We start from the raw sequence: 57,671 nt of genomic DNA, 5'->3' as shown, positions 1-57,671 counted from the left end.
AGCTTCGACGCCCTCTACGTCAACGTCAACGGCGAGTCGGGCTACTTCGCGCGCGGCCTGGCGGCGTACGGCCGCGAGGGCGAGCCGTGCCCGCGCTGCGGCACGCCGATCCGCCGCGAGGCCTTCATGAACCGCTCCTCGCACTTCTGCCCGAGGTGCCAGCGCCGTCGCTGAGGGCCCCGCCGTCGTTCCGGGCCCGGGCTGCCGGGCAGGGTTGCCCGGGCAGCCGTCGTCCTGCGCGACGTCGCAGGACACGGCAGCCCGGGCCGAACCCCGGGGCCTCGCGCAGGACGACGAGGCCTCAGCGCCCGACGACGTTGCGGATCGCCCCCGCGCCGCCCCGCTTCCACGCGCGGACCTGCTCGGTGAGGAACGCCGCCGCCTGCTGCGGCCGCCCGCCCGCGACGTGCGGGGTGAGGATCAGGTTCGGCGCGTCCCACAGCGGGGAGCCGGCGGGCAGCGGCTCCGTCTCGGTGACGTCGAGCGCGGCGCCCGCGAGCGCCCCCGACGCGAGCGCCGCGACCAGGGCCGCCTCGTCGACGGTGGCCCCGCGGCCCACGTTGACGAAGCGCGCGTGCGGGGGCAGCAGGGCGAGCAGGTCGGCGTCGAGGGCGTGGCGGGTCTCGGGCGTCGCGGGCAGGAGGGAGACGAGCACGTCGGTGCGCGGCAGCAGGTCGCGCAGGCTCGCCTCGGCGACGACGGGGAAGCCGCCGCGCGTGCCGGCCGAGCCCGCGACGCCCGTGACCTGCGCACCCAGCGCGGCGAGCAGCGGGGCCGTCCGCAGTGCGATGGACCCGAAGCCCCAGAGGGTCACGCGGGCGCCGTCGAGCGTGAAGGTGGCACCGTCCGCCGCGGACGCCTGCTCCTTGCCGAGCCCGCGGTCCCACGTGTGCGCGTGCTGCGCGGCGAGCGACCGGTCGATGCGCCGCACGGACGCGAGCACGAGGGCGAGCGTGTGCTCGGCGACCGTCCCGTCGTGCAGCCCGCGCCCGGACGAGACGACGACGTCGGGGGCGAACCCCGCGGCGAGCACGGCGTCGGGCCCGGCGTTGAGGGTCTGGACCCAGCGCAGGCGGGTGAGGCGCCGGGCGGCGTCCTCGAGGACGCGCGCAGGGGAGGCCCACGCGACGAGCACCTCGGCGTCGAGGTGCTCGTCCGGGATCGGGTCGCGCATGACGTAGGGCACGACGACGTCGTCGGTGTCGTCGAGCTGCGGGACGGAGTCGAACGGAACGTTGCCCGGGACGAGGATCTTCACGGACGGGACGCTACCCGGCCGGTGCGGGCTAGGGCGGGGGGCACGGGCTCGTGGACCGGTATCGGCGGCCGAGCGGCAGGACGCGGCCCGCGCGACCGTCGCTGAGCGGTCTACCGCTCCGTGGTCTCCCTCGGGTGGTCTACCGCGGGACGGCCGACCGCTCGGCGGACTCCTGCTCGACCGCCCAGGCGTAGTCCGGCGCGTCGCGCAGCAGGGCGGCGTGCGTCCCGCGCGCCCCGACGACGGCCGGCCCCGTGTCGTCGCGTGTCAGCAGCAGCACCTCGTCCGCCTGCGCGGCCGCCGCGAGCCGGTGCGTGGCGACGACGACGGCGCGGCCCGTCGCCCGGGCGTGCGCAGCCAGGGCAGCCACGACGGCGTCCGCCGCGGCCGCGTCGAGGTGCTCGGCCGGCTCGTCCACCAGCAGCACGCGCGCCGGGGCCAGCAGCCCGCGCGCGACGAGCAGGCGCCGCCGCTCGCCGCCCGAGACCGTCGTCGCCCCGCCGCCGAGCACCGTGTCGAGCCCGTCGGGCAGCGCGTCGAGCCAGGCCGTGAGCCCGACGGCGTCGAGCGCCGCACGGGCGTCGGCGGGCGTGACGTCGCCGCGCGCCACGCGGAGGTTCTCCAGCACGGTCGTGTCGAACACGTGCCCGTCCTCCGCGAGGAACAGGGTGCTCGCGTCGCCGCGCACGGCGCCCCCGCGCGGAGGGAGCAGCCCGGCGGCCGTCATGAGCAGCGTCGTCTTGCCGACGCCGGACGGACCGGCGAGAGCGAGCACGGACCCGGGCCGGACCGCGAGGTCGACCCCGACGACGGCGGGCGCCGGGGCGGTGGGCCACCCGACCGAGACCCCGTCGAGCACGAGCAGCGGGTCGCCGCCGGGAGCGGGACGAGCCGCACCGCCGCGCGGGCCGGCCGCGTCGACACCGGCGTCCTGGTCGTCCTGGTCTGCGGCACCCCGGCCCTCCGTCGCTCCGACGCGCCCGGTTCCGCACGTCGTCGTCGTCGCCGCCGTCGTCACCGCCGCCTGCGGCTCCGCCTCCGGCAGCAGCGCGGCCAGCCGTGCCGCCGCCTCGCGCGACCTCCGCAGCTGCACCGCCGCGGCGGGCAGCACCGACGTCACCTCGAACACCGCGAGCGGCGTGAGCACGACGACGGCGAGCTCGACCTCGGCGAGCGTCCCCGCCTGGAGCGCCCCGATGCCGAGCCACAACGAGGCGATGACGGCGAGCACCTGCGCGGCAGCGCCGATCGCGGCCGACACGCCCGCCGTGCGCGCGCCCTCGGTCCCCGCGGCGGTCAGCCGCGCGTCGGCGTCCGCGAGCGCGGCGAGCTCGTCGCCGAGCCGTCCGGCGACCCGCAGCTGCTGTCCCTCCTCGAGGATCCCGAGCGTCCGCGCGGTCACCTCCGCGCGCGCCTGGGCCCCGCGCGCCTCCGTCGCCGCCGCGGCGCGCGACGCGAGCCACGGCGCGAGCACCCCGGTGAACAGCAGGCACCCGAGCAGGGCGAGGGCGGCCGCGGGCAGGAACGCCGCGACGAGCGCCACCGACCCGAGCCCCACGACGAGCGCCACGCCCGCGGGCACGAGCGACCGCACGACGACGTCGCCGACGTCGTCGACGTCCGCCCCGACGCGCGCGAGCAGGTCGCCGCGCCGCAGCCCGACGACGCCGGTCACGGGCCCGCGCGCGAGCGCGTCGTAGAGGTTGGCGCGCAGCGCGGCCATGCTGCCGAGCGCGACGTCGTGCGAGGCGAGCCGCTCCAGGTACCGGAACAGCCCGCGCCCGACACCGCACGCCCGCACCGTCACCACCGCGATCGACAGCGTCATCACGGGCGGCATCTGCGAGGCGCGCGCGATGAGCCACGCGGACACCGCCGCGAGCCCCACGGAGCACCCGAGCGCGAGCGCCCCGAGCAGCACGGCGCGCACCACGTGCCGCCGCCGCACCTCGAGCAGCGGCAGCACGGCCCGCAACGGGTCCCGGGTCACGGTCCCACCGCCTCGAGCGCCCGCGCCGCGACGTCGACGACCTGGTCGGCCAGCCCCACGAGCGACTCCCGGTGCGCGACGACGATCACGGTCCGCCCGGCGTCGCGCCACGCCCGCACGGTGTCGAGCACGACGCGCTCGCCGGCGGCGTCGAGGTGCGCGGTCGGCTCGTCGAGCACGACGACCGACCGGCCCGCGCCGGCGAGCAGCGCGGCGGTCAGCGCGACGCGCTGCCGCTGCCCGACGGACAGCCCGACCCCGCCGAGCCCGACCTGCGTGCCCCACCCGTCGGGCCGCCCGTCGACGACGACGTCGAGCCCGGTGGTCCGCGCGGCCGCGGCGAGCGCCGCGTCGTCGTCCCGCGCCGCCCCGCCGACGACGTCGCGCAGCGCCCCCGGCGCGATCGCGGGCCGTTGCGGCACCCACAGCACCTGCGCCCACCAGGACGCCGGCGACACGTCGAGCGGGACGATGGTCCCGTCGGCCAGCTCCAGCCGCGCGGTGCCACGATCCGGCCGCAGAAGCCCCAGCAGCACGTCCACGGTCGTCGACTTCCCGGCCCCGGAAGGCCCGCGGAGCACGACGACCCGCCCGCCCCGGGCCTGCCCGCTCCCCAGAGCGATGCGAGCGGTCAGCCCTGAGGGAGCCTCGACGGCCCGGTCCCCAGCGCGCACCGACACGCCGTCCAGCAGCAAGGCCCGCACGGGACCGGCGAGGGAGGCCTCGCGCTCCGGGGCCACGGCGCTGCCGGCCTCCAGCAGGGAGAAGGCGGACCCGGCCGCCGCCAGCCCGTCGGTCGACGCGTGGAACTGCGCCCCCACGGCCCGCAGCGGCAGGTACACCTCGGGCGCCAGCATGATCACCGCGAGCCCCGCCGTCAGCGTCATCGACCCGTCGACGAGCCGCAGCCCCACCCCGACGGCCACGACGGCCACGGAGAGCGTCGTCAGCAGCTCCAGCACCATGCCCGACAGGAACGCGACCCGCAGCGTGCCGAGCGTCGCCTTCTTCGAGGCCTCCCCGAGGGAGCGCACGCGCGCCCCGGGCCCGACCTCGCGCCCGAAGGCGCGCAGCGTGGGCAGTCCCGCGAGCAGGTCGAGCACCTGCGACCCGAGCCGCTGCACGACGACGAGCCGCCGCTCCGAGGTGCCCTGCGTCATCATCCCGACGAGCCACATGAACAGCGGCACGAGCGGCAGGGTGCCGAGGCACACGAGCAGCGACACCCAGTCGAGCACGCCCAGCACCACGAGCACCGTGGGCGTCACGAGGGCGGTGAGCAGCAGCGACGGCAGGTAGCGGACCAGGTACGGCTCGAGGGCGTCGAGCCCGCGCGTGGCGAGCGTCGCGACCTCGGCCCGCCGCGCGCCCGAGGCCCACCGCGGCCCGAGGGCGACGGCGTGCGCCACCACCTGGGAGCGCAGCTCGGCCACGGTCTGCGCGGCGGCCTTCTGCGCGTACCGCTCCTGCGCCCACGCCACCACCGCGCGTCCGGCGGCCACGGCACCGAGCAGCCCCAGCGTGCGCGCCGCCGTCGACCCCGCCACCGAGCCGTGCGTGACGAGCGCCCCGAGGAGGGACGCCACGAGCAGCGCCTGCGCGACGATCAGGAGCGCCGAGGCGAGCCCCAGGCCGGCCGTGAGCACCACGTACCGGCGGGCGGCACGCGCCCGCCGCAGCAGGCGGGGGTCGAGCGGCTTCACGCGACCGTCACGCGAGGTCCGACGGCTTGACGGCCGGGGTGTCCGAGCCGCCGAGGGCGTCGCGCACCTTCTTCCACGTCAGGCCGGCGGGGGCGGGCATGTCCGCCGTCGTGAGACGACGCCGGAACACCCAGTACGTCCAGGTCTGGTAGGCGATGACGACGGGCGTGAGGATCACGGCGACCCACGTCATGACGGTCAGCGTGTAGTCGGTCGAGGACGCGTCGGCGATCGAGAGCGACGGGCCGCCGTCGAGCCCCGGCATGACGTCCGGGTACATGGACCCGAAGATCAGCACGACGGCGGAGACGATCGCGAGGGCCGACAGCCCGAACGCCCAGCCCTCGCGCCCGCGGGCGTTCAGCACCACGACGCCGACCAGACTCAGCGCCGCGACGGCGACCGCGGCCCACGTCCACGCCACGGAGAACGCGACCTGCGCCCACACCGCCCACGCGCCGGCGACAACGACGGCCGCGACCGCGAACCGCGCCGCGAAGGTGCGGGCGCGGGCCCGCAGCTCGCCGTCGGTCTTGAGCGCCACGTACAGCGACCCGTGCAGCAGGAACAGCACGAGCGTCGTCAGGCCGCCCAGCAGCGCGAAGGGGTTGAGGAGGGCCCAGAACCCGCCGACGTACTGGTGGTCGGCGTCGAGGAGCACGCCGCGCACCAGGTTGGCGAACGCGACGCCCCACAGCACCGCGGGCACCCAGGAGCCCACCTGGATGAGCACGTCGAAGCGGCGCGCCCACACGGCCGAGGCGATCTTGCCGCGGTACTCGAAGGCCACGACGCGCACGATGAGCGCGAGCAGGATGAGCAGCAGCGGCAGGTAGAACCCGGAGAAGAGGGTGGCGTACCACTCGGGGAACGCGGCGAAGGTCGCACCGCCCGCGGTGAGCAGCCACACCTCGTTGCCGTCCCACACGGGCCCGATGGTGTTGATGAGCACGCGCCGCTCGGCGTGCTTCTCCTCCTTGGTGCCGCGCGGGAAGAGCGACAGCAGCATGCCGACGCCGAAGTCGAAGCCCTCGAGCACGAGGTACCCCGTCCACAGCACGGCGATGAGCACGAACCACAGGATCGACAGGTCCATCTCAGTTCTCCTTGGTGCTCGGGCTCAGTAGGCGAAGGACAGCGGGCGGTTGGCGTCGTCGTCGCCGGCGCGCGCCTCGGGGGACTCGTCGTGCACCTCGGGCACGCCCTCGATGGCGTACCGGTGGATGAGGCGGTACCAGACGACACCCAGGGCGGCGTACAGCAGCGTGAACACGACCATCGACGTGAGGACCACGCCCGCCGGTACGGCCGTCGAGACGCCCTGCTCGGTCAGCAGCCGCACCTGGTCGATGCCGGTCGGGTTGGGCGCGACCACCCAGGGCTGACGGCCCACCTCCGTGAAGATCCACCCGAAGGAGCAGGCGAGGAACGGCATCGGGATGGCGACGATCGCGAGCCGCGAGAGCCACCTGTTGTCCGAGAGCCGGCCCTTGCGCGTGGCCCACAGCGCCCACAGCGCGAGGGCGGCGGAGAACACGGCGAGGCCGATCATGAGGCGGAACGCCCAGTAGGTGATGCCGAGCGGCGGGGTGTAGCTGATGGGGTTGCCCGCGGCGTCGACGGAGCCGAACCGCGCCTCCATGTCGCGCTGGACGTCGTTGACGCCGGGCAGGGCGGACTCGGGGCCGGAGAAGTGGCCCGTGCCGAGGAAGCTCGCGAGGCCCGGCACCGAGATGACGCGCGTGAGGTCGTCGCAGGTGGGGTCCCAGGGCCCGACGGTGAGGATCGAGAAGGCGGCGGCCTCCTCGGTCTCGCACAGGCCCTCGGCGGCCGACATCTTGCCGGGCTGCTGCTGGTACATGAGCTTGCCCTGCGCGTCGCCGGAGAGGCCCACGCCGACGCCGGCCACGAGCATGACGATCGCCCCGAGCACGACGGCCGGGCGGTACGTGTCGCGGGCCAGGGCCACGAGCTCGGGCTTCTTGGACCGCACCAGCCGCACCATCCACCAGGTGGCGATGCCGCAGACGAACGTGCCCGCGACGAGGAACGCGGCGCTGATGGTGTGCGGGAACGCGGCCAGCAGCGTCGAGTTGCTGAGGATCGCGCCGATCGACTCCATCTCGGCGCGGCCCGTGGCCTCGTTGTAGACCGTGCCGACGGGGTGCTGCATCCACGAGTTCGCCGCGAGGATGAAGAACGCGGACAGGTTGGTGGCGATGGCGAGCAGCCAGATGCACGCGAGGTGCACCTTCTTGCTCAGCCGGTCCCAGCCGAAGATCCACAGGCCCAGGAACGTCGACTCGACGAAGAACGCCGCCAGGGCCTCCATGGCGAGCGGCGCCCCGAACACGTCACCGACGAACCGGGAGTACTCGCTCCAGGCCATCCCGAACTGGAACTCCTGCACGATGCCGGTCGCGACGCCGAGGGCGAAGTTGATGAGCAGCAGCTTGCCGAAGAACTTGGTCAACCGCAGCCACCGCTCGTTCTTGGTGACCACCCACGCCGTCTGCATGCCCGCGACCAGGGGCGCCAGGCCGATCGTCAGCGGCACGAGGATGAAGTGGTACACGGTCGTGATGGCGAACTGCCATCGGGCGAGATCCAAGGTCTCCACGGTGCGTCTCCTGGGCTCGGGAAGGGCACTGAACTGAGGCGAGGGCGACGCCGTGGCCGGAGAGTGTCCGCACGTCGGGGCCTGTGCGCAGCCTGCTCGTGAAAATCTTCACTAGTCAATACGACACAGTGTGAGCATCCTCTCAACAGGGTCGGAGCGCAGCGGGAGAGGCGCTGGTTGACCTCACCGGCCATGAGATCCGGTGGACACGCCACGCCCTTTCGTCACGGGATGGTCACGACGGTGCGATACTGGGACGCAACCTTCGGGGTCCACACCACCTCGAGGGCTACGAGCTCGCAGCTCCCGCGTCCGCACGCGGTGCCGCGGTCCGGGTCACGAAGGGGACCCGGGTCGCCCGGCGTCCGCGAAGACGAGGCAGCAGCCCGCCGTACCGAGACTTCCGTCCGGTGACCGCGTCCTCGCGGCACGGACGACGACCGCCCGGCGGTCCGCAGGTGTGGGGCGGACGGCAGGGCAGCAGGAGCACATCGCGTGACCTCTGAGAACAACGAAGCACCCCGTAAGCCCGCGCGCCGCCGCGTGACCCGCGCCGCCGGCGGCCCGGCCGCCGGCGCCACGCCCGACCTCGGCATCACCCTCCCGGCGCGCGACGAGGCCCCGGCGCCCGCGCCGGCCGCCGCGGCCCCCGCCCCGGAGGCCCCGGCCGCGGACGCGCCGAAGGCGGAGGCCCCCGCGCGCCGCTCCCGCCGCGTCTCGCGCCCCACCTCGACGCCGACGACGGCGCCCGACGCCGCCCCGGACGCCGCGGCCGCGCCCGCCGCCGGGATCTCGCTCGACGACATCGTCTTCCCCGCCCGGGCCGACGAGCCGGCTGCCGAGGCGCCGCGCACGCAGGTCTCCGTCGGCCGCTCGGAGGCCGCCGGCGCCCGCCGCGCCGTCCGCAGCCTCGCCGACATCGAGCTGCCGAACGGTCCGGCCGCCCCTGCGGCCGACGCCGGCGCCGACGACGCCGAGCCCGCCGCCCCGCGCAAGAGCATCCGCTCGCGCCGCACGAAGGCCACCGCCGAGGACGCGCCCGCCACGGCGTCGAAGGCCACGGCGTCGAAGGCCGCCACGTCCAAGGCGGCGTCGTCGAAGGCAGCGGGCACCCGGTCGGCTGCGAAGGCGGCCCCGAAGGCGTCCGCCCCGGCGGCGGACGCTGAAGGCGTCGCGCCCGAGGCCGCCGCGCCCGCCCGCGCCACCCGGACCCGCCGCGCCCGCGCCGAGCAGCCGGAGCAGCCCGTCGTGGCCGCCGAGCCCAAGCCCGCCGTCGCCGAGCCGCCCGCCGACTCGGCCGCGACGGCCTCCCGGGCCCCGGGCTCGTCGACGCCGCGCCTGGCCACCACCGCGATGCTCTTCCAGGCCCCCGACCTGGCGGCCGGGCGCCGCCCGCGCCGCGCGCAGGCCCCCGCCGGCCCGCCGACCGCCAGGCCCGAGCCGAAGGCTCAGGCCGGCGAGCTCGCCGCGGCGCCCGCCACCAAGGCCGTCGCCGAGACCACTGCCGAGGCCGCTGCCGCCGAGCCCGCCACCGAGACGGCGACCCCCGTCGTCGTGCTGCCCGAGCCCGTCGAGCTGACCGGCGAGGAGGCGGCCGCCGCCGAGGAGGTCGCCGCCATCGAGGCCGAGCTGGTCGCCGACGGCGTCGAGCTCGTGGACCTGGGTCCGGAGGACCTCGTCGAGGACGAGGAGGACGTCGAGCTCGACACGGCCGACGACCGCCCGCGTCGTCGTCGTCGCCGGGGTGGCCGTGGCCGCCGCGGTGGCCGTCGTCCCGAGGACGACGAGGACGAGGAGGGCGACGAGCTCGCCGAGCCGTCGGACGAGGCGCAGGACGCCGACGCCGACGAGGAGGGCGAGGAGCCCGCCGAGGACGACGCCGACGAGACGGAGCACCCCGAGGACGGCGGCCGCGCGTCGAGCCGTCGTCGTCGCCGCCGGCGGGGCTCGCGCGCCGAGCGCGCAGAGTCCGCGACCGCGCGCGGCCGCTCCTCGGACGAGGTCACGGCGCTCAAGGGCTCCACGCGCCTCGAGGCCAAGCGCCAGCGCCGCCGCGAGGGCCGCGACGCGGGCCGCCGCCGTCAGATCATCACCGAGGCCGAGTTCCTCGCCCGCCGCGAGGCGGTGTCGCGCTCGATGGTGGTGCGCGAGCTGGGCGGCCGCACGCAGATCGCCGTGCTCGAGGACGGCGTGCTCGTCGAGCACTACGTCTCGCAGCAGTCGCAGACCTCGATGGTCGGCAACGTGTACCTGGGCCGCGTGCAGAACGTGCTGCCGTCCATGGAGGCCGCGTTCGTCGACGTCGGCAAGGGCCGCAACGCCGTGCTGTACGCCGGTGAGGTCAACTGGGACGCCGCCGGTCTCGAGGGCGGCCAGCCGCGCCGCATCGAGCAGGCGCTCAAGTCGGGCGACTCGGTGCTGGTGCAGGTCACCAAGGACCCGATCGGCCACAAGGGTGCCCGTCTGACGTCGCAGGTCACGCTCGCGGGCCGCTACCTCGTGCTCGTCCCCGGCGGCGGCATGACCGGCATCAGCCGCAAGCTGCCCGACGTCGAGCGCAACCGCCTCAAGAAGATCCTGCGCGAGGTCGTGCCCGAGGGCGCCGGCGTCATCGTGCGCACGGCCGCCGAGGGGGCCTCGGAGGAGGAGCTGCGCGCCGACGTCGAGCGTCTCCAGAGCCAGTGGGACGCCATCCAGACCAAGGCCGGCCGCTCCTCGACGAGCGCCCCGGCGCTGCTCCAGGGCGAGCCCGACCTGGCCATCCGCGTCGTCCGCGACATCTTCAACGACGACTTCTCGTCGCTCGTGGTCGAGGGTGACGGGGCGTGGCAGGAGGTCTCGACCTACGTCGAGGAGCTCGCGCCCGACCTGCGCGAGCGCGTGACCAAGTGGAACGAGACCACCGACGTCTTCGCGGTGCACCGCGTCGACGAGCAGCTCGCCAAGGGCATGGACCGCAAGGTCTGGCTGCCCTCGGGCGGCTCCCTCGTCATCGACCGCACCGAGGCCATGACGGTCGTCGACGTCAACACCGGCAAGTTCACCGGCGCGGGCGGCACGCTCGAGGAGACCGTGACGCGCAACAACCTGGAGGCAGCGGAGGAGATCGTCCGCCAGCTCCGGCTGCGCGACATCGGCGGCATCATCGTCATCGACTTCATCGACATGGTGCTCGAGTCGAACCGCGACCTGGTGCTGCGCCGCCTGGTCGAGTGCCTGGGCCGCGACCGCACCAAGCACCAGGTCGCCGAGGTGACGTCGCTGGGCCTGGTCCAGATGACGCGCAAGCGCGTGGGCCAGGGCCTGGTCGAGGCGTTCAGCGAGACCTGCGAGCACTGCAAGGGCCGCGGGTTCATCGTGCACGCCGAGCCGATCGAGAAGGGCGGGTCGTCGAACGGCAACGGGCACACCCACGCCGAGCCCGCCGCCGACGCCGCGCCCGCGGGGGAGCCGAAGCGCTCGTCACGCCGTCGTCGTGCGACGTCGAAGCCGGCCGAGGCCACCCCGCACGCCGACGTGCCGAAGCTGCCGGACGACAAGTCCGAGGCGCGCGAGGCCGTCAAGGCCACGCTCGCCACGATCGCGGCCGCGGCCGCGCACGCGCACGACCACAAGGACGACGCCGCGACGCCTGACGCCTGACGCCTGACGCACGCGGTACGCAGGGCGGCCCCGACCTCGGTCGGGGCCGCCCTGCGTCGTTCCGTCGGGGTGCCGGTGGGTCGTGGGATGCTCGCGCCATGAGCGATCAGGCGGCAGAGGACCGCGTGGGAAGCGTCGAGGTCGTCGCCGGGCCGATGTTCGCCGGCAAGTCCGAGGAGCTCGTCCGGCGCGTGCGGCGCGCACGGCTCGCGGGGCGGGGCGTCGTCGTCGTCAACCACGCACTCGACGTGCGGGCGGGCGGCGGAAGGATCGCGTCCCACTCGGGCCTGGAGATCCCGTCCGCCACCGCGTCGGCGGCGGCGGAGATCCCGGGGCTCGTCACGCCGGGCACCGAGCTCGTCGCGATCGACGAGGCGCAGTTCTTCGGGCCGGACCTCGTGGACGTGGTGCTGGGCCTCGCCGACGACGGGCTGCTGGTCGTCGTCGCGGGGCTGTGCGTGACGTTCGACGGCCGCCCGTTCGAGCCGCTGCCCGCCCTGATGGCGGTCGCGGAGAGCGTGGTCAAGCTGACCGCGGTCTGCACGATCTGCGGCCGCGACGCCGCGTACCACGTCCGCCTGAACCAGGAGGCCGCGTCCGCCGAGTCGCCGGTCGCGGAGCACGTCGGCGGCCAAGAGTCGTACCAGGCCCGCTGTCGCCGCCACCGCGCCCTACGGGCGGTCGAGCGACTCTGAATGTCCGCATATGAGCCGCCGTACGCGGACATCCAGAGTCGCTCGACCGCCGGTCAGTCTTGGATGAGCGGGACGAACGTGTACGTGCCGTGCTGTGTGACGCGCACCTTGTCGTCGGCTGCCTCGACCAGCAGCATGGTGTGCCGGACCGGGATCACCATGCGGCCGCCCGGCGCGAGCTGGTCCACCAGCACCGTGGGGAGCGCGTCCGCCGCGGCCGAGACGAGGATCCGGTCCCAGCCGTCGTCGCGCGGCCGGCCCAGCACCCCCGCACGCGCCGGCACCTCACGGGCCCACGGCATGCCGGCCCGCACCACGTTGGCCGCGCCCCACGCGGCCAGGTCGGGCCGGCGCTCGACGCCGAGCACCTCGCCGTCCTGCCCCACCAGGCGGGCCAGCAGCGCCGTCGTCCATCCCGACCCGGCGCCGACGTCGAGCACGCGCGCCCCGCGCGGCACGTCGAGCAGCCGCAGCATCGCGGCGACCGTCGAGGGCTGCGAGCACGTCTGGCCGTGCCCGATCTCGAGGGGACGGTCCTGCGGCGAGTAGGGACGCTGGAGGCGCGGCAGGAACGCCCGGCGGGGCACGGCACGCATCGCCGCGGAGACGGCGTCGTCCTCCATCGCCCCATCGTGCGTCCCGGTGGCGGGCCGCACCAGGGCGGGCGATGCTCGAACGGTCAAGGCCCAATCAGAGAGGATCGGGGGATCCCATGGCCGGCTCGGTGGCACGCATCACGGAGATCAGCGCGCGCTCGGACGTGAGCTTCGAGGACGCGATCAAGATCGGGGTGGACCGCGCGACGGAGACGCTGCGCAACGTCCAGGGAGCGTGGGTCAAGGAGCAGAAGGTCGACGTCACGGACGGGGTGATCACCCACTGGCAGGTCGTGCTGGAGATCACGTTCGTCCTGGACTGAGCGTCCTGGACCGAGGTGACGGACGGGCCTACCGCGGAGCCGCGGCGGGCCCGTCCGGGGCGTCCGGGGCGTCGTCGAGCGGGGGCTGCGGGGCCTCGGGCGAGTACCACGCGGTGAGCCGCGGGTCGTCGGTGTTCAGCCAGGCGCCGGCGCCCTTGTCGGGCTGGGCCTTGACGACGCCGATGACGAAGTCGTCCCCGTGCTGCTCGATGCCCTCGCGCACGCCGCGCGCGAGCGCCTCGCGGGCGAACCGCCGGCGGATCGTCTGGGGGTCGTGGGCCAGCTCCCGCGACCAGGCCACCATGACGAGCACGATGACGACGGCGAACGGCAGCGCGGTCACCATCATCAGGTTCTGCAGGCCGTTCAGGGCCGCGCTCCCGCCGCCGACCAGCAGCACCGCGGCGATGACGGCGAGCGCCGAGCCCCACACGATCGTGTTCCAGCGCCGCGGGGCCGGGTTGCCCTTCTCGGCGAGGGACGCCATGACGATCGAGGCGGAGTCGGCGCTGGTGACGAAGAAGATGCCCACCGAGACCATCGCGATCGCGGAGGTCACGGCCCCGGCGGGGAGGTTGTCCAGGAGCGCGAACAGCATGTCCTGGGCGGAGCCGGCCTGGCTCAGCGCCGCGCCCGTCTGCTCCAGCCACATGCTCGTGCCGCCCAGCACGGTGAACCAGACCAGGCAGACGAGGGTGGGCACGACGATCACGGTGAGCACGAACTCGCGCAGCGTGCGGCCGCGGCTGATCTTGGCGATGAACAGGCCGACGAACGGGGTCCACGAGACCCACCAGGCCCAGTAGAAGGTGGTCCAGCTGCTCATGAACTCCTGGGCGTCGTCGCTCGTGGCGCCGGACTGCGCGGCGAGCGTCGGGAGCTCGGCGACGAACGTCATGAGGCCGCCGGGGAGCAGGTTGAGCAGCAGCACGGTGGGGCCGGCGACGAAGACGAAGAGGGCCACCACGCCGGCGAGGATCATGTTGACGTTCGACAGCACGCGGATGCCGCGCTTGACCCCGGAGACGGCCGAGACGACGAAGGCGACGGCGAGCACCGCGATGATGCCGACCAGGGCCCCGTTGCCGAGCGGCCCGACGCCGGCGACGATCTCGACGCCGCGCCCGATCTGCAGGGCGCCGATGCCGAGCGACACCGCGGTGCCGAACAGGGTCACGATGATCGCGAAGATGTCGACGACGGCGCCCAGCGGCCCGCGGGTGCGCGCACCGAAGATGGGCTCGAGGAGCGCGGACATGAGCGGCGCGCGCCCCTTGCGGAACGACGCGTAGGCGACCGCCCCGCCCACCAGCGCGTACATGCTCCAGGCGACGGGGCCCCAGTGGAACATCGTCTGGGCGAGCGCGAGGTGCATCGCCTGGTCGCTGCCCGGCGCGACGTCGGCGAACGCCGGCGGCAGGGAGGTGAAGTGCGTGACGGGCTCGAGCGGGCCGTAGAAGAGCAGCCCGATGCCGATGCCCGCGGCGAAGATCATCGCGACCCACGAGGCGGTGGAGAACTCCGGCTGCTCGCCGTCCTGGCCGAGGCGGATGCTGCGGTAGCGGCCGAAGCCGATCCACATCATGAAGGCGAAGACGCCGACCATCAGCAGGCCGAAGAACCAGCCGAAGTCCTCGGTCACGACGCGGTACGCCGTCGTGGAGGCCGCGTGGAGGCTGTCGGCGCCGAGGACGCCCCACGCGATGACGGCGGCGACGAGGCCGAACGCGACGCCGAAGACGACCTTGTTCACGCCGAAGCGGTGGTTGTTGTCCTCGACGCCGATGCCGGGCAGCAGCGCGGGGTGGAGCCCCTCGGCGATCTGGGGGAGCGTCACCTCGTGGACGAGGCGGGCCGTCCGGTGCCGGCTCGCGCCGTCGCGGTGGCGGTGCTCCTCGCCGGGGACGGGGGTGGTGGTACCGGTCATGGGACAGCCTTCCGGTCAGGTGCGGCAGACGGCACGGACCCCCGAGAACCCCAGCCGCGGACCGTGAGGCCGCGCTCGTGACTGTGGCGCTGGGCGCTGGGTCGATGGTAAGCGGCCGGGCCCGATGGTGTAGTCTTGTGCGTCGGCACGCCCATCGGCGTGCCTGTCCCGTGTGCCCACGGACGCACCGCACTCGATCACCGAGGTGACCTCGAGTTGCAGACCAAGCCGGTGTTCACCGCCGTCGGGCACGCCTACACAGGAGATATGCACCATGGTGTACGCGATCGTCAAGGCCGGTGGCCGTCAGGAAAAGGTGTCCGTCGGCGACATCGTCGTGATGAACAGCATCGACGCGAAGGCCGGCGACACCGTCGAGCTGCCCGCTCTGCTGCTCGTCGACGGGGAGAAGGTGACCACCGACGCCGCGAAGCTGGCGAAGGTCAAGGTCACGGCTGAGGTCGTTCGGGACGAGAAGGGCCCGAAGATCGTCATCCTCAAGTACAAGAACAAGACCGGTTACCGCAAGCGCCAGGGCCACCGTCAGTCGCTGACGCGCCTCAAGGTCACCGGCATCAAGTGACTTTCCGCAGGCCCACGCGGCCCGCGTGAACCTCCCCGTACTTCCTGAAAGCAGGTCCTGAGAATGGCACACAAGAAGGGCGCGAGCTCCTCGCGCAACGGTCGTGACTCGAACGCCCAGTCGCTCGGCGTGAAGCGCTTCGGCGGCCAGGTCGTCAAGTCGGGCGAGATCATCGTCCGCCAGCGCGGCACCCACTTCCACCCGGGCGAGAACGTCGGCCGCGGTGGCGACGACACGCTGTTCGCGCTGACCGCCGGTGCGGTCAAGTTCGCGACGCGTCGTGGCCGCAAGGTCGTCGACATCGTCGAGTCGGCTGAGGTCTGAGTCGTAGCGCAGCGAAGCCACGCTTCGCAGCAGTTCCTTCGCAGAGGGGCGCGCCGGGTTCGGCGCGCCCCTCTCGTCTTGCCTGAGAGGATTCACCCATGGCCAGCTTCGTCGATCGCGTCGTCCTCCATGCCTCGGGCGGGGACGGCGGCCACGGTGTCGCCTCCATCCGCCGCGAGAAGTTCAAGCCGCTCGCCGGCCCGGACGGCGGCAGCGGCGGTGACGGCGGCTCCGTGAAGGTCGTCGTCGACGCGCAGACGACGACGCTCCTGACGTACCACCACTCGCCGCACCGGCACGCGACCAACGGCACCCAGGGCATGGGCGACGACCGCGACGGCGCGAACGGCGAGGACCTGGTCCTCTCGGTGCCCGACGGCACGGTCGTCAAGGACCTCGACGGCAACGTGCTCGCCGACCTCGTCGGCGCGGGCGCGGAGTACGTCGTCGCCGCGGGCGGCAAGGGCGGGCTCGGCAACCGGGCGCTCGCGTCGCCCAAGCGCAAGGCGCCGGGCTTCGCGCTGCTGGGCGAGCCGGGCGAGTCGGCCGACGTCGTGCTCGAGCTCAAGACGATCGCCGACGTCGCCCTCGTGGGCTTCCCGAGCGCCGGCAAGTCGTCGCTCATCGCGGCGATCTCGGCCGCGCGCCCCAAGATCGCCGACTACCCGTTCACCACGCTGGTGCCGAACCTCGGCGTCGTCGAGGCGGGGGAGACCCGCTACACCGTCGCCGACGTCCCGGGCCTCATCCCGGGCGCGAGCGAGGGCCGGGGCCTGGGCCTGGAGTTCCTGCGCCACATCGAGCGCACGGCCGTCATCGTGCACGTGCTCGACTGCGCGACGCTCGAGCCGGGCCGCGACCCGATCACCGACCTCGACACCATCGAGGCCGAGCTCGCGTCCTACGCGGGCGACCTCGAGATCGAGGGCGGCCGCGTCCCGCTCACCGAGCGCCCGCGCCTCGTGGTGCTCAACAAGATCGACGTGCCCGAGGCCCGCGAGCTGGCCGAGTTCGTCAAGCCCGAGCTCGAGGCGCGCGGCCTGCGCGTCTTCGAGATCTCGACGGCGTCGCACGAGGGCCTGCGCCCGCTGACGTTCGCCCTCGGCGGGATCGTGGCCGAGGCGCGCGCCGCGGCGCCCGCCCCGGAGCCGACGCGCATCGTCCTGCGCCCCAGGGCCGTCGACGACGCCGGGTTCACCGTCACGAGGAAGCAGGACGCCGACGGCGTCTTCTTCGAGGTGCGCGGCTCGAAGCCGGAGCGCTGGGTCCGCCAGACGGACTTCAACAACGACGAGGCCGTCGGGTTCCTCGCGGACCGGCTCGCGAAGCTCGGCGTCGAGGACCGCCTGTTCAAGGCGGGCGCCGTCGCGGGCGACGAGGTGCGCATCGGCGACGAGCGCGACGCCGTCGTCTTCGACTGGGAGCCGACGCTCATGACGGGGCCCGAGCTGCTCGGCGCGCGCGGCACCGACCTGCGCCTGGACGAGTCGAAGCGCAAGACGCGCTCCGAGAAGCGCCAGGAGTTCACCGAGCGCATGGACGCCAAGACCGAGGCGCGCCGCGAGCTGTGGACCGAGCGCCAGGCGGGCCACTGGACGGACCCCGACTCCGAGTGAGGCGGGAAGGCTCGCGCGGCGTGTGGCCGGCGTGGGTCCAGCACGTGACGGAGGCGGGGTCGAGCTGGTCTCGGCCCCGCCTTCACGTTTCTCCCGGGTGCGGGCCAGGTAACGATCTGACTTCGTACCCCGTTCGCATGGTGATCGACGTCACGTGTTCCTAGACTCCGGGCAGCCCCGTCGACGAAGCCGGGGCCCATGACCACGAGTCTGGGAGGTAGTAGTGCGCAGAGTTCCAGCGATCGCAGCAGGGCTGGCACTGGTCGGGGCATGCCTGGCCATGGCGCCGGCGCAGGCCGCGCCGACCATCGGCGGCAGCGCCGAGCCCACGGGCGTGGGGTCGGACGCCCTGCCCAACCCCATCGCGGAGAAGCAGGCGGCCCTGCGCGAGCAGGCGATCTCCGACGTGCTCTCGGGCAAGGCGAAGGTGCAGACCATCAACGGCCAGCAGGTCGTCCAGGTCACCTCCGAGAACGCCAGCGCCAACGGCCAGGGCAACGGCAACGACCAGGGCAAGGGCCACGACCAGGGCAAGGGCAAGGGCAAGGGCCACGACCAGGGCAAGGGCCACGGCAAGGGCGGCAAGGACTCCTACCAGTCCAAGTACGTCCCGGTCGCCCACGAGGGCACCGACCGGATCTTCGTCGTCCTCGTCGAGTTCGGCGACCAGCAGCCGACCTTCCCGCTCGACCCGAAGGCCCAGCGCCACGAGGGGCCGCTCCACAACCAGATCCCGGAACCGGACCGCACCAAGGACAACTCGACGGTCTGGGCGGCCGACCACTCGCAGGCGTACTTCCAGAACCTGTACTTCGGCGAGGGCGAGTCCCTGAAGAACTACATGACCACGCAGTCGTCCGGCCGCTACAGCGTCGACGGCACGGTCACGGACTGGGTCAAGGTCCCCTTCACCGAGGGCCGGTACGGCACGAACCGCTGCGGCCAGACCAACTGCGGCGACGTCAAGCTCCTCATCCAGGACGCCGCGAAGGCCTGGGTCGACGGCCAGCTCGCCGACGGCCGCACGATGGACGACATCAAGGCCGAGCTCGCCACGTTCGACGTGCAGGACCGCTACGACCTGGACGGCGACGGCGACTTCAACGAGCCCGACGGGTGGATCGACCACTTCCAGATCGTCCACGCCGGCGGCGACGAGGCCGACGGCGACCCGATCTACGGGACCGACGCCGTCTGGTCGCACCGCTGGTACTCGAACCTCGCCTACGGCCCGTCGTGCTTCGACGGTCGTGCCTGCCTCACGGGCGCACCGATCGGCGGCACCGTCAACCCCGACGGCACGGTCGCCTCGACCGACGACTACACCGGCTTCTACGTCGGCGACTACACCATCCAGCCGGAGAACGGCGGGCGCTCGGTCTTCTACCACGAGTTCACCCACGACCTCGGCCTGCCGGACGACTACAACTCGGTGACGGCCAGCGGCGACAACAGCAACGAGTACTGGACCCTGATGGCGCAGAGCCGTCTGGGCGGCGCCACCGACGGGGGCATCGGCGAGCGTGCCGGCGACCTCGGCGCGTGGAACAAGCTCCAGCTCGGCTGGCTCGACTACGACTACCTCACCGCCGGTCAGAAGAAGACGGTGAAGCTCGGCGCCTCCGAGTACAACAACAAGGACGCGCAGGCGGTCATCGTCGGGCTGCCCCCCAAGCCCGTCCAGCACGACCTCCCCGCGCCGTACGCCGGGTCGGGCGTGTACTACTCGGGCCACACCAACAACAGCATCATCACGCTCAAGCAGACCGTCACGGTGCCGACGACCGACCCGGTCCTGTCGTTCCAGACGATCTACGACCTGGAGACGGACTACGACTACGCCCAGGTCACCGCGAACGGCGCGCCGCTGACGGCCTGGGACGGCACGCAGGCCGCCTGGGGCCCGATGACGGTCGACCTGTCCGCCTACGCCGGGCAGTCGGTCGAGCTGGCGTTCTCCTACGTCACCGACCCGGCGGTCTCGGGCAACGACCCGGACGTCCCGGACGGCGTGCTGCTCGACGACATCCGGCTCGGCGGCACCCTGATCGGCGACGGCGAGGGCGGCCTCGGCGCCTGGACCACCAACGGCTGGGTCGCGGCGGGCGCGCAGTACACGACCTACCACCCGGGGTACTACATCGCGGCCAACCGCACCTACGTCAGCTACGACCAGTACCTCAAGACCGGCCCGTACTACTTCGGGTACGGCGCCGCGCTGCCGGACAAGGTCGACCACTTCGCGTACCAGCAGGGCCTGCTCGTCTCGTACTGGGACACGTCCGTCGACGACAACGACGTGAACGTGCACCCCGGCTCGGGGCGCAACCTGTACGTCGACTCGCACCCGGCGCCGTTCAAGCAGACCTCCACCGGCGCCCTGTGGCGGCCCCGCGTGCAGATCTACGACGCGCCGTTCAGCCTGGCGAAGACCGACACCGTCACCCTGCACGTCGACGGCGTCGCGAACACCTTCGGCGGCCTGCCGGGCAACCCGGTCTTCCGCGACACCGACAAGTACTTCTACGAGGAGTCGCCGAACCAGGGCGTCAAGCTCCCCGGCGTCGGCGTCACGATGACCATCCTGAAGCAGAACGGCACGACCATGAACGTCAAGGTCGACTAGCCGGAACGCGGTACGAGGAGCGACGCGCGGCGCCCGGGGTTGACCGAACCCCGGGCGCCGCGCCCGTCAGGGCGGGCTCGTCGGCGATGATGTGCGCGTGACAGCCCGTTCCACCCTTCCCGACGACGCGCGCGCCGCGCAGACCGGCCTCCCCGCGGCGCGCTCCGCGCTTCCTGCCGCCCGCCGCATCGTCGTCAAGATCGGCTCGTCGTCCCTCACCGGGCCGGACGGGCACCTCGACGTCGCCGCGCTGCGCGCGCTGGTCGAGGTGCTGGCCGCGCGGCACGCCGCCGGCACGCAGGTGGTGCTCGTGACCTCGGGCGCCGTCGCCGCGGGCATCGGCCCGCTCGGGCTCGCCGCCCGGCCCAAGGACCTCGCCACCATGCAGGCCGCCGCGTCCGTCGGCCAGGGCCTGCTCGTCGCCCGCTACGCCGAGGCCTTCGCGGGCCACGGCATCCGCGTCGGCCAGGTGCTCCTGACCGCCGAGGACACGGTGCGCCGCCTGCGCTACAAGAACGCGCAGCGCTCCCTGTCGCGCCTGCTCGCCCTCGGTGTCGTGCCCGTCATCAACGAGAACGACGCCGTCACCACCGACGAGCTCAAGTTCGGCGACAACGACCGCCTCGCCGCCCTCGTCTCCCACCTCGTGCGCGCCGACGCCCTCGTGCTGCTCACCGACGTCGACGGCCTGCACGACCGCGCACCGCACAAGCCCGGCGCGCAGCGCATCGCCTTCGTGGGCGACCTCGCCGAGGTCGCCGACGTGCCGGTCACGAGCCGGGGGAGCGCGGTCGGCACGGGCGGCATGGTCACCAAGCTGGAGTCCGTGCGCATCGCGACGGCGTCCGGCATCACCGTGGTGCTCACGGCCGCGCGCAACGCGGCGGGGGCGCTCGCGGGCGCCGACGTCGGCACGCTGTTCGCCGCGACCGGCCGCCGCACCTCGGCCCGGCGCCTGTGGATCGCGCACGCCGCCCGCGTGCGCGGCCGCCTGCACGTCGACGCCGGCGCCGCGCGCGCCGTGCGCGGGGGACGGGCGTCGCTGCTGCCCGCGGGCATCACGCGCGTCGAGGGGGAGTTCGACGCCGGGGACCCGGTCGAGCTCGTCGCCCCGGACGGCACGGTCGTGGCGCGCGGCCTGGTCGCGTTCGACTCGTCCGAGCTGCCCACCCTGATCGGCCGCCAGACGGCGGAGCTGCGCGAGCAGCTCGGCGAGGGCTACGACCGCGAGGTCGTCCACCGCGACGACCTCGTGCTCGACCACCACTGAGGTCTCGCGTCCTGCGGCTCCGCGCGGGGCGGCGAGGGTGCCGCGCACGACGACGGGGCGCTACACCGACTCGTCGAGGCGGGTGCCCTTCAGCTCCGTCAGCAGGCTCGCGCCCCCCATCGCCAGCACGAACGCGGCCGCGAACACGGCGAACACGCCGCCCGTGCCGATGCGGTCGTGCAGCGGCAGCGTCACCAGCGGGGCGAGGATCGACGCGATGCGGCCGAACGCCGTCGCGCTGCCCGCCCCGGTGGCCCGCACCGGCGTCGGGTAGGACTCGGGGGTCACGGCGTACAGGGCGCCCCACGCGCCCAGGTTGAAGAACGACAGCGCGATGCCCGCGACGAGGATCTGCGGCACCGACCCCGCCAGGCCGAACCCGAGCGCCGCCACGGCCGACCCCGCGAGGAACGACACGAGCACCGCCCGGCGCCCCCACACCTCGATGAGCCACGCCGCCACCGCGTACCCGGGCAGCTGCGCGAGCGTGATCACCAGCGTGTAGCCGAACGACCGCACCATCGAGAACCCGTCCGCCACGAGCAGCGTCGGGATCCAGGTGAACGCCCCGTAGTAGGCGAAGTTCACCCCGAACCACGTCAGCCACAGCGCCACGGTCCGGCGCCGCAGCGCGGCCGCGAACAGGGCCCGCACCGGGACGCGCCCGGCGCCCGCGGGCGCCGCGCCCGTCGCCAGGCCCGGCGCCACGCTTGCGACCGGGCCCGGGACAGCACCCGCGGTCCGGCCCGGCGCTGCACCCGCCGTCAGGTCCGACGCCGCGACGTCGTCGGAGGACGGAGCGGCGATGCCGGCGGACGCCTCGAAGACGCGCACCGCGGACTCGGCCTCGGCGTGCCGTCCGCTGCGCTCCAGGAAGCGCACCGACTCGGGCAGGCGCGAGCGCACGTAGAGCGCGTAGGCCGCCGGCACCAGGCCGATGGCGAACGCCCAGCGCCACCCGGCGTCGGACGACGGGACGAGCAGGAGCCCGACGACCGCCGCGGCGATCCACCCCACCGCCCAGAACGACTCGAGGATCACGACGACGCGCCCGCGGATGCGGGCGGGCGCGTACTCGCTGACGAGCGTCGACGCGACGGGCAGCTCCGCGCCGAGCCCCAGCCCGACGACGAACCGCAGCGCGATCAGCACCGCGAGCCCGCCCGCGAGCGCGGACGCCCCCGTCGCGAGCCCGTAGACGAGCAGCGTGAGCGCGAACACCTGGCGACGGCCCACGCGGTCGGCCAGCAGGCCGCCGAGCGCCGCGCCCACGGCCATGCCCGCGAACCCGACCGAGCCCAGCAGCGACCGCTCGCCCGTGGACAGCGACCACTGCTCGCCGATCGCGACGAGCACGAACGACATGATCCCGACGTCCATCGCGTCGAGCGCCCACCCGACGCCCGAGCCCACCAGGAGCCGGAGGTGCGCGCGCGTGAACGGGAGCCGGTCGAGGCGTTCGGAGCGAGTGAGCGGCCCGGGGCTCGTGGTGCTGCCCGGGCGGCTGGAAGCCGTGGTCATGGACGGATTCTGCCCCTCGCGTGCCCCGGACAGTAGGCTCGAGGCCATGAGCCTCGCGTCCACCGAAGTCCTGTCCGACGTCGACGCCGCGGTGCGCGACGTCGCCCGCCGCGCGCAGGTGGCGTCGCGGGCGCTGGCAACGGCGTCGCGCGGCACCAAGGACGCGGTGCTCCACGCCCTGGCCGACGCCCTCGTGGCGGCGTCGGACGAGCTCGTCGCGGCCAACGCCGAGGACCTCGACCGCGAGCGCGCCGGGGGCATGTCCCCGGGCCTGCTCGACCGCCTGGCGCTGACCCCCGCGCGCGTGGACGGCATCGCCGCCGCGCTGCGCGACGTCGCGGGGCTGCCCGACCCGGTCGGCGAGGTGGTGCGCGGCCAGACGCTGCCGAACGGCCTGCGCCTGCGCCAGGTGCGCGTGCCCATGGGCGTGGTCGGCATGATCTACGAGGCCCGCCCGAACGTGACCGTCGACGCCGCCGGTCTCGCGCTCAAGTCCGGCAACGCCGTCATCCTGCGCGGCGGCTCGGCCGCGGCCCGCTCCAACGAGGTCGTCGTGCGCGTGCTGCGCGACGCCCTGGAGGCGCAGGGCCTGCCCGCCGACCTCGTCCAGACCGTCGACCCGTGGGGTCGCGCCGGCGGCGTCGCGCTCATGCACGCGCGCGGCCTCGTGGACGTGCTCATCCCGCGTGGCGGCGCCGGCCTCATCCGCACCGTGGTCGCGGAGTCGACCGTGCCCGTCATCGAGACCGGGACCGGCAACGTCCACGTCTATGTCGACGCGTCGGCCGACCTCGACGAGGCACTCCCCATCGTCATGAACTCCGCCACGCAGCGCGTCGGCGCGTGCAACTCCGCCGAGACGCTCCTGGTCCACCAGGACGTCGCCGCCCAGTTCCTGCCGCGCGTCCTCGCGGCGCTCGCGGGCGCCGACGTCGTGCTGCACGGCGACGCCGCCACGATCGGCGCGGCGCCCGACGGCGTCGCCGTCGCACCCGCCACCGACCACGACTGGGCCACCGAGTACCTCGCCCTCGAGCTCGCGGTGCGCGTCGTCGCGAGCCTCGACGAGGCGATCGAGCACATCCGCACGTGGAGCACGGGGCACACCGAGGCGATCCTGACCAACGATCTGCGCGCCTCCGAGCGGTTCGTCGCCGAGGTCGACGCCGCGGCCGTCATGGTCAACGCCTCGACCCGGTTCACCGACGGCGGCGAGCTCGGCCTCGGCGCCGAGATCGGCATCTCGACGCAGAAGCTGCACGCGCGCGGGCCCATGGGCCTGACCGAGCTGACCACCACCAAGTGGGTGGTCACCGGGGACGGCCACGTGCGTCCGTGACCCCCCGGTCGACCGCGGCGAGGCGGTTGACCAGCCCGTGAGAGACTTTCCCGGCCACACCCTTCTCGACCCCTTCGGAGGAGCCATGAGCCCCGTCGTATTCGGCCTGCTGGCCTTCGGTGCCCTCGCGTTCGCCCTGCTGGTGACGTACGCGTTCCGCAACGTGTGGAACCGCCACTGAGCATGTCCCACGCGACCTCATCGTCCCGCCCGCGCATCGGCGTGATGGGCGGCACGTTCGACCCCATCCACCACGGCCACCTCGTGGCCGCGTCGGAGGTGGCCGCGAGCTACGGGCTCGACGAGGTCGTGTTCGTGCCCACGGGCAAGCCGACGTTCAAGCAGGACAAGCAGGTCACCGAGGCCGAGCACCGGTACCTCATGACGGTCATCGCGACGGCGTCGAACCCCCGGTTCACCGTGAGCCGCGTCGACATCGACCGGCCGGGCCTGACGTACACGGTCGACACGCTGCGCGACCTGCACGAGCAGCGCCCCGACGCGGAGCTGTTCTTCATCACCGGCGCGGACGCCGTGGCGCAGATCCTCTCCTGGAAAGACGCGCAGACGCTCTGGAGCATGGCCCACTTCGTCGCCGTGAACCGTCCGGGGCACAATCTGACTATCGACGGAATTCCCGAGGGCGCCGTGACGACTCTCGAGGTGCCCGCGATGGCGATCTCCTCCACGGACTGCCGTCGGCGGGCCGAGGCTGGCCAGCCGGTCTGGTACCTGGTACCGGACGGCGTGGTGCAGTACATCGCGAAGCACGGCCTGTACCGCGGGGCGAGCGCCGGAACGAGCGAGGACGAGGCAGACGATGAGTGACAGCTACCCGGGGCGCCCGCTGACGCGCCGCGAGATCCGCGAGCGCGAGGAGGCGGCCGCCCAGGCCCGCGCCGCGGCATCGGGCGCGCCCGCGCCCGCGCCGCAGACGCCCGCCGGGCCGCCGCCGTCGCGCCGCAGCCTGCACGCGCCCGCAGCCCCCGAGCCCACGGCGCCCCCCGTCGTCCGCCCGCCGACGTCGACGGGCGGGGTGCGCGGCCTCGACGAGACCGGCCGCCTGACGCCCGTCCAGCGCACCGGCGTGCAGCCGGTGCCCGCGACCCCGGCGCCGCCCGTGCCGGGCATGCCGACGCGCACGTCGGCGCGCACGCCGGTCGGCCAGCCCGCGACGCCGCCGTCGCCGACGGCCTTCCCGCGCCCGGCGGCCGGTGGCCCGTCGCCCTACGGCGCGGGTCCGGCCGCGCCGTCGTTCGGTCAGAGCCCGGCCGCGCCCTCGTTCGGTCAGAGTCCTGCCGCTCCCTCGTTCGGCCAGAGCCCGGCTGCGGCCCCGCAGCGGTCCGCGTCGCCGTTCGGCAGCACCACGAGCAGCCCGCCGCCGGCGTCGCCGTTCGGCACGTCCGCGGGCTCCGCCGCGCCGTCTGTCGCGCCGTCGTCCGTCGCGCCCGCGACCGGCGCCCCCGCGCCGTCCGCCCCGACGCGCACGTCCGCGGGCGGTCCGTTCGGCGCCCCCTTCGGTACGGTCGCGGCGCCGTCGGAGCCGGCCACGCCGACGCCGCCCGCGTCCCCGTGGGGCGCGACGCCGGCCGCGTCGTCGCCCACCCCGACGGCGCCGGGCCCGGCCGGCAGCCCGGCGAGCGGCCCGTCCTGGGGCTCGATCACCGGCACCGGCACCGGCACCGGCACCGGTACCGGCACTGCGGCGGGCACCGCCGCGGGCGGGACGCCCACGGGCCTGCCGGGCTCGCTGCCGCCCGCACGCCCGCAGCCCTCGCCGTTCGACTCATTCGTCACCGCGGACCAGCCGGTCCGCTCGCGCGCCGAGTCCGCGGCGACCGACGACGCCGACGACGAGCCGGGTCCGTCGTACACGTGGCTGCACTACATCATCCTGATCGTCGTCGCCTTCGTGCTGGGCTGGCTGCTGTGGCAGCTCCTGGACGGCGAGGACCCGAGCTACGCCCCCGACGCCGGCGCGTCCGCCGTGTCGACAGTGATCGCCCCCCTGACGTCCTCGAGAGGAACCCTGTGACCGCGACCGAGCGCGCCGTCGAGCTGGCGGTCGTCGCCGCTCGCGCGGCTTCGAACCTCAAGGCCGACGAGATCATCGCGCTGGACGTGAGCGAGCAGCTCGTCCTCACGGACGTGTTCCTCATCGCGTCCGGCACGAACGAGCGACAGGTGTCGGCCATCGTCGACGCCGTCGAGGAGGCCATGTTCACGGCGGGCGCCAAGCCGATCCGCCGCGAGGGCAAGTCCGAGGGCCGCTGGGTGCTGCTCGACTTCGGCGAGGTCGTCGTGCACGTCCAGCACGCCGAGGACCGCGTGTACTACGCCCTCGAGCGCCTGTGGAAGGACTGCCCCGTCGTCGAGCTGCCCGCGGACGTCACGGACCCCGGGGCCGCCGCGGCCGCGGCGACCGAGGCCTGAGCGCAGGTGGCCGCCGGCACCGTCGTCCTGCTGCGTCACGGTCGCACCGAGTGGAACCTCGTCGAACGCCTCCAGGGGCAGACCGACGTCGAGCTCGACCACGTGGGCCGCTGGCAGGCCCGGGAGGCCGCGCGTGCGCTGGTGCGGACGCACCGGGCGGCGCGCGTCGTCTCGTCCGACCTGGTGCGGGCGGCTGACACGGCCGCCGCGTACGCCGGCCTGATCGGCGTCGACGTCGTCACCGACGCGCGGCTGCGCGAGCGCCACTTCGGCGCCTGGGAGGGGCTGACGGGCGCGGAGATCGCCGTGGGCTGGCCCGAGGGCCACGCGGTGTGGCGGCGCGGCGACGACGAGGCGGGCGTGCCGCCCGGCGGCGAGACGCGCGCGCAGGTGGCCGAGCGGCTGCGCGACGCGATCGAGGACCACGCGGCGTCGCTCGAGCGGGAGGACACGCTCGTCGTCGTCTCGCACGGCGCCGCCATCACGCTGGCCATCACGGCCATGCTCGGGCAGGACCCGGGGTGGCGCGGCGTCGTCGGGCTCACCAACGCGCACTGGAGCCAGCTCACGCGCGCGCACGGCGGGTCGCAGCCGCCGTGGCGTGTCGTCGCGCACAACGTGGGCGCGGCCTACGCGCCCGAGGCGTGGCGGGCCGGCCCCCAGACGGGTGCTGAGCAGGCGTCCGACACGGACGGGATGTCGGCGGGCTGAGCGCCCTCCGCTGGCCGCGGTGACCCGGCCGATTTGGACCCGGCGCCCCGGAGCGCATAGGATCACGGACGTTCCTGAGGGGGTTCGCCTCCCGCACGGAACGAGTTCGGGGCTGTGGCGCAGCTGGTAGCGCACCTGCATGGCATGCAGGGGGTCAGGGGTTCGAGTCCCCTCAGCTCCACCGGATGGCAAGATGTCCGACGGACGGTTCACGTCCTCGGGGCTGTGGCGCAGCTGGTAGCGCACCTGCATGGCATGCAGGGGGTCAGGGGTTCGAGTCCCCTCAGCTCCACCGAACACAGAAGGCCGCATCTCCAGGAGAGATGCGGCCTTCTGTGCTGTGAGACCTGTGTTGTGAGACCTTCGAGGGCGGAGCCCGTCAGGCCGGGTGCGTGCGGATACCGTCGAGGACCAGGTCCACCAGGCGGTCGGCCTGCGCCCGTCCCGTGTCGGTTCCCGGGACGCGCCACAGGAACCCCATGAGCAGGAGCACATCGGCCGGGTCGAGCCCGGGCCGCACGCTGCCGTCGGCGACGCACGCCTCCAGCAGGGTCGCGACGGCGGCGGTCACCGGCGCGTAGGTCTCGTTGATCGCGTCCTGCGCGGCGGCGGTGTGCAGGGCCTCGCCGAGCCCGTGCTTGAGGCGCACGTAGTCGGCCAGGCGGTGGAACCAGACGCGGAACGCGGCGAGCGGTGCGTGCTCCGCCAGCACGGCGTCCACGGAGTCGACGAGCCGCTGCACGTCGTGCTGGTAGACGGCGAGGATCAGCGCCTCGCGGGTGGGGAAGTGCCGGTAGAGGGTGCCCGCGCCGACGCCGGCGCGCTTGGCGATCACGTTGAGCGAGGTGGTGCCGCTCTCGGCGAAGGCGTCGTGGGCGACCTGCAGCAGGTGCTCCCGGTTCTTCAGGGCGTCCGCGCGTCGGCGCGGTGTTCCGTCGTCTGTCATGCCTCTTCCGGGTGCGTCGACCGGCGGCGTTGCCAAACGGAGAACTCTCCGTTACCGTCGTCATCCGGTGCGGAGAACTCTCCGTTACGCGAACTCTAGGAGACGACGTGGACTACATCAAGCTCGGCACGACCGGTCTGGACGTGTCGCCGGTCGCCATCGGCGCGATGACGTACGGCGAGCCCGACCGGGGGCACCCGGCGTGGTCGCTGGGCGAGGCGGAGAGCCGGGCGCTCGTGCGCCACGCACTCGACTCCGGCATCAACGTCTTCGACACCGCCAACATGTACTCGCAGGGCTCCAGCGAGGAGATCCTGGGCCGCGCGCTGCGCGACTACGCCGACCGCGACGACGTCGTCATCGCGACCAAGCTGCGCCACCCGATGCGCCCCGGGCCCAACGGCAGGGGCCTGAGCCGCAAGGCGATCATGACCGAGATCGACCACTCGCTGCGGCGCCTCGGCACCGACTACGTCGACCTGTACCAGGTGCACCGCAACGACCCGTCGACCCCGCTGGAGGAGACCCTCGAGGCGCTGCACGACGTCGTCAAGGCGGGCAAGGTGCGCTACCTCGGGGCGTCCTCGATGCCCGCCTGGGAGTTCGCCAAGGCGCTGCACCTGCAGGAGCAGCACGGGTGGGCGCGGTACGTGTCGATGCAGCACCACTACAACCTGCTCGCCCGCGAGGAGGAGCGCGAGATGATCCCGCTGTGCCTCGACGAGGGCGTCGGGACGCTCGTCTGGTCCCCGCTGGCCCGCGGCCGCCTCGCCCGCACCTGGGACGACGCCCGCGCGACGGACCGCGCCGCGAGCGGCGGGTGGTACGCCGACCGGCTCTACTCCCCGCTCACCGAGCAGTCCGACCGTGCCATCGTCGACGCCGTCGGCCGGGTCGCCGCGCGGCACGGCGCGACGCGCGCGCAGGTCGCGCTCGCCTGGCTGCGGTCCCAGCCCGTCGTCACGGCGCCGCTGGTCGGCGCGCGCACGACGGCGCAGATCGACGACGCCGTCGCCTCGCTCGACCTGACGCTCACCGAGGACGACCTCCGCGAGCTCGAGGCGCCCTACACGCCACGCCACGACCTGCAGGGCATCTCCGACGACGCGCAGCTCCAGGCCGTCATGGCCCGCATCCCGCAGTTCACCACCGCCCCGGAGGCGGCCCGATGACCGCGACGCCCGTGCCCGGCCCCGCTCGCCCGCGCCGTCGTCGACGGTCCCGGGTCGTCGGGCTCGTCGTGGCGGCCGTCCTCGTCGTCCTGGTGGGCGGTGCCGGCATCGCCTACGTCGTCGCCGACGCCACGCGCGCGCCCCTGGACGACGCGGCCCGGTCGCAGCTGCTCGCGGACGGCAAGGCCGACACGTTCGTCGAGACCGGCGGCGGCGTCATGCACGTGCGCCTGTCCGGGCCGCAGGACGGGCCCGTGGTCCTGCTCGTCCACGGCGCCGTCGTCGGCGGGTTCGCCTGGGCGAACTGGGTCGAGCTGCTGGCCGCGGCCGGGTACCGCGTCGTCGCGCCCGACCTGCTCGGGTACGGCTACTCCGACCGGCCCGACGTCGACTACACGCAGGGCTTCTACGTCGACCAGCTGCGCGACCTGCTCGACGGTCTCGGCGTCGACGAGCCGGTCCACATCGTCGGCGCGTCCCTCGGCGGCGCGATCGTCGCGGACTTCGCGGCCGCGCACCCCGAGCGCGTCGCGACCGTCGGCCTCATGGCGCCGGCCGGGCTCGGGCGGTACGACGCCGTCGCGCCCGCGCTCAAGCTCCCCGTCCTCGGGGACTGGGCCTTCCGCGTGCTCGGCGCCCGGATCGTCACCCAGCAGATGGCCGACGCGTACGCCGGCTCCCCGGACCGCGACGCGATGCTGCGCTGGATGGGCGAGCAGTCCCGGTTCCGCGGCTTCGGCGAGGGGATCCTCAACACCCTGCGGCACTACGACTTCATGGCGCGCGAGGAGTCCTTCGACGCGATCGGCCGGGCCGGCGTCCCCGTGTTCGCCGCGTGGGGCACCGAGGACGACGTCCACCCCTACGCGTGGTCGCAGCGGCTCCTCGACCGTGTCCCGCAGACCGAGCTCCTGACGATCGACGGCGCCGGGCACGCCATCACCTTCGGCCGGGCGGACGACGTGCTGCGCTCGTACCTGCCGTTCCTCCAGCGGCACGCCGCGACGGGGTGACGCCCGCCCGTCCGGGGCTCCGGACGGCGTCTGTGGGCCGGTGGGGCAGCGGCCGAGCGTGCGTCGGGCGCCACGCCCGTGTGGTCTGTCCGCACGGTGTAGGTTGCGAGCGTCCGTCCAAGACCTTGGAGGTCTCATGCGCATCGGCGTGCCCCGGGAGTCCCGGGCCGGTCAGCGGCTCGTCGCCGCGACCCCCGCCACCGTCGCGAGGCTCAGCACGCTGGGGTACGACGTCGTCGTCGAGCACGACGCCGGTACCGGTGCCAACTTCGCCGACGCCGCCTATGTCGATTCCGGTGCCAACATCGGCACCGTCGAGGAGGTCTGGGGCAGCGACGTCGTCGTCGCCGTGGACGCTCCCGACGCCGAGCGGCTCGACCTGCTGAAGCCAGGGGCGGTGCTCATCGCGCAGCTCTTCCCCGGCGCGAACCCCGGCGCCGTGCAGGCGTGGGCGGACCGGCGGGTCACCGCGATGGCGCTCGACGCCGTGCCGCGCATCTCGCGCGCCCAGGCCCTCGACACGCTCTCGACCATGTCGAACGTGTCCGGGTACCGGGCCGTGATCGAGGCGGCCGCCGAGTTCCAGGGCATGTTCACCGGGCAGGTCACCGCGGCGGGCAAGACCCCGCCCGCGACCGTGTTCGTCATCGGCGGCGGCGTGGCGGGCCTCGCGGCCATCGGCACGGCGTCGTCGCTCGGCGCCGACGTGCGGGCCTTCGACGTGCGGCCCGAGGCGGGCGAGCAGATCGAGTCGATGGGCGCGACGTTCGTGCAGGCCGCGGCCGCCCAGCAGGAGGTCAGCAGCGACGGCTACGCCCGTGAGCTGACCGCCGACCAGGAGGCCGCCACCGCCCGCATGTACGCGCAGGAGTCCGCGCGTGCCGACATCGTCGTCACGACGGCGCTGGTGCGCGGCAAGGCACCGCGCACCCTCACGAACGAGATGATCGCCGCGATGAAGCCGGGGTCGGTCATCGTCGACCTCGCGGCGTCGGGCGGCGGCAACGCCGAGGCGACCGTCCCGGGGGAGCGGGTGGTGACCGGGAACGGCGTCGTCGTCCTCGGGTACACCGACCTGCCCGGGCGCATGCCCGCGCAGACCTCGCAGCTCTACGGCACCAACATCGTCAACCTGCTCACGCTGCTCACCCCGGGCAAGGACGGCGAGCTCGTCCTCGACCTGGAGGACCCGGTGCAGCGCGGCATGACCGTCGCGCGGGCCGGGGAGATCCTGTGGCCGCCGCCGCCCGTGCAGGTGTCGGCCGCGGCCCCGGCGGCCGACGTCTCCGCCGGCCCGACGCCCGAGGAGCAGGCTGCCGCCCTGGCGGCAGCCGCCACGGACGCCGCGCAGAAGGCGAAGCTCAAGAACCAGCGCCTCACGATCGGCGGGGCGCTCGCCGCGGTGCTCGTGATCCTCGGCCTGACCTACGGGCCCGCGTCGTTCCTCGGGCACTTCACGGTGTTCGCGCTGTCGGTGGTCATCGGCTTCTACGTCATCTCGAACGTGAGCCACTCGCTGCACACGCCGCTCATGGCCCAGACCAACGCCATCTCCGGCATCATCCTGGTCGGCGCGATGCTGCAGCTCGGCAACGCGAACCTGGCCGTCACGATCCTGGCGTTCGTCGCGGCCGTCGTCGCGAGCATCAACATCTTCGGTGGCTTCCTGGTCTCGCGCCGGATGATCGCCATGTTCCGGAAGGACGGGTGACGTCGTGCTGACCCAGCTTGCCCAGGCCGTCTACGTCGTCGCGGCCGTCCTGTTCATCCTGTCCCTCGCGGGGCTCTCCAAGCAGACCTCCGCGCGCCGCGGCGTGACGCTCGGCATGGTCGGCATGGTCCTGGCCCTCGTGGCCACGATCATGCTGGCGGCCGACCAGTCCGCCCGGCCCGCGGGCGTGACCGTCTCGCTCATCGTCGCCGTGCTGGTCATCGGCGCCGCCGTCGGCGCGTGGCGGGCCCGCAGCGTCGAGATGACGCAGATGCCCGAGCTCATCGCGATCCTGCACTCGTTCGTGGGCCTCGCGGCGGTCGCGGTCGGCTTCGACTCCTACCTGACCGAGCGGGCGCACGCCGGGTACGGCGGCTCCGTGCACCTCACCGAGGTGTTCCTCGGCGTGCTCATCGGTGCCGTCACCTTCACCGGGTCGATCGTCGCGTACCTCAAGCTGTCGGCGAAGATGCGCTCCGCGCCGCTCACCCTGCCGGGCCGCAACTGGCTCAACCTCGGCGCGCTCGTCGCGTGCGCGGGGCTGCTGGTGTGGTTCGTCGTCGCGCCCGCGCAGGGGCTGGTCGCGCTCGGCATCATGACGGTGATCGCGCTGCTGCTCGGCTTCCACATGGTCGCCGCGATCGGCGGCGGCGACATGCCCGTCGTCGTCTCGATGCTCAACTCGTACTCCGGGTGGGCGGCCGCCGCGGCCGGCTTCATGCTCGGCAACGACCTGCTCATCGTCACCGGCGCCCTGGTCGGCTCCTCCGGTGCGATCCTCAGCTACATCATGTGCAAGGCCATGAACCGGTCCTTCGTCTCCGTCATCCTGGGCGGTTTCGGGTCCGACGGCGGTGCCCCCGCCGCCGGGGCCGTCGTCGAGCAGGGGGAGCACCGCGAGATCCTCGCCGACGCCGTCGCCGACCTGCTGCGGACCGCGAAGAGCGTGGTCATCACGCCCGGGTACGGCATGGCCGTCGCCAAGGCGCAGTACCCGGTCGCGGAGCTCGTGTCCCGGCTGCGGTCGAGCGGCGTCGACGTGCGGTTCGGTGTGCACCCCGTGGCCGGGCGCCTGCCCGGGCACATGAACGTGCTGCTCGCCGAGGCCAAGGTGCCGTACGACATCGTGCTCGAGATGGACGAGATCAACGACGACCTCGGGGACACCGACGTCGTGCTCGTCATCGGCGCCAACGACACGGTCAACCCGGCCGCGCTCGAGGACCCGTCGTCGCCCATCGCGGGCATGCCGGTGCTCGAGGTGTGGCACGCCAAGCAGGTCATCGTGTTCAAGCGCTCGATGGCCACCGGGTACGCCGGCGTGCAGAACCCGCTGTTCTTCCGCGAGAACACGCACATGCTGTTCGGCGACGCCAAGGACCAGGTCGAGAAGATCGTCCAGGCGCTGTAGCGGTCCGCGGGAGCCCCTGTCTTCGGCAAGAGGAAGCGCCGAAGGCTGGGGCTCCTGCCGTCCCTGCGGCCGTCGTCGGGGCGGTCGCCCGCTGTGCCAGGATGCCGGGCATGACAACGCCGTCGCTCGTCGTCCTCGGTCCCGGTGCCATCGGAGGGCTCGTCGCCGCCCTGCTCGAGAAGGCCGGGCACCCAGTCACGGTCGTCGGGCGGCCGACGAGCGTCGCGCAGGTGGCCGCTGCCGGGATCGCCGTCGAGTCGGACCGGGTCGGGTCCTGGCAGGTCCGGCCCGCCGCCGCGACCGAGGTGTCGCGCGGCGCGCGCGTGGTCGTCGCGGTCAAGGCCGAGGGCCTCGCGGCGGCCGCCGCGAAGGTGGCCGCGGCGGAGCCCGTCGAGGTGGTGTCGCTGCTCAACGGCGTCGAGCACCTCGATGTGCTGCGGGCCGCCGCGCCCGCTGCCTTCGTCGTCGGGGGCACGATCGCGGGCGAGGTGCTGCGCACCTCCGTGCCCGGCGACGGGCCGCTCACCGTGCGGCACCGAGGCCAGCTGCTGCGCGTCGCGGCGCCCGACGGCGCGCAGGGGCTCGAGACCGTCCGCGCGCTCCAGGACACGGCGGCCGACGTCGTCGTCGACGGGACGCAGGCCGAGGTGCTGTGGCGCAAGCTGCGGTTCCTCGCGCCCATGGCGCTGCTCACGTCGCGCGGCGCGTCGTCGCTGGGCGACGCCCTGGTGCGCGACCCTGCCGCCACCGACGGGCTGCTGGCCGAGATCGCCGCCGTCGCGATGGCGGAGGGCGTGCCGACGACGGGCGCGGAGCTGCGCGAGATCCTCGACGGGTTCCCGCCCACGATGCGCTCGTCGCTCCAGGCCGACGTCGAGGCCGGCAACCCTGGCGAGCTCGACGCCATCGGCGGCGCCGTGCTGCGCCGGGGGCTCGCGCACGGGATCGCGTGCCCGGCGCTGGCGCGCACGGTCGCGGAGATCGCGGAGATCGCGGAGATCGCGGCCCGCCGCCGCTGACGGCGGGCGCCCCGGTCCGTCAGGCCACCCCGACCAGGAGCCCCACGGCGATCGCCGTCATCACCAGGGCGACGCCGCCGTCGAGCACGCGCCACGCGGCGGGCCGCGCGAAGAGCGGGCGCAGCAGGCGCGCGCCGTAGCCCAGCGCGGCGAACCACGTGACGCTCGCGAGCACCGCGCCGACGGCGAACCACCAGCGCCCGTCGCCGTGCCCCGCGGCGACCGAACCCATAAGCACGAGCGTGTCGAGGTACACGTGGGGGTTGAGCCAGGTGAGGGCCGCCGTCGTCCCGACGACGGTGAGCAGGCCGGTGCGCAGGCCCGCGTCGTCGGCGCGCAGCGCGTCGTCGCCGGGGTGCAGGCTGCGGCGGGCGGCGAGCGCGGCGTAGGCGAGCAGGAACGCGGCGCCGCCCCAGCGCATCGCGGTGCCCAGCCACGGCACCGCGTCCAGGAGCGCTCCCGCACCGGCCACGCCGGCGCTGATGAGGATCGCGTCCGACGCCGCGCAGATCGCCACGACCGCGCCCACGTGCTCGCGGCGCAGCCCCTGGCGCAGCACGTAGAGGTTCTGCGCGCCGATGGCGACGATGAGCGACAGGCCGAAGCCGAGGCCGGACAGGCCGGCGAGGAGCGGTGCGGGCATGCCCCGACGGTAGGTCGACCACCCATCTGTAGTCCAACGAATGATTCTTGTGCTGCAACAGATGTGCTTAAGTAGAGGGATGGAGCTCGCCCAGCTCGAGGCGCTCGTCGCCGTCGTCGACGAGGGGTCGTTCGACGCCGCCGCCTCCGTCCTGCACGTCACGCCGTCGGCCGTCAGCCAGCGCATCAAGGCGCTCGAGACGTCCGCCGGGACGGTGCTGCTGCGGCGCTCGCGGCCCGTGGTGCCCACGGACGCCGGCGTCGACGTCGTGCGCTCCGCCCGGCAGGTGCTCGCCGTCGTCCGGGAGTCCGGGCTGCCGCGCCCGCGGGCCGCCGCGGGCGGGCTGCCGCTCGTGCCGCTCGCGATCAACGGGGACTCGCTGCACACGTGGGCGCTGCCCGCGCTCGCCGCCGTCGGGCACCTGGCCGTGTTCGACGTGCACCGCGAGGACCAGGACCACTCCGCCGAGCTGCTGCGGCAGGGCGAGGTCATGGCCGCCGTGACCACGCAGGCCACGCCCGTGCAGGGCTGCGTCGCGGTGCGGCTCGGGATCATGCGGTACCGGCCGTTCGCGACGCCCGCGTTCGTCGCGCGCTGGTTCCCCGACGGCGTCACGCCCGCGGCGCTCGCTGCCGCGCCCGTGATGATGTTCGACCGCAAGGACGACCTGCAGGACCGGTACCTGCGCTCCCGGTACCTGCACGCCCGGGGCGGCGCGGACGTCACGCCGCCGCGGCACTACGTCCCGTCGTCGGACGACTTCGGGCGCGCGGTGCGGCTCGGGCTGGGGTGGGGGCTGCTGCCGCATGAGGACTCGGCGGAGGCCGAGGCGGCCGGGAACCTCGTCGACCTCGACCCGGGCCGCCACGTCGACGTCGAGCTGCACTGGCAGCAGTGGTCGCTGCGCACGCCCGTGCTCGACGCCGTCGCGGCCGCGGTCAGGCAGGCGGCGCGGGCGGCGCTGCTGCCCTGACCGCTGCTGCCCTGACCGCTGATGCTCTGGCCGGACGGCTCAGGAGCCGTAGACCTCGGCGTCGAGCACGAAGCCGTGGGCGTCGCCCAGGTGCTCCTCGGCGAGCGGGGCCGTGTCGGCGGGGACGCCGTCGGCCAGGCTCGGCATCATCTGCGCGAGGCGCGGCCGCCACGCGGCCGCCTGGGCCGGGAAGCAGCGGCCGAGCAGCTCGACCATGGCGGAGACGGCCGTCGAGGCGCCGGGGGAGGCGCCCAGCAGGCCCGCGATCGAGCCGTCGGCGGCCGCGACCACCTCGGTGCCGAACTCGAGCACGCCCTTGCCGTCCTTGTCGCGCTTGATGACCTGGACGCGCTGCCCGGCGGTGATCTTCTCCCAGTCCTTGGGCTGCGCCTCCGGGTAGAAGGCCTGGAGGGTCGCGAACTTGGTCTCGGGGCGAGCGACGAGCTCGCCGACCAGGTACTGCGTCAGGTCCATGTTCTTGATGCCCGCGCCGAGCATCGACGTGAGGTTGTGGCCGCGCAGCGACGTGACCAGGCCCAGGTACTTGCCCTTCTTGAGGTACTTGGGGCTGAACCCGGCGTAGGGGCCGAACATCAGGTAGGACCGGCCGTCGACGACGCGCGTGTCCAGGTGCGGCACCGACATGGGCGGGGCGCCGACGTCGGCCTTGCCGTAGACCTTCGCCTGGTGGCGGGCCACGAGCTCGGGGTTCGAGGTGCGCAGGAACTCGCCCGAGATGGGGAAGCCGCCGAAACCCTTGATCTCCGGGATGCCGGCCGACTGGAGCAGCGGCAGCGCGCCGCCGCCCGCGCCCACGAACACGAACCGGGCCGTGACGGTGTGGACGCGGCGGGCCGCGTTCCACGAGCGGTCCTTGACCTTGAGGCGCCAGCGGCCGTCGCGCGTGCGGCGGATCGAGCGGACCTCGTGCTGGAGGCGCACGTCGGCGCCGTGGGCCGTCATCGAGTCGACGAGCTGGTGCGTGAGCGCCCCGAAGTCGACGTCGGTGCCGGCGGTGTTGCGGGTCGCGGCCACGGGCTCGGCCTCGTCGCGGCCCTCGACCAGGAGCGGGGCCCACCCGGCGATCTGCGCGCGGTCCTCCGAGTACTCCATGTCCTTGAACAGCGGGTGCGCCGAGAGCATCTCGTGCCGGCGGCGCAGGTAGTCGACGTTCTTGCTCCCGCGCACGAACGTCATGTGCGGGGTGCGCTGGATGAAGTCGGTGCTGGTCAGCGCGCCCTGCGCGAGGAGGTGGTGCCAGTACTCGCGGGAGACCTCGAACTGCTCGTTGATCTTCACCGCCTTGGAGATGTCGATCGTGCCGTCCTTGCGCTCCGGCGTGTAGTTCAGCTCGCACAGCGCGGCGTGGCCTGTCCCGGCGTTGTTCCACGGGTTGCTCGACTCGAGCGCGACGTCGTCGAGACGCTCGTAGAGGCGGATCGTCCACGTCGGCTCGAGCTGCTGGAGCAGCGTGCCGAGGGTGGCGCTCATGATGCCGCCGCCGATCAGGACGACGTCGACATCGTCCGTGGGGTTCAGGGAGTCAGCAGTCACAGTCTTCGAGTGTAGGACTGCGTGAAAACCGTCACGAAATGCGGGTTCTGACTATGAGCCAGATCACAGCACGGCGTCAGAAATGGCGTGAGATGCGTCACGTCTGGCCGGTGGGCCGCGTCTCGCGGGTCGTAGCGTGGCCCCGTGGGGACCGACGGTACGACGACGACCGACGCCGTGCAGCGGCGCGTGCTGCTCGTCGCGATCCTGGCGACCTTTGTCGCGTTCCTCGACGGGACCGTCGTCACCGTCGCGCTGCCCGCGATCGGGCGCGAGCTCGGGGGCGGCGGCGCCGCGGCCCTCGGGCTCCAGCAGTGGGTGGTCGACGCCTACCTCGTGACCCTCGGCTCGCTCATCCTGCTCGCCGGGTCGCTGAGCGATGTGCACGGCCGGCGCCGCGTGCTCGTCGCGGGGCTCGCGGGGTTCGCCGTCGCGTCGGCGGCGTGCGCGCTCGCCCCGACCGGCCCCGTGCTCGTCGCGGCGCGCGGTGTGCAGGGCGTCGCCGGGGCGCTGCTCGTGCCCAGCTCGCTCGCGATGATCGTCTCCGCGTTCGACGGCGAGGCGCAGGGCCGGGCCATCGGCCGCTGGACGGCGTGGACCGGCACGGCCGCGATCGTCGGACCGCTCGTGGGCGGGCTGCTGGTCGACACGTTCTCGTGGCGGTTCGTGTTCTGGCTGACCGTGCCCGTGTGCCTCGGCACGCTGCTGCTCGTGCGCGGCCTGCCCGCGAGCGCGGGCGGGCGCGGCCGGCGCCTCGACGTCGCCGGGGCCGCGCTGGCCGCCGTCGGGCTCGCCGGGACCGTGAGCGCGCTCATCGAGGCCGACCGGCTCGGCTGGGGCTCGCCCCTGGTGCTGACGGGGCTCGTCGGCGGCGCCGCCTGCCTGGTCGCGTTCGTCGCGTGGGAACGTCGCGTGCCCGACCCCATGCTGCCGCTGCGGCTCTTCTCGATCCGCAACGTCGCGTGGGGCAACGCCGCCACCGCCGCGATCTACGGGGCGCTCGGGTTCGGCGGGTTCCTCGTCACGCTGTTCCTCCAGCAGGTGGCCGGCTACCCGGCGACCCTCGCCGGGCTCGCCCAGCTCCCCGCCACCTTCGCGATGCTCACCCTGTCCGGCTGGTTCGGCTCGCTCGCCGGCCGGTACGGGGCCCGCCCGTTCATGACCGCCGGGCCGCTGCTCGCCGCCGTCGGGTTCCTGCTCATGCTCGCCACCGACGCGCACGCCACCTACTGGACGCAGGTGCTGCCCGGCCAGGCGGTGTTCGGGCTCGGCCTGGCCGTCACGGTCGCGCCCCTCACGGCCGCGATCCTCGTCGCCGCGCCCGTCGCCGACGCCGGCATCGCCTCGGCCGTCAACAACGCCGTCGCGCGCGTCGCCGGGCTCGTCGTCGTCGCGCTCGCGGGCGTGATCCTGGGCGGCGCGCTCGACGTCGGCACCTTCCACCGCGGGCTCGTGGTCACCGCCGCGCTCTTCGCCGTCGGCGGCATGCTCAGCCTCGCCGGCATCCGGGGGAGGCTCGGCACGTGACCATCACCCGGCTCGGCCGCGTCCTGCCCGCCCGGTATGCCCTGGACCGTGCCGGTGGTCCGCGCCAGGATCGATCCCATGCCCGCCGACACCGCCCGCACGGGCCCCCTCGCGTTCTGGGACGAGCTGCCGCGCGACGGGCGATGGCTGCTGTCCACCGTGGTGGTGCAGTTCTTCGGGCGCGGGCTCACGCTGCCGTTCACGATCATCTACCTGCACGAGGTGCGCGGGTTCTCCCTCAGCCTCGCGGGCACGCTCATGGGGCTCATCGCGATCACCGGGCTCGTGGTCACGTGGCCCGCGGGCGTGCTCGTGGACCGGCTCGGCGCGCGCGTCGTCGTCGTCGGAGGGCTGCTCGCCGCCATGGGCGGGCTGGGCCTGCTGGCCTTCGCGACCGAGCCGTGGGTCGCCGCCGTCGCCCTGTGCCTCTTCGGCATCCAGCTCGGGATCGCGTGGCCGGCGGTCAACGCGCTCGTCGCGACCGTCGTCACGGGCGACCTGCGGCAGCGGTACTACGGCGTCAGCTTCGCGCTGCTCAACCTGGGCATCGGCGTGGGCGGCGTCGTCGGCGGCCTGCTCATGGACGTCGAGCGGCCCACCACCTTCGTGGTCGCGTTCGTCGTCAACGCGGCCTGCTTCGTCCCGGCGCTGCTGGTCCAGCTCGGCCCGCTGCGCCACCTGCACGGGCGCGCCACCCGCCCCGAGGCGTCCTCCGACGACGGTGCGCGCCCGGCGGGGTACCTCACGATCCTGCGCACCCCCGCCGTCTGGTGGCTCACCGTGCTCGCGCTGCTCGCCTCGTTCGTGGGCTACGGGCAGATGGAGGCCGGGTTCCCCGCGTTCGCGCGGCAGGCGTCGCAGGTGTCGACGCGCGTGGTCGGGTTCGCGTTCGTGGTCAACACCGTGGTGATCGTGGCGTTCCAGTTCTGGGTCATGGGGCGGGCGCGCGGGCGGCGGCGCACCCGGGTGCTCATGGTCATGGCGCTGGTCTGGGCGGCCTCGTGGGCGGTGCTGGGCGCCACCGGGCTCGTGGCAGGCACGGCCGCCGCCGTCGCGGGCGTGCTCGTGTTCCACGCGCTGTTCGGGTTCGGGGAGACGATGCTCCAGTCCGCGATGCCCGCCGTGCTCAACGACCTCGCCCCCGACCACCTGCGCGGCCGGTACAACGCCCTCCAGTCGGGGGCGTTCCAGGTGGGGTCGATCGTCGGGCCCGTCGCCGCCGGGTTCCTGCTCGACCACGGGCAGTCGGGTGCGTTCGTCGCGGTCGTGGTGGCGGGGTGCCTCGCGTGCGTCGTCGTCCTCGTGGCGCTGGAGCGGATCGTCACCCCCGAGGTCAACGGGGTCAGCGAACGACGGTCAGCTCCCGCGGAGACTCGTTGAGCCGCCGCCCGGCGTCCGGGGCGTCGTCGGGGAACGCGACCACGATGTCCTCGATGCGGACCCCGAAGCGGCCCGGCAGGTAGATGCCCGGCTCGACCGAGAAGCACATGCCGGGCTCGATCGGCAGCGTCTCGCCCTCGACCATGTACGGCGGTTCGTGCGTGGTGAGCCCGATGCCGTGGCCCGTGCGGTGGATGAAGTGCTCGCCGTACCCGGCGTCCTCGACGACGCGGCGGGCGGCACGGTCGACGTCCTGGCACGTGGCCCCCGGGCGGACCGCCGCGAACCCCGCCTGCTGGGCGGCCCGGACGACGTCGTGCACCTCGCGCTCCTGGGCGGTGGGCTCGCCGACGTGCACCGTGCGTGTCGTGTCGGAGCCGTAGCCGTCGGCGAGGCCGCCGAAGTCGAGCACCACCATGTCGCCGTCCTGGATGACGGTCGCGGAGGCGTCATGGTGCGGGTCGGCGCCGTTCGCGCCCGCGCACACCAGCGTGAAGTCGACCTGCTCGTGCCCGTGCTCGCGCAGCAGCGCGGCGAGGTCGGCCGCGACGTCGGACTCGCGGCGGCCGGCGAACGGCCGGCGGACGATCTCGGCGAAGACGGCGTCGGCCCCCGCCCCGGCCGCGCTCAGGCGCGCCACCTCCTCGGGCGACTTGACGGCCCGCAGCATCGGGAGCGCCGTCGTGAACGGCGTCAGCGACAGCCCGGGCACCCCGCGCTGGAGGCCCAGGACGTGCAGCGCCCACGCGGAGTCGCTGATCGCGTACCGGCCGCCGTCGCGCAGCAGCCGGGCCGCGACGGCGTGCTCGTCCTCGCCGTCGGACCAGGGGAGCGTCTCGACGCCGCCGGCCGCGTGGTGCTCCAGGGCGTGCGCCTCGAGGCGCGGCACGACGACGAGCGCGTCGCCGACGCCGTCGTTCGCGCCGTCGGCGGTGGTGCCGGTGGCGGGCACGACGAGCATCGTGAGCCGTTCGGCGCCGGGGTCGGCGGCGTGACCGAGGTAGTAGGCGAGGTCCGCCCCGGGCGCGACGAGGATCCCGTCGAGCCCGGCCGCGGCAGCCTGCTCGGCGGCCCGACGACGACGGTCGGCATACACGTGCGGCGCAAAGGGGGTCACCCACCCAGGCTAAGGAGCCACCGCCGCGGCCGCTCGGGTGGGCAGCCCGGGCGCCCGGGCGGCGGTGACTCGGCCCGGCAGTTCGTCGTCGGACCGGCAGCCCGGGCGCACGGGTCGACGACGAACTGCCGGGGTGACGCCGACATCCGCTCAGATCCGGACCACGACCTTGCCGCGCACGTGGCGCGTCTGGCTCGCCTCGTGCGCCGCCGCCGCGTCGGCGAGGTCGAAGACCTGTGCCACCTCGACCTTGACCGTGCCGGCGTCGATGAGCTCGCCCAGGGCTGTCAGGTCCTCGGTGGACGGGCGCACCCACACGTACTGGCCGCCGTGCTCGTCGCGTGCGGACGCGTCCAGGATCGACGTCATGACGCCGCCGTCCTTGAGCAGCGGCACGCTCTGCGCCACGGCGCCGTTGCCGAAGTAGTCCAGGACGACGTCGACGCCGTCGGGTGCCAGCTCGCGCACGGCGTCGACGAGCCCGTCGCCGTAGAGCACGGGCTCGACGCCGAGGCTCCGCAGCCAGTCGTGGTTGGCCTCCGAGGCCGTGCCGATGACGCGGGCGCCGAGCGCACGCGCGATCTGCACCCCGAACGAGCCGACGCCACCGGCCGCGGCGTGCACCAGCACGGTCTGCCCGGCGGCGACGCCGGAGCGGTGCACGGTCTGGTACGCCGTGAGCCCCGCGAGCGGCACTGCCGCGGCCTCCTCGAACGTGGCGCTCCGCGGCTTGCGGGCCAGGGTGCGCACGGGCGCGACGACGTACTCGGCGAGCGTGCCCTCCTGCACCCAGTCCTTGCGGACGTAGCCGAACACCTCGTCGCCCACCTGGTACTCGGGCGTGTCCAGCCCGACCTGCTCGACGACGCCGGCGACGTCCCAGCCCGGGATCACGGGGAACGTGACGTGCACGATCCGGTCCAGCCAGCCCTCCCGGATGGACCAGTCGACGGGGTTCACCGCCGCGGCCTTGACACGGACCAGGACGCTGTCGGTGCCGGGCCGGGGCTCGGGCTGCTCGGTGAGCTCGAGGACGTCGGAGTGGCCATACCCGGAGTACGTGATCGCTCGCATGACGGGGGCAACCCGCGCCCGGCGGGTTGTGTTCCGCACCCGGCGGGTTGTGTTCCGTGCCCGGTCAGCGCGGGTTGCAGCGCGCCTGCAGCACCGCGACCAGCCCGACGTCCGGGCGCCACGGCTCGAGGTTCCAGGTGTCCTTGTCGGGCGCGCCGAGGGCGTGGCACACGAGCTGGTCCTCCATGCCGGGGGTGTCGGCGTCCGGGTGGACGGCGAGCACCTCGGCCCACAGCGCGTCGACCGCGGCGAGGTCCCCCGAGGTGCGCACCCACGGCGCCGGGACGACGATCAGCGACCGGCCGCCCTCGCGCTCGCCCCACGTGGCCGACTCGAGCGCGGGGCCGTGGTCGACGGTCGGTCCGGTCGTCGGGCTGGGATCGACGGGCCGTCCGGGCGCGGCGGACGGGCCCGGGGGCAGGGTGTCCTCCGGGGCGGGAGTCGGGCCCGCCGCGGGCGTCGGCGCCGGTGCGGGCGTCGTCGGCGACGCAGGGGGCTGCGCGGTGGAGCCGGCGGTCCCGGCCGCGTCCGCCGCCGCCGAGGACCTCGGTCCGGCGTCCGCGCCCAGGTCGCACCCGCTCACCCCGACGACGACGCCGGCGAGCGCCCCGAGCGCGAGCACGCCGCGCGCGCCGACCGTGAGCGCCCGGCGCGCCCGCCCGCCTCGGGCGGGCCGTCGTCGACGGGTCAGGGCAGGCATGCCGTCAGGGTAGGCGCGGGACGGTCAGGGCCGTTCGACGACGACGTCGTCCGGGTCCTTGTCCGGGCGCAGCCCGCGCCACCGCGCCGCGCGGAGGCGGGCGTCGGGGTCGGTGGCGGGGTCGCCCGTCCACTCGGCGAACTCGACCTCGCCGACGATGCGCGGGGTGACCCAGCGGGCGCGGGCGGCGTCGGGGCGGGGGACGCCGTCGAGCGGCGGCGTCGCGCGCCCCACCGCCGTGAGGCGCTCCGCGAGGGCCCGGCGGTCGGCGTCGGTGAAACCCGTGCCGACGCGGCCGACGTAGCGCAGCGCACCGTCGTCGGCGGGGACGGCGAGCAGGAGCGCGCCGGCGTACCGGGCGTCCTCGCGCGGCTCGCCCGCGTGCAGCGGCCGCCAGCCGACGACGACCACCTCCTGCGCGGCCGTGTGCTTGAGCTTGAGCCACTGCCGCGACCGGCGTCCCGGCAGGTAGGTGGACTCGCGCCGCTTGGCCATGACTCCCTCGAGCCGCAGCCTGCGGGAGAACGCGAGCGCGGCGTCGAGGTCGCCGTCGAACACGGCGGGGACGTGGACCGGCCGTTCCGGGTCGAGGACGTCGCCGAGCAGCGCGCGGCGCTCGTCGTACGGGGCGTGCAGGAGCGACCGGTCGCCCACCTGGAGGACGTCGAAGACCATGAGCTCGGCCTTCGACGTGTGCTGCTGGAGCCGCCGGAAGTCGGGGCGCCCGCTCGCGTCGAGCGCGACGATCTCGGCGTCCAGGACGACGGGCAGGTCGCCCCGGACCTGCCCGGCGAGCGGCGCGAGCTCCGGGTAGGTGCGTGTGAGGTCCTGGCCGGTGCGGGACGTGAACCGCGCGACCGGGACGCCGTCGGGGCCGGGCGCGGCCACGGCGATGGTCCGGTAGCCGTCCCACTTCATCTCGAACACCCACTCCCGGTCGCCGCCCCCGGGGTCGGCCTGGAGGGCGCGGACGTCCGCCGGCTCGGCGGCGGAGGCGAGCATGGGCTCGAGCCGGACGACGACGTCAGGGTTGCCCGCGGGTCCGCCCGGCAGTTCGTCGTCAGACCGTGCCCCCGGGCGCACGGTCTGACGACGAGCTGCCGGACTGTCACCCTCCGCCGCGCCCGGCTGGGTCTTCGTGCGGTGGATCAGCCACTGGTTGTCGCCCTCGTCGCGACCCGTGCGGATCAGCGCGAGGCGTCGCGCGCCGCGGCGCTCGCTGCGGAGCGTGACGATGACCTCCTTGCCGTCCCGCCACTTCTCGAGCTCGTACGTGCCGGCGTCCCAGATCGTCACCTCGCCGGCGCCGTACTCGCCGCCCGGGATGGTGCCCTCGAAGGCGCCGTACGCGAGCGGGTGGTCCTCGGTCTGCACGGCCAGGTGGTTCTGGGCGGGGTCGGTGGGCTCGCCCTTGGGCAGCGCCCAGCTGACGAGCACGCCCTCGTGCTCCAGGCGGAAGTCCCAGTGCAGGCGGCGGGCGTGGTGCTCCTGGATGACGAACGTCTGGCCCGGCGGGGAGTCGCCGGCGTCGAAGGGCTCGGGGGTCCGGGCCGGGTCGCGCTTCGCGTGGTAGGTCGCGAGCCGCTCGAAGCGGGCCAGGTGGGCGGGGGTGGGCTCGAGCTGGGACAGGTGCCCCTGCGTCAGCCCGGCGAGCAGGTCCCCGTCCGCGGCGACCCGGTCGAGCACCTCCTCGAAGGTGAGGTGCCGCAGCCCGGGGTCGTCGAGCTCCTCCCACGTGCGCGGCGCCGCCACGGTGGGGTGCGGGCGCCCGCGCAGCGAGTAGGGCGCGATCGTCGTCTTCGCCCCGTTGTTCTGCGACCAGTCGACCAGCACCTTGCCGCCGCGCAGCGCCTTCTTCATGTCGCTGACCACCAGGTCGGGGTGCTCGGCCTCCAGGTACCGGGCCAGCTCGTGCGCGACGGCGGAGACCTCGTCGGCCGACGACGGCCGCGCACCCGCCGGGTCGGAGCCCGCCGACAGCGCGGCGTAGAGGTGGATGCCCTTCGACCCGGACGTGACCGGCAGCGGTTCGAGGCCCATGCCCCGCAGGATCGCCCGCGCGAGCCGTGCGACCTCCGCGCACTCGGCCAGCCCGGCGCCCTCGCCGGGGTCGAGGTCGAGCACCAGCCGGTCCGGCGGCAGGTGCACCCCCGTGCGGCCCACCTGCCACTGCGGCACGTGCAGCTCGAGGGTCGCCGTCTGGGCCAGCCACGTGAGCGTGGCGACGTCGTCGACCAGCACGTAGTCGTTCGACGACGTCTTGTGCTGGATGCGGTGCGTGCGCACCCATGACGGCGTGGACCGGTCGGCGTTCTTCTGGAAGAACACCTGGCCCTCGACGCCGTCGGGCCACCGCTTGCGCGTCGCGGGCCGGCGGCGGACGTGGGGGAGCAGCACGGGCGCGACGCGCGCGTAGTAGTCGAGCACCTCGCCCTTGGTGGTGCCCGTGGCCGGGTAGAGCACCTTGTCCAGGTTGGTCAGCTGGAGGCGGTGCCCGTCGATCGTCACGGTCTGGGGGGCGGCCACGCTTCCATGGTGGTGCGGGCTGCGGTGGCGGGCGAGCGCGGGCGGGTCCCGGCTCAGCACAGGAACGCGGTGGCCTGGTGGAACACGACCTTCGACTGGTCGCCCGCCCCGCCCCAGCCCGAGGCGGAGACGCCGTGCGCGTCGGCCTCGCAGGCCGCGCGTCCCAGGGCGACGAGCTCGTCGTCGGACGGCCTGGCGGCGTCGGACGGCCAGCTCAGCTTCACCATGAACAGGTACCGCGAGGCCGAGCCGTCCCCGGAGCCGGACGAGTCCGAGGACTCGACAGAGGACTCGTGGCGCACCGTCGTCCTCCCGTCCGAGACGCTGACCGACGACTCGGACCGGGCGCTCGTCGTCGAGGTGTCGCACGACGACACCGTGCTGCCGCCGGCGGCCGTGATCGTGGCCGCCACGGCCATGGTGACCATCCTCGCCCTGGTGCGCATCGGGGCTCCTTCCGGCACGGCGTCGCGCCGCGACCAGGTGTCCCACGCCGGGCGTGACCCGGACGTGATCGGCGCGTGATCCGCGGGCGCCGGGGTAGCCGGCGCCCCGCTCCCGGCCGTGGAGCCACGGCCCGGGGCGCGGTCGGGCGCGCCAGCGGCACGGGCTGAACCCCGGCCGACGGCCTACGGTGACCTTGTGACAGATCCGATCGCCCCGCCGACCCCCGCGCTGGGCATCCTCGCCGTCCCTGGCACGCTCCCCGACGCGGCCCAGGTGCGGCGCCTCATGCACGACCTGCGACGCCTGATGCTGAGCTACAAGTTCGGGATGGACGAGGTCCTCACGAAGCTGGGCATCCTGCGCGACGAGTTCCGCCACATCCACGACTACAACCCGATCGAGAACGTGAGCGCGCGACTCAAGTCGTTCGAGTCGATCCTCGCCAAGGCGCGCCGCAAGAAGATCCCGCTCACGCTCCAGGGCATCCGGGGTGAGATGTTCGACGTCGCGGGTGTGCGCGTGACGTGCAGCTTCGTGAGCGACATCTACCGCGTGCGCGACATGATCGTGGCGCAGCAGGACCTCACCGTCGTCGAGGAGCGCGACTACATCGCCCACCCGAAGCCCACGGGGTACAAGTCGCTGCACCTCATCGTGCGCGTGCCGGTGTACCTGTCGGACCGGGTCGAGGACGTCATCGTCGAGATCCAGCTGCGCACCATCGCGATGGATTTCTGGGCGAGCCTGGAGCACAAGATCTTCTACAAGCTCGGGCGGTCGGTGCCCCGGCACCTGACGGACTCGCTCAAGCTCGCGGCCGACGTCGCGTGGTCGCTCGACACGTCCATGGAGCGCATCCACGACGAGGTGCGCACCATCGCGGGCGACGCGGAGCCGACGGGTGCGGAGGCGCTCGGCCCGGAGGAGATGATCGAGGCGTTCATGCGCACGGTCGACGTGACGGACACGCCGCACCGCCCCCACGGGTCCGCGGGGTAGCACCCGCCTGTGACCCGCGTCACCATGGGGTGATGCGAGCCATCTGGAAGGGCGCGGTGTCGTTCGGGCTCGTCAACGTGCCCGTCAAGCTCTACAGCGCCACCGAGGACCACGACGTGCCCCTGCACCAGGTGCACGACGCCGACGGCGGCCGGATCCGCTACCAGCGCGTGTGCGAGCTCGACGGCAAGGTCGTGCCGTACGAGCACATCGACAAGGCGTACGACGACGGCGAGCACACGGTGGTGCTCAGCAAGGACGACCTGGCGGGCCTGCCCGCCGAGCGGGACCGCGAGATCGAGGTCGTGGAGTTCGTCCCCTCCGACCAGATCGACCCGATCATGCTGGACCGCACCTACTACCTGGAGCCCGACTCCCGGTCGACCAAGGCGTACGTGCTGCTGCGCCGCACCCTCGAGGAGACGGACCGCACCGCCGTCGTGAAGTTCGCGCTGCGGCAGCGCACACGGCTCGCCGCGCTGCGCGTGCGCGGCGACGTGCTCGTCCTCCAGACGCTCCTGTGGGCCGACGAGGTGCGCGACGCCGAGTTCCCGTCGCTCGAGGAGACCGTGCGCGTCTCGTCGAAGGAGCTCGCGATGTCCCAGCAGCTCGTCACGAGCTTCGAGGGCGACTTCGCACCGGACGAGTTCGAGGACGAGTACCAGGTGCAGCTCAAGAGGCTCATCGACGCCAAGATCGAGAAGGGCGAGGCCGTCAGCAGCGCCGAGACGTTCGGCGAGGCCGCCGAGGAGGGCGAGGGCGCCGAGGTCATCGACCTGATGGAGGCCCTGCGGAAGTCGGTCGAGGAGGCGAAGTCGCGGCGGAGGTCGGGCTGACCCGCTCGAGCCAGACCCGCAGGCCGCGCTCGCCCGACCGCATCACCGCGGCGTGCGCCCTGACGAGCGCCCACCGCGGCAGCAGCGACAGCACCCGTCCGACGACGTCGTCGCGCCCGATGCCGACCGCCCACGTGAGCGTCACCTCGGTCGCGCCGCCGTCGTCGTCGTCCTCCGGCAGGGGAGCGGGCAGCGCGGCGACGACGACGGCGGCCGTGCCGACGAGGTCCCCGGACGCGCGCAGCAGCGCGCGGCCGGCGTGCCCGGCGACGGGCTCGTGGGACGACTTGAGCACGAGCCCGAACCGCAGCGACCACCCCAGCGGGCTGCGCACGCGCACCCGGACGCGCGACCACCGGTCGGCGGTGCGGCCCCCCGAGGCGACCACCTCCTCGGCCGCCAGCGCGGGCCACCAGCGCGGCCACGTGAACGCCGGGTCGGCGAGCACGTCCCACACGACGTCGACGGGCGCGTCGACGTGCCAGCGGCTCACGAGACGAAAGTCACGCACGACCGCATCTTGCGCGCCATTCCTGGCGGCGGCGCGACGAGCCTGGTTTGCTGTCGCCTGACGTCGTCGGAGAAGGTGGTGGAGTGACCAAGGCTGCTCGGCGTTCGCCTGCCCCGTGGGTCCGCTGGACCCTCGCGGGCGTGCTCGCGGTGCTCGCGAGCGCGTGGTTCGGCGTGACGACGGCGGGCGCGAACCTGTCGCTCGGACCGCACGAGGCGCGCTACCAGGTCACGACGTCCGGCGAGGTCGTCGCCGACCTGGGGCCCCTGGGCACCATGCGCATCGACTCGCCCGCGGGGCCGCTCGGCGTCGACGTCACGATCCGCGAGATCCCCGCCGACCTGTTCCAGATCGACCAGGCGACCACCCTCGACGGCCTGAGCGACGACCTCCAGTCCTACCTCCAGTTCTTCTCGACGCCCGACGTGACGATCCGCGAGGTGACGCACGCGCTCGTCGTCGACGCCGTGCGGCGCACCGTCGTGGCCCTCGTCGTCGTCGCCGCGGTGGGCGGCGGGCTGTGGTTCCTCGTCGGCGAGGCCCGGCGCCGCGAGATCGCCCGCGTCGTCGCGCCGCGCACCTGGGAGATCACCGCGGCGGTGTGCGTCGTGGCGCTGCTGGGCGGCACGCTCTCCGCCGACGACCGGGACACGCCGCAGAACGCCCCGGTCTCGCCCGTGTTCGCGGGGACCGCGCTGGAGGGCGCCCGCCTGACGGGGCGCCTGGCCGGCGTCATCGACACCTACGGCGCCCAGCTCCTGGGCATCTACCGCGACAACGAGAAGTTCTACGCCGACGCCCGCGCCGCGCTGCGCACCGAGTGGGACCGCCAGGCCGGCGTCGACCAGCGCATCGCGCTGGCCGCCGCGTCGCAGGGCACGGCGGGCCTCGCCGGGCACGACCTGACGGCGCCCGAGGAGCCGTCGCCCGGCGACGCCGCGACCCCGGACGCCGCGACCCCGGACGCCGCGACCCCGGACGCCGCGACCCCGGACGGGGCGGCGACGGCCGAGGCGACCCCGGCGGCGACCCCGGTGGCCGCGGACCGGGAGGAGACCGAGGACGACCTCGTGACCTTCCTCGTCGTCTCCGACCTGCACTGCAACATGAGCATGACCCCGCTGATCCGCGACATCGCGGAGCGCTCCGGGGCCAAGGCGATCCTCGACGCCGGCGACACCACCATGAACGGCACCGCGGTCGAGCGCGTGTGCGTCGACTCGTTCGCCACGGCCCGGCCGAAGGGTGTCGACTACGTCGTCTCCGACGGCAACCACGACTCCACACTCGTGTCCGACGCGCAGCGCGCGCAGGGCCTGACGGTGCTCGACGGCTCGGTGGTCGACGTCGCGGGCGTGCGGATCCTCGGCGACCGCGACCCCAACGAGACCCGCGTCGGGGCGGGGACGTCGTCGCGCGGCGAGACGCTCGACGAGGCGGCCCAGCGCCTGGCCGACACGGCCTGCGCGGAGGACCCCGACCTGCTCCTCGTCCACACGCCCGCCGTCGGCGACACGACGCTCCGGGCGGGCTGCGTGCCCTTCCAGGTCTCGGGCCACACGCACCGCCGTCGCGACCCGTCCGACGTGGGCCTGGGCCTGCGGTACGTCAACGGCTCGACGGCGGGGGCGCTCTCCGGCCAGCCGACCGTGGGCCCCCTGCACGGCATCGCCGAGATGACGCTGCTGCGCTTCGACCCGGTCGAGCGCCGGTTCGTCGACTGGAAGCTCGTCGAGGTGTTCCCCGACACGACGGCGAAGGTCAGCCCCTGGCAGATGATGCCGCTGCCCGCCCAGCCCGCCGACGAGTGCGCGAACCTGCCCGAGGGCATCGACCGGGAGGACTGCAACCTCCAGCACGACGGCGCGGAGGGCGAGCCGGTCGAGACGCCGTAGGCTCGCCGCGTGCCCGCTGCAGCCCCTGGACCCCGGCCCGACCCGGCCGAGCTGACCGCCGTCGCGCAGGACTACCTCAAGGCCGTGTGGTCCGCGCTGGAGTGGGTGGCCGACCCGCAGGCCAAGGTCTCCACGGGCCAGCTCGCCGACCGGCTCGGCGTCGGGCCGTCCACGGTCTCCGAGGCCGTGCAGAAGCTCTCCGAGCAGGGGCTGCTCGCCCACGAGCCGTACCGCGGTGTCGGGCTCACGGACCTCGGGCTCGGGTACGCGCTCGTCATGGTGCGCCGCCACCGGCTGCTCGAGACGTGGCTGGTCCAGCACGTCGGGTACGCCTGGGACGAGGTGCACGACGAGGCGGAACGGCTCGAGCACGCCGTCTCCGACCGGCTCGTCGAGCGGCTCGACGCCCTGCTCGGCCACCCCGTGCGCGACCCGCACGGCGACCCCATCCCCGCGGCCGACGGCCGCGTGGTGCGCCCCGACGCCGTCCCGCTCGCGGACCTCGTGGCGGGGGAGTCGGGCGTCGTCGCGCGCATCTCCGACGCCGACCCCGCCGACCTGCGGGCGCTCGCCGACCTGGGCGTCGCGCTCGACGTGCGGCTCACCGTCACCGCGCTGCTCCCGCGCCGCGACGCGCTCACGCTGACGTGGGCGGGCGAGGCCGCCGACGTCCCGGCGCGCCTCGCGTCGCGCGTGTGGGTGACGCGGGGCTAACGCTCACCGGCGGCGAGCGCCGGCGCCGCCGCGGCCAACGGCGCGGCCCCTGGCCGGAGCCCGTCGAGGGCGAGCTGGAGGTAGCGCCGCCAGAGGCCGGGCTGCGTGGGCAGCAGGGGTGCGGCCGTCTGCTGGATGCCGGCGAGCAGCAGGACGACGTCGGCGCCCGTGGCGTCGGCGCGGACCAGCCCGGCCTGCTGGGCCCGGGCGACGAGCACGTCGACGGCCGCCGTGAGGCGTGCGATGGCGTCCCACACCTCGCCGCGGGCGAGCGAGGGCGTGCCGATGACGTCGCAGAAGGCCCGGTCCTGGACGAGCGCCTCGACGCCCGCCTCCATGAACGCCCGCATCGCCGCGCCGGGCTCGCCGGCCGGGCGCGACGCCGTCGCGGTGAGCCGGTCCAGCAGGTCGACGACGATGGCGGCCAGGAGGTCCTCCTTGGCGGCGAAGTGGCGGAAGACCGTCGCCTTGCCGACGCCCGCGCGCTCCGCGATCTGGGCCACGGAGGCGTCGGCGCCGACCTCGGCGAACACCGCCGCGGCGGCGGCCAGGACGCGGCTGCGGTTGCGCGCGGCGTCGGAGCGCGCGGGGCGGGCGGCGTCGTCGAGGCTCATGGCAAGGACGCTAGCACCAAGCGGACCACGCGGTCCGTTTCTGGTGCTATCGTCGTGTCGAAACGGACCGAGTGGTCCGTTTGTCGACCGCGGGACGTCTCCCGCCGGAGCGGAGGAACCATGGACACGCAGCTCGAGGGCACCGTCGCGCTCGTCACCGGGGCGTCGTCGGGCATCGGGCGGGCCATCGCGCTCGCCCTCGTCGCCCAGGGCGCCCGCGTCGTCGCCGGCGCGCGGCGCGCGGACCGGCTCACGGAGCTCGTCGCCGAGGCCGGCGGGGCCGTGACCGCCGTCGACCTCGACGTCACCGACCGCGGCGCGGTCGGCCGGGCCGTCGCCCGCACCGTCGCCGAGCACGGGCGCCTGGACCTGCTCGTCAACAACGCCGGGCTCATGCTGTCCGGCCCCATCGTGGGCGCCGACCCCGACGAGTGGGAGCGCATGGTGGGCACCAACCTGCTCGGCTCGATGTTCGTGGCGCACGCGGCCCTGCCGCACCTCCTCGCGAGCCGTGGCACGCTCGTGCAGGTGTCCTCGACGTCGGGGCGCATCGCGAGCCTCGGGTCCGGGGCGTACTCCGCCACGAAGTTCGGGGTCACGGCGTTCGCCGAGGCGCTGCGGCAGGAGGTCACCGCACAGGGCGTCCGCGTCGTCGTCGTCGAGCCCGGGTTCACCGCGACCGAGCTCACCACCCACATCACGGACCCGGCCATGCGGGCCATGGCCGCCTCGCTGGGGGACTCGATGCGCACGCTGGACCCCGCGGACATCGCGAACGCCGTCGTCTTCGCGGCCGCGCAGCCGCACCACGTCTCCCTCAACGAGATCCTCGTGCGCCCCACGGACCAGGTCGCCTGACCGCCCGCGCGGACGGTGGCGTCCGGGCCGGGAGGGGTGCAGCATCGTCCCCTGTGACGACCCTGCCTCTCGCCCCGCTCGGCTCCACCGGCCTCCAGGTGACCTCCGTGACCCTGGGCGGCGGCCCGCTCGGGTCCATGCCCGCCCTGTTCGGCAACGACGTGCCGGAATGTGACGCGATCGAGCTCGTGGGCGCCGCCCTCGACGCCGGCATCCGGACGATCGACACGTCCAACGGCTACAGCGCCGGCGAGTCCGAGCGCCGCATCGGGAAGGCCCTGCAGGCCTACGGCACGCTGCCCGCCGAGACCCTGGTCATCACGAAGGTGGACCCGCTCGACGGCGACTACTCGGGCGAGCGCGTGCGGCGCTCGCTGGAGGAGTCCGCCGACCGGCTCGGCGTCCGGCCGCTGCCCGTCGTCCACCTGCACGACCCCGAGTTCCACGACTTCGCGACGATGACGGCGCCCGGCGGCGCCGTCGACCAGCTCGTCGCGGCGCGCGACCGCGGCGAGGTGGGCCACATCGGCCTCGCGGGCGGCGACACGCGCGTGACGTCGCGCTACTGGGACCTCGGCGTGTTCGAGCTGCTGCTCGTGCACAACCGCTGGACCCTCGCCGACCGGTCCGCGGGCGACCTGCTCGCCCGCGCGGAGGCCGCCGGCGCGGGCCTCATCAACGCCGCCGTGCTGGGCGGCGGCGCGCTCACCGACCCGGTGCGCGTGCCCGGCAGGTACGGCTACGGCCCGGCCCCGCAGGCCACGCTCGACGCGATCGAGGCCATGCGTGCGGTCTGCCGCCGGTACGGCACGACGCTCGACGTCGCGGCCATCCGGTTCTCGACGCGGGACCCGCGCTTCGCGACGACCGTCATCGGCATGTCGTCGGCCGCGCGCGTCGCACCGAACGTCGCCGCGGCGACGGCCGACCTGCCGTCGGAGCTCTTCGACGAGCTGGAGCGCCTGGTCCCGGCGGAGGAGCACTGGCTGGACCGCCGCTGAGCGCTCGCGGCGTCGGGCTTCGGAGCGTGCCTCCCGGATCGGAACGTGCGGCGGATCGCACGTTCCGATCCGGAAGGCACGCTCCGACCGCGCGCGGCCCGCGCCCGAGCGTGGCCGGGGCGCCCCGGCGCGCCGTCCCTGGGCAGGCAGCCCGATAGGATCGGCTGTCGTGAGTACGTCCGACGCCGCGCCCGCCGCCACCCCGGCCACCGAAGGCTCTCGCGAGCCCGCCTTCCGCTACACGCCCGCCCTCGCTCAGGAGATCGAGCTGCGCTGGCAGGACCGCTGGGAGGAGCGCGGCACGTTCCACGCCGCGAACCCGACGGGCGACCTCACCGGGCCGGGCGCGACCGGCAGCCCGTACTTCATCATGGACATGTTCCCGTACCCCTCGGGCGCGGGCCTGCACGTCGGCCACCCGCTGGGCTACATCGCCACGGACGTCGTCGGGCGCTTCCGCCGCATGCGCGGCGACAACGTGCTGCACGCCATGGGCTTCGACGCGTTCGGCCTGCCCGCCGAGCAGTACGCCGTGCAGACCGGCGAGCACCCGCGCGGCGTCACCGAGGCGAACATCGAGGTCTACCAGCGCCAGCTGCGCCGCATGGGCCTGGCGCACGACCCGCGCCGCTCGTTCGCCACGATCGACCCCGACTACGTCCGCTGGACGCAGTGGATCTTCCTGCAGATCTTCGACTCCTGGTACGACGCCGACGCCGCGCGTCCGGACGGTGGCACGGGCCGCGCCCGCCGCATCGCCGAGCTGCGCGAGGAGCTGGCCGCGGGCACCCGTCCCGTCCCGGGCCACCCGGCCGGGACCTCCTGGGCCGACCTGAGCGAGACCGAGCGGCGCGACGTCGTCGACGCCCAGCGCCTGGCCTACGTCGACGAGTCGCCCGTGAACTGGGCGCCCGGCCTGGGCACCGTGCTGGCCAACGAGGAGGTCACGGCCGACGGCCGCTCCGAGCGCGGCAACTTCCCGGTGTTCACCAAGGCGCTGCGCCAGTGGAAGATGCGCATCACCGCCTACGCGGACCGCCTGACGGACGACCTCGAGCTCATCGACTGGCCCGAGAAGGTCAAGTCGATGCAGCGCAACTGGATCGGCCGCTCGACCGGCGCGAACGTGCGCTTCCACGTCGTCGGCACGTCGGACTTCGACGCCGCCGGCGCGGGCCAGTCCGTCGAGGTGTTCACCACGCGCCCCGACACGCTGTTCGGCGCGACCTTCATGGTCGTGGCCCCGAGCACCCGCTGCTGGACGAGGTCCCGGCCGCCTGGCCGGACGGCACCAAGAGCGTCTGGACGGGCGGCCACGCGACGCCCGTCGAGGCCATCGCCGCGTACCGCAAGGCCGCCGCGGCCAAGACCGCCGTCGAGCGGCAGGCCGACGCCGGCAAGAAGACCGGCGTGTTCTCGGGCCACCTGGCCGTCAACCCGCTGTCCGGCGCGCACATCCCCGTATTCACCGCCGACTACGTGCTCATGGGCTACGGCACCGGCGCGATCATGGCCGTGCCCGGCGGCGACGAGCGCGACAACGCGTTCGCCGCCGGCTTCGACCTGCCCGTCATCTACACGGTGGCACCCGAGGACGGCCTGCCCGAGGGCTTCGAGGGCGCCTGGACGGGCGACGGCGTCACGGTCAACAGCCCCGCGCCCGACGCCGAGCGCGTCGTCGACCTGGACGTCAACGGCCTGGCCGTCGCCGAGGCGAAGGCCGCGACGATCGCCTGGCTGGAGGCGCACGGCGTCGGCGAGGGCACCATCACCTACCGCCTGCGCGACTGGCTGTTCTCCCGCCAGCGCTACTGGGGAGAGCCGTTCCCCATCGTGTGGGACGCGCAGGACCGCCCGGTCGCCATCCCCGAGAGGCTGCTGCCCGTCGACCTGCCCGACGTTCCGGACTACGCCCCGCGCACGTTCGACCCGGAGGACAAGGACTCCTCGCCGGAGGCCCCGCTGGGCCGCAACGAGGACTGGGTCAACGTCACCCTGGACCTGGGCGACGGCCCGCAGCAGTACCGCCGCGACACCAACACCATGCCCAACTGGGCGGGGTCGTGCTGGTACTACCTGCGCTACCTGGACCCGACGCTCACGGATGGCGACGCCGTCGTCGACCCGGCGCTCGAGTCGTACTGGATGGGCCCGCGCCACAACGCCACCAGCGGCGTCGCGGGCGGCGTCGACCTGTACGTGGGCGGCGTCGAGCACGCCGTGCTGCACCTGCTGTACGCGCGCTTCTGGCACAAGGTGCTGTTCGACCTGGGCTTCGTCTCGGCGGTCGAGCCGTTCGGCAAGCTGTTCAACCAGGGCTACATCCAGGCGTACGCGTACCGCGACGCCAAGGGGTTCCCGGTGCCGGCGGCCGAGGTCGAGGGCGATGAGCAGCACGGGTACACGTGGCACGGCGAGGCCGTCGAGCGCGAGTACGGGAAGATGGGCAAGTCGCTGAAGAACGTCGTCACGCCCGACGACATGTACGCGGCGTACGGCGCCGACACCTTCCGCGTCTACGAGATGTCGATGGGCCCCCTCGACGTGTCGCGCCCGTGGAACACGCGCGACGTCGTCGGCTCGCAGCGGTTCCTCCAGCGCCTGTGGCGCAACGTCGTCGACGAGGAGACGGGCGAGGTCACGGTGACCGACGAGACCCCGTCCACGGAGACGCTGCGCGCCGTGCACCGCGCGATCGCCGACGTGACCGCCGAGATGGAGGGCATGCGCCCCAACACGGCGATCGCCAAGCTCATCACGCTCAACAACCACCTGACGGCGCTGCCGTCGGTGCCGCGCGCGGCCGTCGAGCCGCTCGTTCTCATGACCGCCCCGGTCGCGCCGCACCTGGCCGAGGAGCTGTGGTCGCGGCTGGGCCACCCCGAGTCGCTGGCGCACGAGCCGTTCCCGGTGGCCGACCCGCAGTACCTCGTCGAGGACACCGTGACGTGCGTCGTCCAGGTGCAGGGCAAGGTGCGCGGCCGCCTGGAGGTGCCGCCGTCCATCTCCGACGCCGACCTCGAGGCCGCGGCCCTGGCCGAGCCGAACGTCGTCAAGGCCATGGACGGCAAGCCGGTGCGCAAGGTGATCGTGCGCGCGCCGAAGCTCGTCAACATCGTCGTCTGAGACGGCGAGCCGACGGCTGCATGGCGACGATCGAGGGTGCCTACGAGGGTGCGCTGAGGGCTTTCCAGAGCCCGATGCTCGCGCTGCTCCACAAGCGGCACGCGCCCCTGGTGGTGACGCTGCTGGCGTCCGTGTTCACGCCTGCGCGCGCGAGCGTGCCCGTCGCGGACGCGCACACCGAGCTCGGCGACGCCCTCGACCGCCTGCGGTCCGCCGGCCACGAGGACCTGCCGCCCGGCACGGCCCGCGACCTCGCCCGCCAGTGGGTGGACGCGGGCTGGCTGGTGCGGCAGGTCGAGCCCGCGGAGCGCGGCGGCACGCGCGGCGAGGACGACGTCGAGGTGTACCGGCTGTCGGCCCACGCCGTCGGCGCCCTGGAGGTCGCCGGCCGGGCCGGCGGACCGCGCTCGCGCGTCACGCAGTCGCGCGTGCGCACGCTGCTCGACGCCGTCGACCGCCTCGCGCAGGACGCCGACCCGGACGTCGCCACGCGCCGCACCCGCCTCCGGGCCGAGGTCGCACGGGCCACGCGCGAGCTCGACCGGCTCGAGCGCACGGGCGTCGTCGACGTCGTGGGCGACGAGACGCTGCTCGAGGAGGCCGAGAACGTCCTGGACCTCGTGCGCGAGCTGCCCGCCGACTTCGCGCGCGTCGCCGAGTCCATCAAGGCGCTCCAGCGCGAGGTCGTCACCGCGCTGCGGCAGGACGAGCGCCCCACGGGCGACGT

At 74.2% G+C, this 57,671-nt stretch carries 48 protein-coding genes, 2 tRNA genes and 1 pseudogene (2 of these 51 only partly in view); 33 read left to right on the top strand and 18 right to left on the bottom strand.

The features are described from left to right. Positions 1 to 174 carry the end of a bifunctional DNA-formamidopyrimidine glycosylase/DNA-(apurinic or apyrimidinic site) lyase gene (mutM, locus tag ET471_RS17230; protein WP_129190359.1) on the top strand. The gene continues 810 nt to the left of window position 1, outside the view, so the window shows 174 of its 984 coding nt (coding positions 811-984); the start codon falls outside the window, past its left edge; its stop codon occupies positions 172 to 174. Between the two features lie 127 nt (positions 175 to 301). Here mutM and ET471_RS17225 read toward each other — a convergent pair whose 3' ends face one another. The 5 genes from ET471_RS17225 to ET471_RS17205 all read right to left on the bottom strand — a co-directional run bounded on the left by ET471_RS17225 (position 302) and on the right by ET471_RS17205 (position 7,571). Then, positions 302 to 1,258, bottom strand: coding sequence for an NAD(P)-dependent oxidoreductase (locus ET471_RS17225; protein ID WP_207207296.1), 957 nt, complete (start codon positions 1,256 to 1,258; stop codon positions 302 to 304). Positions 1,259 to 1,397: 139 nt separating this feature from the next. Next, positions 1,398 to 3,248, bottom strand: coding sequence for a thiol reductant ABC exporter subunit CydC (gene cydC, locus ET471_RS17220; protein ID WP_129190357.1), 1,851 nt, complete (start codon positions 3,246 to 3,248; stop codon positions 1,398 to 1,400). Then, positions 3,245 to 4,951, bottom strand: coding sequence for a thiol reductant ABC exporter subunit CydD (gene cydD, locus ET471_RS17215; RefSeq protein ID WP_129190355.1), 1,707 nt, complete (start codon positions 4,949 to 4,951; stop codon positions 3,245 to 3,247). Before cydD ends, cydC begins: the two co-directional genes overlap by 4 nt. 7 nt (positions 4,952 to 4,958) lie before the next feature. Beyond that, positions 4,959 to 6,047: a cytochrome d ubiquinol oxidase subunit II gene (gene cydB / locus ET471_RS17210; RefSeq protein WP_129190353.1), complete on the bottom strand. Its 1,089-nt coding sequence runs from the start codon at positions 6,045 to 6,047 to the stop codon at positions 4,959 to 4,961. Between the two features lie 24 nt (positions 6,048 to 6,071). Further along, complete coding sequence (locus ET471_RS17205; protein ID WP_129190351.1) at positions 6,072 to 7,571, bottom strand: cytochrome ubiquinol oxidase subunit I; 1,500 nt, start codon at positions 7,569 to 7,571, stop codon at positions 6,072 to 6,074. Between the two features lie 495 nt (positions 7,572 to 8,066). On the opposite strand from ET471_RS17205, the gene ET471_RS17200 reads away from it, so the two are divergent. Next, complete coding sequence (locus tag ET471_RS17200) at positions 8,067 to 11,213, top strand: Rne/Rng family ribonuclease (protein WP_129190349.1); 3,147 nt, start codon at positions 8,067 to 8,069, stop codon at positions 11,211 to 11,213. Between the two features lie 98 nt (positions 11,214 to 11,311). Beyond that, entirely contained in the window at positions 11,312 to 11,908 is a 597-nt protein-coding gene (locus ET471_RS17195) for a thymidine kinase (protein ID WP_129190347.1), read from the top strand. A 53-nt stretch (positions 11,909 to 11,961) separates the two neighbouring features. On the opposite strand, the gene ET471_RS17190 is transcribed toward ET471_RS17195, so the two are convergent. Then, positions 11,962 to 12,531, bottom strand: a complete 570-nt coding sequence (locus ET471_RS17190; RefSeq protein WP_129191116.1) for a protein-L-isoaspartate O-methyltransferase family protein — start codon at positions 12,529 to 12,531, stop codon at positions 11,962 to 11,964. Between the two features lie 89 nt (positions 12,532 to 12,620). Between ET471_RS17190 and ET471_RS17185 the strand changes: the two genes are divergently transcribed. After that, positions 12,621 to 12,827: a dodecin family protein gene (locus ET471_RS17185; RefSeq protein WP_129190345.1), complete on the top strand. Its 207-nt coding sequence runs from the start codon at positions 12,621 to 12,623 to the stop codon at positions 12,825 to 12,827. Between the two features lie 28 nt (positions 12,828 to 12,855). Here ET471_RS17185 and ET471_RS17180 read toward each other — a convergent pair whose 3' ends face one another. Continuing rightward, a complete protein-coding gene (locus ET471_RS17180) occupies positions 12,856 to 14,754 on the bottom strand; it encodes a BCCT family transporter (protein WP_129190343.1) in 1,899 nt (632 codons plus the stop codon). Between the two features lie 274 nt (positions 14,755 to 15,028). Between ET471_RS17180 and rplU the strand changes: the two genes are divergently transcribed. From rplU to proB, 5 genes are all read left to right on the top strand, one after another. Then, the gene (gene rplU / locus ET471_RS17175) at positions 15,029 to 15,337 is read left to right on the top strand and encodes a 50S ribosomal protein L21 (protein ID WP_066131407.1); all 309 of its coding nucleotides are present in this window, start codon (positions 15,029 to 15,031) and stop codon (positions 15,335 to 15,337) included. Positions 15,338 to 15,400: 63 nt separating this feature from the next. Next, positions 15,401 to 15,661, top strand: a complete 261-nt coding sequence (gene rpmA, locus ET471_RS17170) for a 50S ribosomal protein L27 (protein ID WP_129190341.1) — start codon at positions 15,401 to 15,403, stop codon at positions 15,659 to 15,661. 98 nt (positions 15,662 to 15,759) lie between these two features. Next, the gene (obgE, locus tag ET471_RS17165; RefSeq protein WP_129190339.1) at positions 15,760 to 17,277 is read left to right on the top strand and encodes a GTPase ObgE; all 1,518 of its coding nucleotides are present in this window, start codon (positions 15,760 to 15,762) and stop codon (positions 17,275 to 17,277) included. Positions 17,278 to 17,557: 280 nt separating this feature from the next. After that, entirely contained in the window at positions 17,558 to 19,903 is a 2,346-nt protein-coding gene (locus tag ET471_RS17160; protein ID WP_129190337.1) for an immune inhibitor A domain-containing protein, read from the top strand. Between the two features lie 187 nt (positions 19,904 to 20,090). Continuing rightward, positions 20,091 to 21,173, top strand: coding sequence for a glutamate 5-kinase (gene proB, locus ET471_RS17155; protein ID WP_242496558.1), 1,083 nt, complete (start codon positions 20,091 to 20,093; stop codon positions 21,171 to 21,173). A 60-nt stretch (positions 21,174 to 21,233) separates the two neighbouring features. Here proB and ET471_RS17150 read toward each other — a convergent pair whose 3' ends face one another. Continuing rightward, the gene (locus ET471_RS17150) at positions 21,234 to 22,694 is read right to left on the bottom strand and encodes an MFS transporter (RefSeq protein ID WP_129190332.1); all 1,461 of its coding nucleotides are present in this window, start codon (positions 22,692 to 22,694) and stop codon (positions 21,234 to 21,236) included. 46 nt (positions 22,695 to 22,740) lie between these two features. Between ET471_RS17150 and ET471_RS17145 the strand changes: the two genes are divergently transcribed. From ET471_RS17145 to ET471_RS17115, 7 genes are all read left to right on the top strand, one after another. Beyond that, positions 22,741 to 24,033: a glutamate-5-semialdehyde dehydrogenase gene (locus tag ET471_RS17145; protein WP_129190330.1), complete on the top strand. Its 1,293-nt coding sequence runs from the start codon at positions 22,741 to 22,743 to the stop codon at positions 24,031 to 24,033. Between the two features lie 183 nt (positions 24,034 to 24,216). After that, positions 24,217 to 24,861, top strand: coding sequence for a nicotinate-nucleotide adenylyltransferase (nadD, locus tag ET471_RS17140; protein WP_129190328.1), 645 nt, complete (start codon positions 24,217 to 24,219; stop codon positions 24,859 to 24,861). Then, positions 24,854 to 26,068: a hypothetical protein gene (locus tag ET471_RS17135; RefSeq protein WP_129190326.1), complete on the top strand. Its 1,215-nt coding sequence runs from the start codon at positions 24,854 to 24,856 to the stop codon at positions 26,066 to 26,068. Before nadD ends, ET471_RS17135 begins: the two co-directional genes overlap by 8 nt. Further along, on the top strand, positions 26,065 to 26,466 hold the full coding sequence (gene rsfS / locus ET471_RS17130) for a ribosome silencing factor (RefSeq protein ID WP_129190323.1): 402 nt from the start codon (positions 26,065 to 26,067) through the stop codon (positions 26,464 to 26,466). Before ET471_RS17135 ends, rsfS begins: the two co-directional genes overlap by 4 nt. A gap of 6 nt (positions 26,467 to 26,472) precedes the next feature. Beyond that, positions 26,473 to 27,177 carry a histidine phosphatase family protein gene (locus tag ET471_RS17125; protein WP_129190321.1) on the top strand — a complete coding sequence of 235 codons (705 nt, stop codon included), beginning with the start codon at positions 26,473 to 26,475 and terminating at the stop codon, positions 27,175 to 27,177. 108 nt (positions 27,178 to 27,285) lie between these two features. Further along, a tRNA-Ala gene (locus tag ET471_RS17120) sits at positions 27,286 to 27,358 on the top strand. A gap of 38 nt (positions 27,359 to 27,396) precedes the next feature. Next, a tRNA-Ala gene (locus tag ET471_RS17115) sits at positions 27,397 to 27,469 on the top strand. A gap of 87 nt (positions 27,470 to 27,556) precedes the next feature. Here the strand turns inward: ET471_RS17115 and ET471_RS17110 are convergent. After that, complete coding sequence (locus tag ET471_RS17110; protein WP_129190319.1) at positions 27,557 to 28,123, bottom strand: TetR/AcrR family transcriptional regulator; 567 nt, start codon at positions 28,121 to 28,123, stop codon at positions 27,557 to 27,559. Between the two features lie 107 nt (positions 28,124 to 28,230). Between ET471_RS17110 and ET471_RS17105 the strand changes: the two genes are divergently transcribed. From ET471_RS17105 to ET471_RS17085, 5 genes are all read left to right on the top strand, one after another. Beyond that, complete coding sequence (locus ET471_RS17105; protein WP_129190317.1) at positions 28,231 to 29,295, top strand: aldo/keto reductase; 1,065 nt, start codon at positions 28,231 to 28,233, stop codon at positions 29,293 to 29,295. Continuing rightward, positions 29,292 to 30,308, top strand: a complete 1,017-nt coding sequence (locus ET471_RS17100; RefSeq protein WP_129190315.1) for an alpha/beta fold hydrolase — start codon at positions 29,292 to 29,294, stop codon at positions 30,306 to 30,308. Before ET471_RS17105 ends, ET471_RS17100 begins: the two co-directional genes overlap by 4 nt. 136 nt (positions 30,309 to 30,444) lie before the next feature. Beyond that, the gene (locus ET471_RS17095; protein WP_129190313.1) at positions 30,445 to 32,019 is read left to right on the top strand and encodes a Re/Si-specific NAD(P)(+) transhydrogenase subunit alpha; all 1,575 of its coding nucleotides are present in this window, start codon (positions 30,445 to 30,447) and stop codon (positions 32,017 to 32,019) included. A gap of 4 nt (positions 32,020 to 32,023) precedes the next feature. Next, entirely contained in the window at positions 32,024 to 33,430 is a 1,407-nt protein-coding gene (pntB, locus tag ET471_RS17090; RefSeq protein WP_129190311.1) for a Re/Si-specific NAD(P)(+) transhydrogenase subunit beta, read from the top strand. Between the two features lie 110 nt (positions 33,431 to 33,540). Continuing rightward, complete coding sequence (locus tag ET471_RS17085; protein ID WP_129190309.1) at positions 33,541 to 34,449, top strand: ketopantoate reductase family protein; 909 nt, start codon at positions 33,541 to 33,543, stop codon at positions 34,447 to 34,449. A gap of 19 nt (positions 34,450 to 34,468) precedes the next feature. Here ET471_RS17085 and ET471_RS17080 read toward each other — a convergent pair whose 3' ends face one another. Then, positions 34,469 to 35,092, bottom strand: a complete 624-nt coding sequence (locus ET471_RS17080) for a LysE/ArgO family amino acid transporter (protein WP_129190307.1) — start codon at positions 35,090 to 35,092, stop codon at positions 34,469 to 34,471. A 79-nt stretch (positions 35,093 to 35,171) separates the two neighbouring features. On the opposite strand from ET471_RS17080, the gene ET471_RS17075 reads away from it, so the two are divergent. Next, positions 35,172 to 36,065 (top strand): LysR family transcriptional regulator ArgP, encoded by an 894-nt coding sequence (locus tag ET471_RS17075; protein WP_129191114.1) that lies wholly within the window; start codon positions 35,172 to 35,174, stop codon positions 36,063 to 36,065. Positions 36,066 to 36,104: 39 nt separating this feature from the next. Here ET471_RS17075 and mqo read toward each other — a convergent pair whose 3' ends face one another. Beyond that, positions 36,105 to 37,619 (bottom strand): malate dehydrogenase (quinone), encoded by a 1,515-nt coding sequence (gene mqo, locus ET471_RS17070; RefSeq protein ID WP_129190305.1) that lies wholly within the window; start codon positions 37,617 to 37,619, stop codon positions 36,105 to 36,107. 144 nt (positions 37,620 to 37,763) lie between these two features. On the opposite strand from mqo, the gene ET471_RS17065 reads away from it, so the two are divergent. Together ET471_RS17065 and ET471_RS17060 are read left to right on the top strand one after the other, a co-directional pair. Next, positions 37,764 to 39,146, top strand: a complete 1,383-nt coding sequence (locus tag ET471_RS17065; RefSeq protein WP_129190303.1) for an MFS transporter — start codon at positions 37,764 to 37,766, stop codon at positions 39,144 to 39,146. Between the two features lie 78 nt (positions 39,147 to 39,224). Next, on the top strand, positions 39,225 to 40,526 hold the full coding sequence (locus ET471_RS17060; protein WP_129190301.1) for an MFS transporter: 1,302 nt from the start codon (positions 39,225 to 39,227) through the stop codon (positions 40,524 to 40,526). Here ET471_RS17060 and ET471_RS17055 read toward each other — a convergent pair. The 5 genes from ET471_RS17055 to ET471_RS18105 form a co-directional block, all read right to left on the bottom strand. After that, positions 40,489 to 41,643, bottom strand: coding sequence for an aminopeptidase P family protein (locus ET471_RS17055; protein ID WP_129190299.1), 1,155 nt, complete (start codon positions 41,641 to 41,643; stop codon positions 40,489 to 40,491). The genes ET471_RS17060 and ET471_RS17055 overlap by 38 nt on opposite strands. Before the next feature lie 150 nt (positions 41,644 to 41,793). Continuing rightward, entirely contained in the window at positions 41,794 to 42,717 is a 924-nt protein-coding gene (locus ET471_RS17050; protein ID WP_129190297.1) for an NADP-dependent oxidoreductase, read from the bottom strand. Positions 42,718 to 42,781: 64 nt separating this feature from the next. Further along, positions 42,782 to 43,417 (bottom strand): DUF2599 domain-containing protein, encoded by a 636-nt coding sequence (locus ET471_RS18280; RefSeq protein WP_207207295.1) that lies wholly within the window; start codon positions 43,415 to 43,417, stop codon positions 42,782 to 42,784. A 24-nt stretch (positions 43,418 to 43,441) separates the two neighbouring features. Next, positions 43,442 to 45,943 (bottom strand): ATP-dependent DNA ligase, encoded by a 2,502-nt coding sequence (locus ET471_RS17040; RefSeq protein WP_129190295.1) that lies wholly within the window; start codon positions 45,941 to 45,943, stop codon positions 43,442 to 43,444. A 53-nt stretch (positions 45,944 to 45,996) separates the two neighbouring features. Continuing rightward, a complete protein-coding gene (locus ET471_RS18105) occupies positions 45,997 to 46,170 on the bottom strand; it encodes a hypothetical protein (protein WP_165350528.1) in 174 nt (57 codons plus the stop codon). Between ET471_RS18105 and ET471_RS17035 the strand changes: the two genes are divergently transcribed. From ET471_RS17035 to ku, 3 genes are all read left to right on the top strand, one after another. Then, the gene (locus tag ET471_RS17035) at positions 46,169 to 46,468 is read left to right on the top strand and encodes a hypothetical protein (RefSeq protein WP_129190293.1); all 300 of its coding nucleotides are present in this window, start codon (positions 46,169 to 46,171) and stop codon (positions 46,466 to 46,468) included. The two genes, ET471_RS18105 and ET471_RS17035, sit on opposite strands and share 2 nt — an antisense overlap. 207 nt (positions 46,469 to 46,675) lie before the next feature. Further along, the gene (locus ET471_RS17030) at positions 46,676 to 47,389 is read left to right on the top strand and encodes a GTP pyrophosphokinase (RefSeq protein ID WP_129191110.1); all 714 of its coding nucleotides are present in this window, start codon (positions 46,676 to 46,678) and stop codon (positions 47,387 to 47,389) included. A 32-nt stretch (positions 47,390 to 47,421) separates the two neighbouring features. Continuing rightward, on the top strand, positions 47,422 to 48,225 hold the full coding sequence (ku, locus tag ET471_RS17025) for a non-homologous end joining protein Ku (RefSeq protein ID WP_129190291.1): 804 nt from the start codon (positions 47,422 to 47,424) through the stop codon (positions 48,223 to 48,225). On the opposite strand, the gene ET471_RS17020 is transcribed toward ku, so the two are convergent. Next, on the bottom strand, positions 48,158 to 48,736 hold the full coding sequence (locus ET471_RS17020) for an SRPBCC family protein (RefSeq protein WP_129190288.1): 579 nt from the start codon (positions 48,734 to 48,736) through the stop codon (positions 48,158 to 48,160). The genes ku and ET471_RS17020 overlap by 68 nt on opposite strands. Positions 48,737 to 48,819: 83 nt before the next feature. On the opposite strand from ET471_RS17020, the gene ET471_RS17015 reads away from it, so the two are divergent. Next, complete coding sequence (locus ET471_RS17015) at positions 48,820 to 50,631, top strand: metallophosphoesterase (RefSeq protein WP_129190286.1); 1,812 nt, start codon at positions 48,820 to 48,822, stop codon at positions 50,629 to 50,631. A gap of 9 nt (positions 50,632 to 50,640) precedes the next feature. Next, complete coding sequence (locus tag ET471_RS17010) at positions 50,641 to 51,345, top strand: metal-dependent transcriptional regulator (protein ID WP_129190284.1); 705 nt, start codon at positions 50,641 to 50,643, stop codon at positions 51,343 to 51,345. On the opposite strand, the gene ET471_RS17005 is transcribed toward ET471_RS17010, so the two are convergent. Then, positions 51,342 to 51,959, bottom strand: coding sequence for a TetR/AcrR family transcriptional regulator (locus tag ET471_RS17005; protein ID WP_129190282.1), 618 nt, complete (start codon positions 51,957 to 51,959; stop codon positions 51,342 to 51,344). The two genes, ET471_RS17010 and ET471_RS17005, sit on opposite strands and share 4 nt — an antisense overlap. Positions 51,960 to 52,079: 120 nt before the next feature. Between ET471_RS17005 and ET471_RS17000 the strand changes: the two genes are divergently transcribed. From ET471_RS17000 to ET471_RS16985, 4 genes and pseudogenes are all read left to right on the top strand, one after another. Continuing rightward, complete coding sequence (locus tag ET471_RS17000; protein WP_129190281.1) at positions 52,080 to 52,817, top strand: SDR family oxidoreductase; 738 nt, start codon at positions 52,080 to 52,082, stop codon at positions 52,815 to 52,817. A 53-nt stretch (positions 52,818 to 52,870) separates the two neighbouring features. Beyond that, entirely contained in the window at positions 52,871 to 53,818 is a 948-nt protein-coding gene (locus ET471_RS16995; RefSeq protein ID WP_129190279.1) for an aldo/keto reductase, read from the top strand. Positions 53,819 to 53,987: 169 nt separating this feature from the next. Continuing rightward, a pseudogene (gene leuS, locus ET471_RS16990) lies at positions 53,988 to 56,944 on the top strand (leucine--tRNA ligase). Between the two features lie 20 nt (positions 56,945 to 56,964). Further along, a protein-coding gene (locus ET471_RS16985) for a DUF3375 domain-containing protein (RefSeq protein ID WP_129190277.1) crosses the window boundary here: on the top strand, positions 56,965 to 57,671 show its 5' portion. The gene runs 784 nt beyond the window's last position; 707 of the gene's 1,491 nt are visible here — the first part of the coding sequence; its start codon is at positions 56,965 to 56,967; the stop codon falls past the right edge of the window.

The sequence above is a fragment of the Xylanimonas protaetiae genome (assembly GCF_004135385.1).
GTDB classification, from domain to species: Bacteria; Actinomycetota; Actinomycetes; order Actinomycetales; family Cellulomonadaceae; genus Xylanimonas; species Xylanimonas protaetiae.
Note: the sequence above shows the minus strand (reverse complement) of the source record. Positions and strands in the feature narration are given on the sequence as shown.

Coding starts and splice junctions, on each gene's coding strand:
- cydB (WP_129190353.1), bottom strand. CDS start 6,047: ATGGACCTGTCGATCCTGTGGTTCGTGCTCATCGCCGTGCTGTGGACG.
- ET471_RS17195 (WP_129190347.1), top strand. CDS start 11,312: ATGAGCGATCAGGCGGCAGAGGACCGCGTGGGAAGCGTCGAGGTCGTC.
- ET471_RS17190 (WP_129191116.1), bottom strand. CDS start 12,531: ATGGAGGACGACGCCGTCTCCGCGGCGATGCGTGCCGTGCCCCGCCGG.
- ET471_RS17185 (WP_129190345.1), top strand. CDS start 12,621: ATGGCCGGCTCGGTGGCACGCATCACGGAGATCAGCGCGCGCTCGGAC.
- ET471_RS17180 (WP_129190343.1), bottom strand. CDS start 14,754: ATGACCGGTACCACCACCCCCGTCCCCGGCGAGGAGCACCGCCACCGC.
- rplU (WP_066131407.1), top strand. CDS start 15,029: ATGGTGTACGCGATCGTCAAGGCCGGTGGCCGTCAGGAAAAGGTGTCC.
- rpmA (WP_129190341.1), top strand. CDS start 15,401: ATGGCACACAAGAAGGGCGCGAGCTCCTCGCGCAACGGTCGTGACTCG.
- obgE (WP_129190339.1), top strand. CDS start 15,760: ATGGCCAGCTTCGTCGATCGCGTCGTCCTCCATGCCTCGGGCGGGGAC.
- ET471_RS17160 (WP_129190337.1), top strand. CDS start 17,558: ATGGCGCCGGCGCAGGCCGCGCCGACCATCGGCGGCAGCGCCGAGCCC.
- ET471_RS17150 (WP_129190332.1), bottom strand. CDS start 22,694: ATGACCACGGCTTCCAGCCGCCCGGGCAGCACCACGAGCCCCGGGCCG.
- ET471_RS17145 (WP_129190330.1), top strand. CDS start 22,741: ATGAGCCTCGCGTCCACCGAAGTCCTGTCCGACGTCGACGCCGCGGTG.
- nadD (WP_129190328.1), top strand. CDS start 24,217: ATGTCCCACGCGACCTCATCGTCCCGCCCGCGCATCGGCGTGATGGGC.
- ET471_RS17135 (WP_129190326.1), top strand. CDS start 24,854: ATGAGTGACAGCTACCCGGGGCGCCCGCTGACGCGCCGCGAGATCCGC.
- ET471_RS17110 (WP_129190319.1), bottom strand. CDS start 28,123: ATGACAGACGACGGAACACCGCGCCGACGCGCGGACGCCCTGAAGAAC.
- ET471_RS17100 (WP_129190315.1), top strand. CDS start 29,292: ATGACCGCGACGCCCGTGCCCGGCCCCGCTCGCCCGCGCCGTCGTCGA.
- ET471_RS17095 (WP_129190313.1), top strand. CDS start 30,445: ATGCGCATCGGCGTGCCCCGGGAGTCCCGGGCCGGTCAGCGGCTCGTC.
- ET471_RS17085 (WP_129190309.1), top strand. CDS start 33,541: ATGACAACGCCGTCGCTCGTCGTCCTCGGTCCCGGTGCCATCGGAGGG.
- ET471_RS17080 (WP_129190307.1), bottom strand. CDS start 35,092: ATGCCCGCACCGCTCCTCGCCGGCCTGTCCGGCCTCGGCTTCGGCCTG.
- ET471_RS17075 (WP_129191114.1), top strand. CDS start 35,172: ATGGAGCTCGCCCAGCTCGAGGCGCTCGTCGCCGTCGTCGACGAGGGG.
- ET471_RS17060 (WP_129190301.1), top strand. CDS start 39,225: ATGCCCGCCGACACCGCCCGCACGGGCCCCCTCGCGTTCTGGGACGAG.
- ET471_RS17050 (WP_129190297.1), bottom strand. CDS start 42,717: ATGCGAGCGATCACGTACTCCGGGTATGGCCACTCCGACGTCCTCGAG.
- ET471_RS18280 (WP_207207295.1), bottom strand. CDS start 43,417: ATGCCTGCCCTGACCCGTCGACGACGGCCCGCCCGAGGCGGGCGGGCG.
- ET471_RS17035 (WP_129190293.1), top strand. CDS start 46,169: ATGAACAGGTACCGCGAGGCCGAGCCGTCCCCGGAGCCGGACGAGTCC.
- ET471_RS18105 (WP_165350528.1), bottom strand. CDS start 46,170: ATGGTGAAGCTGAGCTGGCCGTCCGACGCCGCCAGGCCGTCCGACGAC.
- ET471_RS17030 (WP_129191110.1), top strand. CDS start 46,676: ATGCACGACCTGCGACGCCTGATGCTGAGCTACAAGTTCGGGATGGAC.
- ku (WP_129190291.1), top strand. CDS start 47,422: ATGCGAGCCATCTGGAAGGGCGCGGTGTCGTTCGGGCTCGTCAACGTG.
- ET471_RS17005 (WP_129190282.1), bottom strand. CDS start 51,959: ATGAGCCTCGACGACGCCGCCCGCCCCGCGCGCTCCGACGCCGCGCGC.
- ET471_RS17000 (WP_129190281.1), top strand. CDS start 52,080: ATGGACACGCAGCTCGAGGGCACCGTCGCGCTCGTCACCGGGGCGTCG.